Here is a 55,514-nt window from a genome sequence, read left to right as displayed (position 1 = left end):
TACGGCACCGGCGGTGATGCCCAGCAGCCAGTGCAGTTGGAACAGGACGTTCTTGAACATCGAAGGAGGAGGGCCCGGGAGGCTGCCGCCCGCATCCTGCGCAACAGCAAATGAGAATTAGTCGCGGAATTCTCCGTGGCGCCTTGCCTGCGGTCAAGCAGGGGCCAGCGGCCGGGCGCGGCCCGGCACCCGTGGTAGTGCCGGCCGCTGGCCGGCAATCTCGGAAGCAACAGCCAACGCAACAGCAACAGCGGGCATTCCGTGGGATGACGGGATGGGTCCGGTTACGGCGTGTCCTGACCACCCGCAGTGCCCCGCCATCCCACGGAATGCCTGCTTTTTGCTTTTGCTGTTGAAATTGCCGGCCAGCGGCGGGCACTACCCGCAGTTGAAATTGCCGGCCAGCGGCCGGCACTACCGCAGGTGCAGGGCGCGGTGCTGTCGATCCCTCATTTCACCCAGCGGTCGATCTCGCCCTGGGCGAACGGCCCCAGCTTCGCCTTGACCAGCCGCCCCTGCGCATCGAACAGCACGCTGTAAGGCAGCAGGCCCTGCACATTGCCCAGCTGCACGCTGGCATCGCGTGGCCCCGGGGTCTCGATCACGATCGGGTACTCCACCGGCACCCGCTGCAGGAAACCGCGCACGTCGTCCGCGGTATCCAGCGCCAGGCCCAGCACCTGCACGCCGTTATCGCCCTGCGCATCGGCGAAGCGCGCCAGCTCGGGCATCTCTTCCACGCAGGGCGCACACCAGCTGGCCCAGACATTGATCAGCAGCGTGCGGCCGGCAAAGCGCTGGCGCAGGTCGAGGGGCTGTCCCGCCAGGTCCGGCAAGGTCAGCGCCGGCAGTTGATCGCCCACCTGCAGCGTGGGCGTCGCGGCAGTGGCTGTGGAAGCCGTCGCTGGCGTGGCGGGTGCAGGCGGGGCGGGTGACAGTCGATGCCCGGCCCACAGGCCGAGGCCGGCGGCCAGCACCGCTGTCCACAGCAGCGCGGGCCGTTGCCACTTCATCGTGCGGTGCGCAGCAGCGCTTCCTCGACCACCGCCTGGGTCAGCAGGGTCGGCAGCACGGTCGGCGGCGCGCCGGGGCCGTACACCACGTACAGCGGCACGCCCACCGCCTTGTGCTCCTCCAGGAACGTGGTGATCTGCGGGTCGACGTTGGTGTAGTCACCGCGCATGTACACCGCGTTGGTGCGCTTGAGCAGTTCTTTGAACTCCGGCCGTGACAGCACCGCGCGTTCGTTGGCCTTGCAGCTCACGCACCAGTCGGCGGTCATGTTGACGAACACCACGCGGTTGTCGGCGCGCAGGCGGTCCAGCAACTGCGGCGAATACTCGACCACGTTGTCGCTGGCGGCCTGTGCGGCCCGCGCCGGCGGTGCCAGCTGGGTCACGCCCCAGGCCGGAACCAGCGCACCGATCGCCAGCAGCACGCCGAGCAGGGTCACCGCACGCGAGCCGGTCCAGCGGTTGCGTTCAAACAGCCACAGGCCGAAGGCGAACAGCAGCAGGCCACCCAGCACCAGTGCCATGCCGTCCACGCCACGCTGCTTGCCCAGCACCCACAGCAGCCACAGCGCGGTGGCGTACATCGGGAAGGCCAGCACGTGCTTGAGCGTTTCCATCCACGGCCCGGGCTTGGGCAGGCGGCGTGCGAGCGCCGGCACGAAGCCGATCAGCAGGAATGGCAGGGCCAGCCCCAGGCCGAGGAACAGGAACACGGTCATCGCCTTCAGCGGCGGGGCAATGAACGCGTAGGCGATCGCGCCGCCCATGAACGGACCGACACAGGCACTGCCGACCACGCAGGCCAGCGCACCGGTGAAGAAATCACCGGCCGGGCCACTGCGGCTGGCCAGCGACTGGCCCAGGTTGCCGATGCCACCGCCGAGGGTGAATACGCCGGACAGGCTCAGGCCCACCGCGAACATGATGTAGGCCAGTGCGGCCACCACGCCCGGGTGCTGCAACTGGAAGCCGATGCCGACGGCGTTGCCGAGCGCGCGCAGGCCCACCATCAGCGCACCGATCACCGCGAACGCGACCAGCACGCCCAGCGTGTACCAGAGCGCATGGCTGCGCGCACGCTGCGGGCTTTCGCCGCTCTGCGCCAGGCTCAGCACCTTCAGCGACAGGATCGGCAGCACGCAGGGCATCAGGTTCAGTACCAGGCCACCGGCCAGCGCCAGCAGCAGGACCCAGACGAACGAACGATCCGGATTCGGCGTCGTCACCGGCGGCCGCGTGCGCAGTGCGTTGTCACCGCGCGCATCGTTGGCGAATGCAGTGCCCGCGGTCGCGCTGCCGGCAGCGGTAGCGGCGGCGTTCTCGTTGGGCACGGTCGGCAGCAGGCGCAGCGGCGCGCCATCGGCGGATTCGCGCGGCGCACCGGCGGCCGGCAGCGGGCTGGCCATCGCAGTGCGTGCTGGCGCCGGATCGCTGCCCGTGCTGAGCTTGCCGGCCGGAATCGACAGCTTGACCCGGCGGGTCATCGGCGGGTAGCAGATGCCATCGGTCTGGCAGCCCTGGAAGGTCACCACCAGGGTGCTGTCGACCGCGTCGGTGACGGTGCGGCGCAGCGGCAGCGGCACTTCCACCTGGTTGAAGTAGACCGAGACATCGCCGAAGTGCTCGTCGCGATGCGACTGCGCGGCCGGCCAGCGCGGGGCGTCGGCGAGCACGCCGGCGCTGCCTTCCAGCTTCAGCGAGGTGCGGTCGCGGTACAGGTAATAGCCCGGCGCCGGGCTGAAGCGCAGCAGCAGGGTGTTGCCATCGCTGGCGATGGCATCGAAGCCGAATGCCTGTTCCGACGGCAGCGGCAGCGCCTGGCTGTTGCTGGCCGCACCCGGCAGGCGCAGGCCGCCGCTGTTGCCGGCACCGGCCAGCGGGTTGTTGAACGGGTTCGCCGCACCGGTACGCGCGGCAGGGGGCACGGACGCGGCGCCGGCGCCGGGCAGGGTGACCTGCACCACGCGCTTCTGCGGCGGGTAGCAGACACCGGCATCGGCACAGCCCTGGTATCGCACTTCCAGGCTGATGGTGCCGGCGGCCTCGGTCGGCGTGCCGGGCAGGGTGGCCTGCAGGCGCTCGCGATAGGTTTCGACCTCGCCGAAGAAATCGTCGTGGTGGCGGTCGCCCTTGGGCATCTGCAGCGCGCCGGCATTGAAGGCGGGGTCGGCCTTGACGCTGGTGCGGTGGCGATAGAGGTAATAGCCCGGCGCGATCTTGAACTGCAGTTGCACCTGGCCACGTTCGGGGGCGGTCGCGGTCAGCGCGAACGCCTGGTCCACCGGCAGCAGGTCCTTCTCATCCAGGGCGAAGGCGGGCAGCGAGAGCCACAACAGGGCGCACAGGGCGGCGCCACGCGCAAACAGAGTCTTCAATCAGTGTCCTCCCGGGTCTGTGCCCGGATCCAATCCAGATACGCCGGCAGGCCGGCCCGGGCTTCGACCGCGATGCACTCCGGGAGTTCATACGGATGCAGTTCGACGATCCGGGCAATCGCGTCATCGACGCGGCTCGCGGTGGTTTTCACCAGCAACTGCAGCTCGGCGTCGGTGGTCACCTCGCCCTGCCAGCGGTAGGTCGACTGCGCGCCATCGAGGCGGGTCACGCACGCGGCCAGGCGCTCGCCGACCAGCGCGTGCGCGATGCGCTCGGCACTGGCCCGGTCCGGGCAGGTGGTCAACAGCAGCAGGACGGGATCGACGGTCGACATGACCGTCGAGTATAGGGCCGCCACCGGGCCAGGGCCCGGCGGCGGCCGTGGACCGCTGCGTTGCGCGGTCAGTTGGCCAGCTGGCAGGTGGCCGGCTTGGCCGAGGTGAACAGGGCCGGGGTGGCCCACTCGGGGTGGTCGATGAACGGGTTGCGGTTGCCCTGGAAGCTGTAGACCACGTCATTGCGCGCACGCTCGGCATCATCCGGCGGGTCGGACAGGTGCCAGTCGATCAGGGTCGACAGCAGGCCCATGTAGGCCGGTGAGCTGCTGGTCTTGACGATCTTGCTGCGGTCGTCGGTCAGCTCCAGGTCCGGCTCGGACTGGCCGGTCGCCGCATCCTTGCCGCCCTCATAGCGGATCGCCATGTACATCACCGCACGCGCCATGTCGCCCTTGCGCTTGCCCCACACCTCGAAGGTGCCGGTGTTGCCGTCCGGCGTGCGCACCCAGTTGGAGTTGCCCGGATAGCCACCGCTGCCGCCACCCTGGCCGTTGTTGGCCTCGGTGGCGCGCTCGCCGCAGCTGGCGTCGCACTTGCCGAACGGCTTGTTGCCACGATCGGCGTTCCACTGCGCGTCGGTCAGGTACAGCATGTGGGTGTCGGTATACGGCGCGTACGGCAGGCCCTTGTCACCGGTGGTGGTGGCAAAGCCCAGCGAGTTCGGCCAGGTGTGCTCGCGGTTGTACTTCAGGCCACTGCCGCTGCCGGCGCGATCGGTCACTTTGGCGTAGCTGTGGTTGCGATACGCATCCAGGATCCTGCCGGAATTGTTCGGATCCTCGTCGGCGATTTCCAGGATGGTCCAGGTGCTGGTGCCCGAGCCGCTGTACGGATAGGCGGTATGGCCCTTGATCGTGGCGTGCAGCGAACAGCGCAGCTGGCTGGGGCTGCTGGTGTTGACCTTGGAGTAATAGCCGGCCGGCACGCCGGGGTTGCCCGGGTCCGGATTGCCGCCGGTGCTGGCCACGGTGAAGGCAATGCGGCTGTCGGCGGCCGGGTGTGCGCCCTGCAGGTCGGTGATGCGTGCGGCGCGGATGTCGAAGCGGCAGGCTTCACCGGCCACCAGCGCGGTGTTGGTGGACAGCTTCACGCTGCGGCCGCTGGCCGGGAAGGTCAGCGGCACGCTGCCGGAGGTACCGCAGCTCAGGGCGAAGGCGCCGCTGGCCAGGTTCACCGTTTCGCTGAACACCACTTCCAGGTCGGCGGCGGCCGGGAAGGTGCTGCTGCCCTGCGCCGGGGTGGTGGTGGACACCGACGGCGGCGTGTTGGGGCCCGGGGTGCCGCCGCCGCTGAAGGTCTGTCCGTTGTTGCAGCTGCCGAACGTCTGGCCGGCCGATTCGGCCCACGTGAAGTGGGCGTACTGGCTGCCGCTGCCGGTCAGCTGCAGCGACGTGCCCGGTGCCGTGCTGTTGGTCTCGGCCACCGGGATGTTCTGGCTGGTCATCCCTGCGGCGGGGCCGCCGGACGCGGTGATGGTGCCCTCGTAGCTGAGGAACTGGACCACCTTGCCGCTGGCATCGACCAGCGCGATGCCATCGTTCGGGCCGTTCTGGATGCCGTTGGTCGGGTAGTTGACCACGGCGATGGTCGCGCTGCCGCAGCCGGCGGCGGTGCCGGCCGGGACCGGCGTGTTGGCGTAGACCACGGCCGCCGATGCGTTGGACCCGTTGTACAGGTACAGGCGGTAGCCGGACAGGTCCTCACCGGCGGTGGCCACGACCTCGATCGCTTCGCCGACGTCACCGGCGGCGGTGCTGTCGTCGTAGTGCAGTTCATTGATGAAGACCTCGGCCTGGGCCGGCGCAGCGGCCAGGGCCAGCAGGCAGGCCGCGGCAAGCGGTGACAGCAATCGCATCGACTCCTCCTTGTGATTGGGAATGCCCGGTCGAGCCTAAGGCCGATCCAGTGACACTTTGTCGTAAATGAACGTCAGATATCTGACAGTGCGACGCTTGTCACCGAAATTGACGGGATCCCGACCAGCGCCAAGCGACACGGGCGGGAAAAATTTTTTTGATGCCACCCTTGAAAGGAGGGCGCGGGGCTCCATCTCTGCCCTGCTCCCGACGTTGTCGGGTTTCTTCACGTGCGGTTCTGGCACTCGCCTGGGGTGAGTGCTAACATCGCCGGACTTTTTTAGACCAATCAATCACTTAAGAGGTCTCCTATGAGCATCAAGCCGCTGCACGACCGCGTTGTGGTCAAGCCGATCGAAGCCGACGAAATCTCCGCCGGTGGCATCGTCATCCCCGACTCGGCCAAGGAAAAGTCCACCAAGGGTGAGGTCGTGGCCGTCGGCCCGGGCAAGCCGCTGGACAACGGCAACGTGCGCGCGCCGTCGCTGAAGGTCGGCGACAAGGTCATCTACGGCCAGTACGCCGGCAGCTCGTACAAGAGCGAAGGCGTCGAGTACAAGGTCCTGCGCGAAGACGACGTGCTCGCCGTCATCGGCTGAGCCTCCGCGCGACCTGTTTCAACCTGACCCCCAAATCCCAGCCGCCGGGCATCGTCCGGCGCTACCAATGAGGTAAATGCAATGGCTGCCAAGGATATTCGTTTCGGTGAAGACGCCCGTTCGCGCATGGTGCGCGGCGTCAACGTTCTCGCCAATGCCGTCAAGGCCACCCTGGGCCCGAAGGGCCGCAACGTCGTGCTGGAAAAGAGCTTCGGCGCCCCGACCATCACCAAGGACGGCGTCTCCGTCGCCAAGGAAATCGAACTGGCTGACAAGTTCGAGAACATGGGCGCGCAGATGGTGAAGGAAGTCGCGTCGCGCACCAACGACGACGCCGGCGACGGCACCACCACCGCCACCGTGCTGGCCCAGGCCCTGATCCGCGAAGGCGCCAAGGCCGTTGCCGCCGGCATGAACCCGATGGACCTCAAGCGCGGTATCGACAAGGCCGTTTCGGCCGCCGTCGCCGAGCTGAAGAACATCTCCAAGCCGACCGCCGACGACAAGGCGATCGCCCAGGTCGGTACCATCTCGGCCAACTCGGACGAGTCGATCGGCCAGATCATCGCTGACGCGATGAAGGAAGTCGGCAAGGAAGGCGTGATCACCGTTGAAGAAGGCTCGGGCCTGGACAACGAGCTGGACGTGGTCAAGGGCATGCAGTTCGACCGCGGCTACCTGTCGCCGTACTTCATCAACAACCAGCAGTCGCAGACCGCTGACCTGGATGACCCGTTCATCCTGCTGCACGACAAGAAGATCTCCAACGTCCGTGACCTGCTGCCGGTGCTGGAAGGCGTCGCCAAGGCCGGCAAGCCGCTGCTGATCGTGGCCGAGGAAGTCGAAGGCGAAGCGTTGGCGACCCTGGTGGTCAACACCATCCGCGGCATCGTCAAGGTCGTGGCCGTCAAGGCGCCGGGCTTCGGCGACCGTCGCAAGGCGATGCTGGAAGACATGGCCGTGCTGACCGGCGGCACCGTGATCTCCGAAGAAGTCGGCCTGTCGCTGGAAAAGGCCACCATCAAGGACCTGGGCCGCGCCAAGAAGGTGCAGGTCTCCAAGGAGAACACCACCATCATCGACGGCGTCGGCGACAAGGCCAACGTTGATGCACGCGTGGCGCAGATCAAGACCCAGATCCAGGACACCTCTTCGGATTACGACCGCGAGAAGCTGCAGGAACGCGTGGCCAAGCTGGCCGGCGGCGTTGCCGTGATCAAGGTCGGCGCCTCGACCGAAATCGAAATGAAGGAAAAGAAGGATCGCGTCGACGACGCCCTGCACGCCACCCGTGCAGCCGTTGAAGAAGGCGTGGTCCCGGGCGGCGGCGTGGCGCTGGTGCGCGCGATCACCGCGCTGGCCGGCCTGAAGGGTGCCAACGAAGACCAGAACCACGGCATCCAGATCGCCCTGCGCGCGATGGAAGCCCCGCTGCGCGAGATCGTGGCCAACGCCGGCGACGAGCCGTCGGTCATCATCAACAAGGTCAAGGAAGGCACCGGCAGCTTCGGCTACAACGCGGCCACCGGCGAGTTCGGCGACATGCTGCAGTTCGGCATCCTGGACCCGACCAAGGTGACCCGTTCGGCCCTGCAGAACGCAGCCTCGATCGCCGGCCTGATGATCACCACCGAAGCCATGGTTGCCGAAGCTCCGAAGAAGGACGAGCCGGCCATGGGTGGCGCCGGTGGCATGGGCGGCATGGGTGGCATGGGCGGCATGGACTTCTAAGTCCACGCCCCTGGTATCGGGTGCCGGCCCCGGGCCGGCATCCCTTCCCGCTGCAAAAGAAGAACCCCGCCGCAAGGCGGGGTTTTTCGTTGCGCAGTTGCCGCCGCCGCAGTGCATCGCTACGCTCGGTGGTCATGCCTACCTCGTTCATCGTCGTTGACGACTTCCTTGCACCGGCCGACGCGCACGCCCTGCGCCAGGCGGCGCTGGGCCTGACCTATCCGGCACAGGACGGCGCATTTCCCGGTCGCAACTCTCTGCAGCGGCTGGAACTGGACAGCCTGGCCGAGGCGGCGTCACGGCTGGTCAACGAACCGCTGCGGCCGGTCAATCCGCTGCAGTCGCACGGCAAGTTCCGGCTGACCCTGGCCAGCGATGTCGGCCGCGCGAAAGTGCACGCCGATCACTCGCACTGGTCGGGCATCCTCTACCTGAGTGCGGCCGAGCACTGCAAGGGCGGCACCGAGTTCTTCCGCCACCGGCGTACAGGCACCGAGCGCATGGCCCTGGACGCCGCGGAACTGGCAGCGCTGGGGTATGCCAACGGCGGCGACATGCATCGCGACATCATCGAGCGCGACAGCAACGACGACAGCCAGTGGGAAATGACCATGCGCATCCCGATGCGCTTCAACCGGCTGGTGCTGCTGCGGCCCTGGTTCTGGCACACCGCCGGCCCGGCATTCGGCGACCGCCCGGAGAATGGCCGGCTGGTGTACCTGATGTTCTTCGAGCAGGCGCGCTGAGCGGAGCAGGCATCCACGCATGGCGTGGATCTACAGGTGCACGGTTTCGCTGGTAGATCCACGCCATGCGTGGATGCGCCCGTCCAGCCGCACGCGATACGCAGGCGTCAACGCACCCTCATTCGACGAAGGCCTTCGACGCGCCGTACTCCCACTGCCACGGCACGCCCGTATCGCCCAGCACGAACGCCACCAGTGCCGGGAAGGTGGCCTCGGCCCGCACATCGTTGCCCAGGATGACCACGCAGCGCTGGTGCCGCTCCACGCACACCAGCGTGTTGCCCACCGCATCGTCGTGGCCGCCCTTGTAGAAGCCTGCGCCCTGCGGGCCGCGGAACGTCACCACGCCCAGGCCGGCGGCCAGCCCCTTGTGCTGCCGGGCCGCAGGCAGCTCCGGCTGCAGCGTGGGAAACTGGCTGGCGGTGGTGATCGGCAGCTGCGGCCGCACCAGCTCCCTGCGCATTGAAGCCGACAGCCCGTCGCCGCGCACGTAGCCGGCGGCGAAGCGGGCCATGTCGGCGATCGTGGTGTCCATCGAACCGGCCGCACGCACGCGGCTGCGTTCATCGTGCGGCACCGTATCGCCTTCGGCGGTCCAGCCGTCGGCCAGGTTGCCGGCGAAGTCCGCGCGCCACGTCATGCTGGTGCGCGTCATGCCGAAGCGGTCGAAGATGCGCTCCTGCATCAGCGTCCCCACGTCCTGGCCCAGCCGCCCGCGTTCGATCACGAACTGCAGCAGGATCAGTCCGTCGCCGGAATACCCGTAGCGGGCGCCCGGGTTGAAGTGGAACTTCAGCCGGCCATCCGGTTCGAGAAAGCCGAAGTTGGCGAAACCGCTGGCGTGATTGAGCAGCAGGCGCGGCGTGAGCTGGCGCCAGCGCGCATCGCCGGCCAGCACGCTGTAGTCGGCGTACTTCTTCGGTTCGGGCGGATACGCCGGAAGCGGTTTGTCCAGTGCGGTGGCAATGCTGGCGTCCAGCTGGATCGGCGTGTCCTGCGCCAACTGCGCGACCAGGTGACCAAAGGCCATCTTGGTCAATGACGCGGCGTACATCACGGTGTCGGTGCGCAACGGCTCGCCCATGGCGTTGCGTTCACCCTAGGCGGCCACATGCACGACCTTGCCGTCATCGACCACGGCCAGTGCCATGCCGCGCGCATGGGCGGCCCGCATCAGGCGCTGTGCTTCGGCATCGATGCGGGCGGGCGAGGGCAGTGGAGGCGGCGCGGCCAGCACGGCCAGCGGGAGCAGCGTCAGCAACATCAGGACGGCACGGCGCATGCGTGGAACTCCTGGCGGGACCGGGCGGATGCTACGCCAGCCAGGTCCCACCGTCATGGGCCGGAGGTCAGCCGGGCCGGCGCAGGCAGATCCGCGCCGCCCCCGCACCGATGTCCACCTGGCCGCCGCGCATCGCATCGGCACCGAGGATCAGCGCCGGTCGTGCCTTCAGGCCGATCGCCTTGAACACCGGCAGTTCGCTGATCCGGACCTCCATCGAAGGGTGCTGCCAGCCGCCGCCGCTCATGCCGGGCAGGGTGTACAGCCAGGTGGCCTGCGCACCGCCACCCAGGCCTTCGGTGCCCTTTGCACGCAGGCGCACCCGTGCATCGCTGCCGTCGGTGCGCAGCCCCAGTGCGCGGGCGGCTTCGGCATTGAGCACGGTCTGCGCCGCGCCGGTATCGACCACGGCGACCGCCTCAACGCCCGGCGTGCCCAGCGTCAGCATGACGAAGCCGAACTGGTGCAGGCCAGCGCTGCGCCCGGGCAGTGCATTGGCCTGGCAGCCCGGTCCCTCCAGATTCAACCGCCCGGGCGTCCACAGCGCCAGCTGCTCGCGGCCGAAATCCCAGCGGGTGTCCCAGCGCCCGGTCAGATCATTGCCGATCAAGCCGTCGATCGCCGGGTCATCGTCTTTCGCCAGGGAGGACAGATCGACCTGCATGCCACTGGCATTCAATTGCCAGCTTCCCAGTTGCCACGCCGTGCTGCGCATGCGCTGCATCCGGGCCGCGTTCGCGCTGGCACCCTGGGCCTGCGACACTGCCGCTTGCGCATCGTCCAGGCCATAGCGCCGGACCACGCGTGCATCGACCAGGGTTGCCCCGGCGGCACTGTCGACCACAAAGCGCAGCGGTTCGGCGCGTCCGTCCAGCGAGACGGCCACCGCCGGGTGGCCGCCCTGCATCCACATCGGCAGGACGTGCTCGGGGGCGTCGGCTGCCCACGCGGGCAGCGCGGCAGCAAGCAGGGAGAGAAGGATGAGGCGCAAGGGAAGGCTCCGCAGTGATCATGGGGCGACCATTGGCGCGCTGCGGCGTATCGCAGGAATATCAGTGTTGATACCGTCCTGATACAGACCTGCCCGATACTGCCTGCATGAGTACTTCTGCCCGTGTCATCGTCGTCGATGACGACGCCAGCATCCGCGACGCCATCGCTGATTGCCTGCTGCTGCACGGCTACCAGGTGCGCGTGGCGGCGGACGCCACTGCGCTGGACGTGCTGCTGCAGGTCGAACGCCCGGACGTGATCATCCTGGACTGGATGATGCCCGGCGAAGATGGGCTTTCGGTCTGCCGGCGGTTGCAGGCGCGGGCCATTCCGATCCTGATGCTGTCTGCGATGGGCAGCGCGCCCGATCGGGTCATCGGCCTGGAGATGGGCGCCGATGACTACCTGGCCAAGCCATTCGATCCCCGTGAGCTGCTGGCGCGGGTGCGCGCGTTGCTGCGTCGCCAGCACAAGCTGCGCGCCCAGGTGCCCAGCGAGCTGCGGTTTGCCGGTTGGCGGCTGCTGCCCGAACAACGGCGCCTGCTGGCGCCGGATGGAAGCGAACTGGTGCTCAGCCGCGGTGAATTCAGCCTGCTGCTGGCGCTGGCCGAGCGGCCCGGGCGGGTGCTCGGCCGCGAGCAGCTGCTGCAGCTCAGCCGCGGCGAATCCAGTGACACGGTCGATCGCGCAGTCGACCTGGCGGTCAGCCGGCTGCGCCGCAAGCTCGGGCAGGCCGCGCCGGGTGCCGAAGCCCTGGTGCAGACCTCGCGCGGTGAAGGCTACCGCTTCGATGCCGCGGTACAGGTGCTGTGAGCGGCCGGTGGTCCACTGCACGCTGGATCGCGATGCTGGCCCTGGCCAGCTTGCTGCTGGCGACCCTGGTCAGCGTGGCGGTGGTCGGCTGGATGCCCCGTCCCGCGCCACCGCCGATGCGGCTGGACCAGGCCATGCAGGTGCTGCGCGGCGAACGGGAGGCCGCGCCGCTGGGCCTGCATCTGGCCCGCCAGGACGGGCCCCCGCAGGGCAGCGCCAGCGACTGGCTCACGCAGTTGGCGGCGTTGCAGATGGGACTGCCGGCGAAGGACGTGCGCTGGGTCTGGAGCGGGCAGGGCAAGGCGCCCGACGTGCAGGTCATCGAGGGCGGCGCGGTGCTCGATGCGACCGCTCGGGCCGGTGTACTGAAGGCGCAGTCGGCGGTATTGACCGCCATGCAGTGGCCGCCGTTCGAACTGGGCGTGCGCCAGGCCGATGGACGTTGGCAGGTGGTCGGCAGCGATCACAGCGATCTGGCCGCCTGGCGCCGGCAGGTGATGCTCGCGCTGTTGGGCGGCGCGGTGTTGCTGGCGCCGCTGGCGGCATGGGCGTCGATCCGGCTGGGGCGGCCGCTGCGCCGCCTGGCCGAAGCCAGTGCGCGTGCCGACCTGCAGGCCGAAGTGCCGTTGCCCGATGATGGCCCACGCGAAGTACAGGTGCTGGCCGCCGCGATCAGCACCGGTCGCCAACGCCTGCGCGCGCAGGCGCAGGAGATGACCCACATGCTGGCAGCAGTGGCGCACGACCTGCGCACACCCCTGACCGGTCTGCGCCTGCGCGCCGAGTTCGCGCCCGCGCCCCAGGCGGCGCGGATGGTGGCGGACATCGAGCGCATGGACGCGATGATCGAGCAGGTGCTCGACTACGCACGTGGCGAACTGCAGCCGCCGCAGATGCGCGCGCTGGATCTGGCGGCCCTGCTTGAGGACTGCGTGCAGGCGGCGCTGCTGCGCGGGGTGGACATCGTGCTGCAGGGCCCGGACACGTTGCCGTGGTACGGCGATGCACTGCTGCTGCGGCGCGCGGTCGACAATCTCATCGACAACGCCGCGCGCTACGCGGGGGCCGTGGAGCTGCAGGTGGCCCTGGTCGGCCACGACGTGCAGCTGGATGTGATGGACCGTGGCCCCGGCATCGCCGAGGCCGACCGTGCACGCCTGCTGCAACCCTTCCAGCGCAGCGAAAGCTCGCGCAGCCGCGCCACCGGCGGGGCCGGGCTGGGGCTGGCCGTGGCCGCCAACGTGGCCAGGCGACATGCCGGCCAACTGCAGCTGCTGCACCGTGAGGGCGGTGGGCTGATCGCACGCCTGCTGCTGGGAAGCACTGGCTGAAATTCACATCCGCTTTGCCTGGCTCAGCCATCCTGCAATATAGTTAGGCGCCTAACCACATGCGGACGTCAGATGATCGAAGCCAAGCACCGCGCTCTTCTGGCAGAAGCGCAGCGACGCGGCCACGCCAACATCGCGCCGCTGCACCTGTGCTTTCAGCTGCTCTCGTTGTCCTCGTCGTTCGATCGCGACTGCGCCGCGCGCCTGGCACCGCATGGGCTCAGCGAGGGCCGCTTCATCGTGCTGTTCCTGTTGCACGGGGCCGGTGGCGCACTGCCGCCGCACCTGCTGGCTGAGCGTGCCGGCGTGACCCGCGCCACCATCAGCGGCCTGCTCGATGGCCTGCAGCGTGAAGGCCTGCTGCAGCGTCGCAGCGATGACGGGGATGGCCGCCGTCTGCAGATCGTGTTGACTGCACCGGGAAAGCGCTTGGCCGAATCGCTGTTCGAGCAGCACACGCACTGGATCAGCGGCCTGTTCAACGGCCTGGACGCGGGTGAACAGCAGCAGCTGTCGCAGCTGCTGCACAAGGTCTGGCAGCACACGGACACTGGGCGGGAATCCGCAGCATGAGCACGCCCGTTCCTGCGCAAAGGCTGCGTGCACTCAACAGTGGCAGCGCCGCTGCCACCCATCTGGCCGAGTGCCTGGCCGTGGATTTCACCGCGCTGCTGCAGGTGGTGGCGCCTGCCCTTGAGCCGGAAGCGCTGCAATGTATGCGCGATGCCTCAGGCAAGGGCATCACCCAGCGCATGGCGCTGGCGGCGCGGTTGCTGCACGAAGCCGGGCAGGGGGATCCTGCGCGTTGGCAGGCGCATGTGTCAGACACGGTGCGCGGCTGGGCCTGCTACCTGATCGGCAGCGATGCCGGCGCGACGCTGCCGGCCAAGCTGCGGGCGATGCGTCCGCTGGCTGACGACCCGCACTTCGGCGTGCGCGAATGGGCGTGGCTGGCGCTGCGTGCCGACATTGTTGCCGCACCCCTGCAGGCGCTGGAGTACCTGCAGCCATGGACGCAGGAAGCATCGCCGTACCTGCGCCGCTTCGCCTGCGAAGCGCTGCGCCCGCGTGGCGTGTGGGCCACGCATATCGCGCTGTTCAAGCGGCACCCGGAACATGCATTGCCGCTGCTGGAAGCACTGGCTAACGACCCGGAGCGCTACGTGCAGGACTCCGTGGGCAACTGGCTCAACGACGCCGGCAAGACGCAGCCGCAGTGGCTGCGTGCGGTGTGCGCGCGCTGGCAGTACGAACACCACAGCGACGCCAATGCCTACATCCGCAAGCGTGCACTGCGCTCGCTCCGGTAGTGCCGGCCGCTGGCCGGCACCCCCCGGACCTTCAAGGAACAAGCAGCATGTCGCACACCTTCATCGAGCGCTATACCGCCACCCCCGCCTGCACCCCGGACGCGCATGGCACATGCGCCGGTCACCCGGACGCGGTAAACAGGGCATTGCCCATGTCCATCCGCAGGGAAGTTGATCATGCAGAGCACGCTCCAGGTCACGCTGTTCGGTCCGCTTGGCGACAGCCCGGCATTGCAGTTGCCGGGGCTGGAAGGGCCGTCGGTGGCCATCCCGGAAGCGACCCTGCGGCGGTTGGTCTCCGATCTCTATACAACGCGCTCCCTGCTCAACCCCGAGCAGCTGGACGAGGCCAGGCAGGAGCTGGACCGCGTGCTGGAGCGCTGGGCGGACATCCACGAAGGCCTGCTGCTGGACGTGGAAGTGCATGGCAAATGACCGACGTTGCGTGGCTGCCGCCACGTAGGCAGCGCTGGAGCCCACCTCGCTGAACCACGTCCCCAGTTGCGGATGAAACATTTTGCACTGCGCAAAAGCTGTGCTATCAATAGATCCCATGAACGCAGCCGCTACCCGCTTTTACTGGTATTACTTTCCGAAGCCACTGGCGGAGGAAGGACTGCGCTCACCCTGAAGAAAGCTTCAGACGCATTCCCGAAAGCCGCCAGCGAACCTGGCGGCTTTTTTCATGTCGCCACGCTGGGGACCCCCAACGTTCCGGAGATCTCCCCCAATGCCCCCGCACACCGACGACCTGCGTATCCGCACCATCGAACCGCTGACACCGCCCGCCCAGCTGCTGGCGATGCTGCCCTGTGACGATGAAGCTTCCGACACCGTCAGCGCCTCGCGCGCGGCCCTGCACCAGATCCTGCACGGCCGTGACGACCGCCTGGCCGTGGTGGTGGGCCCGTGCTCGATCCATGATCCCAACGCCGCCATCGAGTACGCCCAGCGCCTCAAGCCGCTGCGCGATGCACTGGCCGGCGAACTGGAAATCGTCATGCGCGTCTACTTCGAGAAGCCGCGCACCACGGTGGGCTGGAAGGGTCTGATCAATGATCCGGACCTGGACGGCAGCTTCAGGATCGACAAGGGCCTGCGCATCGCCCGAGGCCTGCTGCGCGACATCAACAAGCTCGGCCTGCCGGCCGGTGTCGAGTTCCTCGACGTGATCTCGCCGCAGTACATCGCCGACCTGGTGGCGTGGGGCGCGATCGGCGCGCGTACCACCGAAAGCCAGGTGCATCGTGAGCTTGCCTCGGGGCTGTCGTGCCCGGTCGGCTTCAAGAACGGCACCGATGGCAACGTCAAGATCGCCGCTGACGCGGTGGGGGCGGCGTCCAATCCGCATCACTTCCTGTCGGTCACCAAGCAGGGCGGCACCGCCATCGTGTCGACCACCGGCAACCCGGATTGCCACGTGATCCTGCGCGGCGGCAAGCAGCCGAACTATGACGCAGGCAGCGTCGGCGAGGCCTGCCAGGTGCTGGCCAAGGCCAAGCTGCCGACCCGGCTGATGATCGATGCCAGCCATGCCAACAGCCTGAAGAACCCGGAAAACCAGCCGAAGGTGATCGACGACATCGCCGCTCAGCTGGAAGAGGGCGAACAGCGCATCGTCGGCGTGATGATCGAGAGCCATCTGGTCGGTGGCCGCCAGGAACTGGTGGAAGGCCAGCCGCTGGTCTACGGGCAGAGCATCACCGATGGCTGCATCGACTGGGATACCACGGTGACGGTGCTGGAGCGACTGGCTGCTGCCGTGCGCGCCCGTCGTGACGTAAAGGTGTCCGAAGCGGCCTGATGGAAGCCGCCTGAGCGCGGCACGTGTGTGGATGGCGGCCAGCGCCTGCGGGGGTGCGGCCGCGATCAGGGCCGGTCGGAGTTGGAGACCGGCCCATCTGCACCGGCGATGCGCCTGGCGCTGCGCATGAGCGACAGCGCCAGGTCCATCGCCGGGGTGGTGCGGGCCCGGCGAACACGCTCCTCAATGCACTTCGTCGTGGTACACGAACTTCGGCATTTCCCAGCGGTAGTGGATCGCCAGCAGGCGCAGCGCGAAGCCGCCGCCCAGGCAACACAGGATCGCGGTGGCGTCGGCCACGCCCCAGTGCAGCAGCAACAGGTACGCCGCGCCGGTCAGCAGCGCGATGATCGCGTACAGCTCCTTCTGGAAGATCAGCGGCACCTCGTTGCAGAGGATGTCGCGCAGCACGCCGCCGAACGCGCCGGTCAGCATGCCGGCGATCAGCACGATCGGCATCGCATGGCCGGCTTCGCGCGCGATCGAGCAGCCGATCAGGGTGAAGGCGATCAGGCCCAGTCCGTCGAGCACCAGGAACGTGCGGCGGAAGTGGTGCATCCAGCGCGCCACCCAGGTGGCGATCAGCGCCGCGCATACGGTGAAGCCCAGGTACTCCGGATGCTTCACCCAGCCCAGCGGGTAGTGGCCGAGCAGGATGTCGCGCAGGGATCCACCACCGAGGGCGGTGACGCAGGCGATCATGACCACGCCGAACAGGTCCATGCGGCGGCGGCCGGCGGACAGTGCGCCGGTCATGGCTTCGGCGGAAATGGCAATGAGGTAGATGATGGACAGCAGCATGGGACAGGCTCCGGGCGCGGTGGGGCCGGCCATGCGCGACGACCGCCACTGCCTGCGCAATGACGGGATGACGATGACCGGTGCCGCTCCCGCTGTCCTTTTGCCTGAGAGTTCAGCGGCATGGGCCGCGTGCCCCTTCGGCGGATCGTCCCGGGCGTGCCCGGTGACCTCTCTCCAGCTCGGCGAGTCGAATGCATGGTTGGTGGGATTCCAGCCCACCGGCCTGAGCGATCATGGGAGCCTGCGCCTTCGGCGGGCGCCAGCGCGGCGCCTCTCTCCTGCATTCGGCGGCCAGTATATCCGCTGCAGTGCAGCACGGCATAATCCAGGCCATGGCCCCGTCCGTCCGCCCGTGGTTCCTGTACCTGCTTGAATGCCGCGATGGCAGCTACTACGCCGGCATCAGCACGGACGTGGACGCGCGTTTCGCCGCCCACCAGGCCGGCAAGGGCGCGCGCTACACGCGGGCACGGCCACCGCTGCGCGTGCTGGCCGTGCGCGAATACCCGGACCGGGCCGCCGCCTCACGCGCCGAGTGGCAGCTCAAGCAGCAGCCCCGCGAGCGCAAGCTGGCCTGGCTGCAGGAACCGGTCGAGACGCTTCTGTAGATCCACGCCCTGCGTGGATGGGCTACCCGGCCCATGCGATGATCGCCCCGCGCCCAGAGCTGGAGACCCGGATGTCGACGATCGCCCTGCTGTTCGCTCTTTCCGCAGCAACGAGCTCTGCCGCCGACCCGGCCACCCTCGCGGCCATCGAAGCCACCTGCCACGACTACGTCGATGGCCAGCTGGAGGCCGACCCGCAGCGGGTCGCCCACTCCCTGCATCCGGACCTGGCCAAGCGCGCGGTCCTCGGCGATACACCCGACGAACGCCTCGGCCTGCGCCGGATGTCGAAGGAAGAACTGGTCTCGTTGACGAAGCAGGGCGCGTTGAAGACCCCGAAGGATCAATGGGATCGCCGCTGCACGGTGCTGGACGTGACCGGCAACGCGGCCTCGGTGCGGCTGGAAACCCCGTGGTTCGTCGACTACTTCCACATGGGGCGCTTCGGCCAGCGCTGGGTCATCGTCAACGCGCTGTGGTACCCGAAACCGAAGGCGCAGTGAGCGATGCGTGCCGCCGGCAACGCATGGATCTCCGTCGTCGTGCTGGTCGCCGGTATCGCGCTGCTGCCTGGCCTGCTGTATCTGCTAGGGCTGGCATTGGTGGACGGTCGGCCGAAGCCGGCGGACCGCGTGCCCAGTGGTGTGGCCGCATGCAGCGGTGAACCACGGGCGGGATACCAGCCGATGAATCCCTGGCACTTCACTGCCCAGTTCTTCGACAAGGACGGAATGAAGAAGAAGGTGCCTGAAGTGGAGCGGGAGGCCTTCTGGATTGCCCGGCGCCACCTGTGGCGGCAACCACAGCGCGGCATGCTGCGCTGGCATCTCAGCAGTACCGCATTGACGATCTGGATCACCCGGCATTGGAGTACCGCGCAGATTGCCGATACTGCGAGAAAGGAGGATTTCTGCCGGACCTGGTCGAAACGGCGGGTCCCCGGTGGCCCGATGAGCAAGTAGAGCCTAGAGCCACGCCATGCGTGGAGGGTGTTGACGGGGTCAGTGCCCTTTCCTGCGGAAAGGGAACCGACCGCGCCGCAGCCGGCCAGCGGCCGGCACTACCGCCGGGGCCGACGGTCTTCCTGGTCATCACCGAAGATGATGCGCGCACTGCGCTGGTAGCTCCAGTACGCCACGGCCCAGTTCAGCAGCACCACGATGCGGTTGCGGAAGCCGATCAGGAAGAACACGTGCGCGGCCAGCCAGAACCACCAGGCCAATACGCCGGAAAGCTGCAGCCGGCCCAGGTGCACGATCGCGGCCATGCGGCCGATGGTGGCCAGGTTGCCGTAGTCGGCGTACTTGAACGGGCCGGGCTCGGGCGTGCCGTGCAGGCGTGCGCGGACCACCTCGGCCACGTACTTGCCCATCTGCTTGGCGGCGGGTGCCACGCCGGGTACCGGCTTGCCGTCGGCCTGGCTCAGTGCGGCCAGGTCGCCGGCCACGAACAGCTCCGGGTGATCGGGCAGGGTCAGGTCCGGTTGCACCTGCACGCGCCCGGCGCGGTCCAGCGGCACGTCCAGCGTGCGAGCCAGCGGTGAAGCGGCCACACCGGCGGCCCAGACCACGGTGCGTGCCGGCACGAACTGGTCACCGAGCGTGAAGCCCTGGCTGTCGATGTCGCTCACCGGAGTACCGGTCAGCACTTCCACGCCCAGCTTCTCCAGCTGGCGGCGCGCCTTCAGCGAAAGCACTTCCGGGAACGAGGACAGCACGCGCGGCCCAGCCTCGACCAGCCGCACCTTGGCGCTGGCCGGATCGATATGACGGAACTCATTGCGCAGCGTGTGGCGTGCAATCTCGGCCAGGGTGCCGGCCAGTTCCACACCGGTCGGGCCGCCGCCGACGATGGCGAAACTCAACCACGCCGCCTTCTTGGCCGGGTCCGGCTCGGCCTCGGCACGCTCGAACGCCAGCAGCAGCTTGCGGCGCAGTGCGATGGCATCGTCCAGCGTCTTCAGCCCGGGCGCATCGTCGGCCCACTGATCATTGCCGAAGTAGGCGTGGGTGGCGCCGGTGGCCAGCAGCAGGCTGTCGTAGTCCAGCGTGCTGCCATCGGCCATGCGGATCTGCCGGGCCTGCTTGTCGATGGCCACCACTTCGCCGAGGCGGACTTCCACATTGCGCTGGTGGCCGAGGATGTGGCGCAGGGGGGCAGCGATATCCGGTGCGGACAGGCCGGCGGTGGCCACCTGGTACAGCAGCGGCTGGAACAGGTGATGGTTGCGGCGGTCGACCAGGGTGATGCGTATGCGTTCGCGGGCCAGGGCACGGGTGGCCCAGAGACCGGCAAAACCGCCGCCGACAACGACCAGGTGGGGAACGCGCTCGCGACTCATCGACTCACTCCAGTGGGGGCATTGGGGGAAGCGCCTGGCATCTTCGCACGGCGGCTACCTGTCACGTCAGCGACCGCCCGGATCGGCGATACTCGGGTTCAGGCAACGGCCCGAGAGGAGCCCATGAGCGAACCGGAAAAGCGCATCGCCCTGTTGATCGACGCCGACAACGCGCCGGCCTCGAAGATCGACGAGGTCCTGGCCGAAGTCGCGCGCTACGGCGTGGCCAACGTGCGCCGCGCCTATGGCAACTGGAAAAGCCCGCGACTGAAGGGGTGGGAAGCGGTACTGCATGAGTATGCGATCCGCCCCATCCAGCAGTTCGCCTACAGCAAGGGCAAGAATGCCTCGGATATGGCGATGGTGATCGATGCCATGGACCTGCTGTACGCGCGCAACCTTGATGGCTTCGCCATCGTCTCCAGCGATGCCGATTTCACCCCGATGGTGATGCGCCTGCTGACCGATGGCGTGAAGGTGTATGGCTTCGGCGAAAAGAAAACGCCCGAACCCTTCGTCAACGCGTGCTCGAAGTTCACCTACCTGGAAGCGCTGGGCCAGACCCACGCCAGTGTGCCGGATGCCGAGCAGGCATCGAGCGAGCAGGCATCCAACGAGCCCGTCGCCAATGACGATGCACGCCCGCGCAAAAGCGGTGCGGAGATGCGCAGCGACACGCGGCTGGTGAAGATGCTGCGCCGCGCGGTGTCTGCGGCCGAGGGCGAGGATGGCTGGTCGCACCTGGGGCCGGTCGGCAGCCAGATCGGCAACCAGGCCTCGTTCGATCCGCGCAATTATGGCTACGGCAAGCTCAGCGACCTGCTGGCGGCGATCGGCCTGTTCGAGCTGAAGAAGGATGGCAAGTCGTCCTACGTACGCGCGCTGCCGAAAAAGAACCGGTAGTGCCGGCAAAAGAACCGGTAGTGCCGGCCGCTGGCCGGCATGCTGCAGATGCCAGATCCCGCACCCGGCACGCACATCACCCACCGATCAGGCGTATCGTTGCCGCTCGCATTGCCAGCAAGGAAAACCCGCATGTTGAAGATCTGGGGCCGTCGCAATTCCAGCAACGTCCGCAAGGTGCTGTGGTGTGCCGAGGAGATCGGCCTGCCGTACGAATCCATCGAAGTCGGCGGCAGCCACGGCGGCACGCAGACGCCGGAGTACCAGGCGATGAATCCCAACGGCCTGGTGCCGGTGATCGAGGACCACGGCCTGCCGCTGTGGGAATCGAACACCATCGTGCGTTACCTGAGCGCGCGCTATGCGCTGGGCACGCTGTACGCCGAGGACCCGATGGAGCGCGCGCAGGCCGAAAAGTGGATGGACTGGAGCACCTCGCGGATGGCACCGCTGTACAGCGACCTGGTCTGGGGCATCATGCGCACCGCGCCGGCCGACCGTGACGAAGCGCGCATCAACGCGGCCATCGTCCGTGCCGGTGACTACCTGGCGATGGCCGATGCCACCCTGGCCACGCAGCCATGGCTGTCGGGCGGGACGTTCGCGATGGGCGACATTCCGCTCGGCTCGCTGGTGTACGCCTGGTATGAACTGCCGATCCAGCGCCCGGACCTGCCGCACCTGGCCGAGTGGTATGCGCGCCTGCGCGAGCGACCAGCTTACCAGCGCGGCGTGATGTCGCCGCTGACGTAAGCGAAGGCGTTCGGGGTCAGAGCCCTTTCCTGCGGAAAGGGATCCGGCCCCGATAACCAAGGGGCTCTGACCCCTCAATACAGATCCGTCGGATCCACATCCAGCGACCAGCGCACCTTGCGGGCTTCCGGCAGCGCGTACAGCTGCGGTACCAGTTGCGAAAGCACGCCATGCAGGGGCGGTCGCTGCAGGGCCGACAGCAGCAGCTGCGTGCGCTGGTAGCCGGCGCGGCGTGGCATCGGTGCGGGCATCGGCCCGTAGGCCTCGACCACGTCCTGTTCGCCCAGCAGCTGCCGCGCGGCCAGCAGGAATGCATTGGCATGCTCCACCTGCTGCGCTTCAGCACGCACCAACGCCAGATGCGCGAATGGCGGGAACCCGGCCGCCTGGCGCTGGTTCAACTCGGCCTGCGCAAACGGGTGGTAGCCACCGCTGACCAGGGTTTCCAGCAGTGGATGCCCGGGGTGATGGGTCTGCAGCCAGACCTCGCCGGGGTCACGTGCACGCCCGGCGCGACCGGCCACCTGGATCAGCTGCTGGGCGAGTTTCTCGCTGGCGCGGAAATCGGCCGAGAACAGTCCTTCGTCGATGCCCACCACCACCACCAGGGTCAGCTTGGGCAGGTCGTGGCCCTTGGCCAGGATCTGCGTGCCGACCAGGATGCCGGGTTGGTCGCCCAGTTTTGCCAGCTGCTGTTCCAGCGCGTCGCGTCGCGAGGTGGTGCTGCGGTCGATGCGCACCACCGGGAAGTCGGCGAAGGCGGCGGTGAGGTGCTCTTCCAGGCGTTCGGTGCCGATGCCCTGCGGCTGCAGCGCCAGGCTGCCGCAGGCCGGGCACGCCAGCGGTGCCGGCTGCCGCGCGCCGCAGTGGTGGCATTGCAGGCGCCGGCCCCCGCCATGCACGGTCATCGGCGCGTCGCAGCGCTGGCACGGCGCAGTCCAGCCGCAGTCATGGCACAGCAGCACCGGCGCGTAGCCGCGGCGGTTCTTGAACACCAGCACCTGCTGGCCACGCTGCAGGTGCTCGCCGATGCCGGCCAGCACATCGGCCGAGAGGCCGTCATGCAGCGGCCGCTTGCGTACATCGAGGATACGCACGCGCGGTGGCCGCGCATCGCCGGCACGCTGCTTCAGGCGCAGGTGGGTGTAGCGGCCTGCATAGGCGTTGTGCAGGGTTTCCAGCGAGGGCGTGGCGCTGCCGAGCAGTACCGGAATGCCCAGCGCCTTGGCCCGGACCAGGGCGAAATCGCGCGCGTGGTAGCGGATGCCATCCTGCTGCTTGTAGCTGCCGTCGTGTTCCTCGTCGACGATCAGCAGGCCGGCCTGCGGCAACGGCGTGAACACCGCCGAGCGGGTGCCGACGATGACCCGCGCTTCGCCGCGAGAGGCCGCTGCCCAGACGCGCGCGCGCTCGTTGTCGTTCAAGCCCGAATGCAGCGCATGCACCGCAATGCCGAGGCGACCACGGAAGCGCGCCAGGGTCTGTGGGGTGAGGCCGATTTCCGGTACCAGCACCAGCGCCTGCCTGCCGTGCGCCAGGCAATGGATGATCGCCTGCAGGTAGACCTCGGTCTTGCCGCTGCCGGTCACGCCATCGAGCAGGAACGGCTGGAAGCCTTCGGCGGCGGTGATCGCGGCCACGGCGGCGGCCTGGTCCGGGTTGAGGGTAGGGCCCGGCAGCGGCTGCGCGTGTTGGGGCGCCACTGCCAGCGCGACGCGCTCGGCCAGGGCGCGCTTGGCCAGGCTGCGTGCGGCAGTGCGCCAATCCTCCATGCGTTCGCCCAGCACGTCTTCATCGACGATGGCGTCGGCCAGCAGTTCGGCCAATTGCCGCGGCCGGCTGCCGGCGCGCAGCGTCGCACGCTGGGCATGGCCCTCGGCTGTCAGCTGCCAGCCCCAATGGTGGGTGTCGGGGAGGGCCTCACCATGCCGCAGCGGACCGGGCAGGGCGGTGCTGACGACCTCGCCCAGCGGCGCGTGGGTGTAGCGCGCCAGCCATTGCAGGCTTTGCCACAGCTCGCCCTGCAGCAACGGCTGCGGGTCGCACCACGCCAGGGCCTGGCGCAGCCCCTGCCCGTCGTCCGTCTGGCCGTGGCCAGTCACGACACCGACCAGCTCCCGGTTGCCGAACGGCACTTTCAGGCGGCAGCCGACCGCAATCGCAGGGCCATCGCCTTCCGGTGGCAGGTAGTCGAACAGGCGCGGCAGCGGGACGGGCAGGGCGACCTGCAGGGTCGGAATCGGTGAAAGCATCGGGCCAGTGTACCGGGCCATGCGCGCGCGGATGGCAGCGGACGGGGCGACCGGAGGGCGTCCGTTGAATCATAAATGTCACCTAAATATCGGTGTCCATTGGAGATTCAGTCTTATCCACATGTTCTGTGGATAACGTTGTGCGTTACCGGCCAGCGGACGCGCAGGAGGCCGATGACGACGGCCTCACGCTCGGGTTGGTCAAAAAATCGCCACACAGCAAAAGTAATCAAAATCAACAACTTATGTGTGAAACAAAGCTGAAACAGAGTGAATTCAGGCGGATGCCGCAGTTTTCCCCGAAACCTGCGTGGTGCTGTGCACAACCTGCAGCACGAAGTGCCGGTGGGCGCAAGTCCTACGGGCGTCGATTGCCTGCCGCTATCATGCCGGCAGACCTCTGGAGTGACCGATGACGGCTGTGCCCGCCCCTGTTTCCTCGACCGCGGCCGGCGCGCTGTCGGCGTTCCTGCGTGGCGTCGAGCGCCGCGCCCTGGTGGTGGCTGAACTGCAGTGCGGCGACGCTGCCCGTGCCGAGCAGACGCTGGTCGCGGTGATGCGCGCGTTCGCGGCCGTTGCCAGCGACCTGCCGATGGCGCAGTGGCCGACCCGCTTCTGGACCCTGCTGGGGCAACGCCAGGCACTGCGCGAACCGGTGGGCGGGCAGTGGGCCGCGCCGTTGGCCGCGCTGGGCGGGATGGCGCCGCTGCCGCGCCTGGCGCTGCTGCTGCGGGTGGGCGGCAGCCTCGACGAGGGCATTGCCATGCGCGTGCTCGACCAGGACGAGGCCGGCTACCAGCACCTGCTGGCCGACGCGTGCCCGCGTGATGCCCATGGCCAGCCCGACGCCGCGGCCTGGCGCCAGCTGGCCGAGCAGGTGCAGGCGCGTATCCGTGAACTGCCGGCCACGCGCCTGCAGCAGCTCCAGCAGCCGGCCGCACCCGTCGCGCACAACGAGGCGCCGACGTCCAGCTGGCGCGCTCCCCAGCGCGACGAGCGGGCCACCGCCCACGCCAACGCCAAGCGCCGTCGGGCGAGTGCCAAGCCGCGCTGGCGCGGTCCGCTGATCCTGCTGGCGACCGTGGCAGTGCTGCTGGCCGCGGCGCTGGGGTGGCGCTACCTGCAGGGGCATTCCATCGGCAGTGATGCGCCGCTGCCGGAGGGCGTCGTGGGCGAAGCCGGTCCGGTGACCGTGGAAGCGCTGCCGCCGAGCAAGGTCAATGCCACGCCGGACGCGACCCACGCCCAAGCCCATGACGACGCAGCGATGCTGGCCGATCGTGACTACCCGCTGGTCGTCGATGCCGACCTGTATGCGTGGACCGCCGCCGGCGGCCCGCTGCCGGTGGACGAATCGCAGTCCAGGCCAAGCCGGCCGGAGCCGGCCAGTGCCGCGCTGGAAACCGCTGCCGCCGATGAATAAGTCCATGTTCGCCAGCCTGCTGCTGGCCCTGCCGCTGTCCCTGTCCGCCGCACCGCAGTCGTTGAGCGTGCCGTTGCCGCCACCGGTCCCGGGCAGTTCGCCGGCCACGCCGGCGTCGGCCGCTGCTACTCCAGCCCCTGCGGAGTTCGCCCAGCTGGATGCGCAGCAGCAGCGCCAGCGCCGCGCCGACTACGCCGCCTGGCGCGCATTGCCGGAAGCCGAGCGCGAGCGCATCCGCCAGGCCGCCGCGCGCTTCAATGCGCTGCCGGCCGATCAACAGCAGCGCATGCGGCAGCAGTTCCAGGCACAGGACCAGGCGTTCCGCGACGGATGGCGGCTGGGCCCGCAGCTGGGCCTGGAGTTCCCCAAGCTGCACGGACTGTTCGGATTCGTGCCGCCGGAGCAACGCGAGTCGGCGCTGGCCGTGCTGCGCCAACTCAGCCCGGCGCAGCTGGCCCAGCTGACCCTGGTCGCGCAGCGCACGCCGCCGCAGGAACGCGATGCGGTACGCAGCGCCTTCCTCGCGGTACCCGCCGCCGAACGCGACAGCTGGCTCAAGCGCCAGGCCGGCCAGTAGAAAAAGGGGACGGAGGGGATTAAGTCGTATCAGGCCAGTCAGTGCCGAATGCGACTTAATCCCCTCCGTCCCCTTTTTGCTTGGGGCAGCCGCAACCTCGCATTCACGCCATGTCATGGGAATGCACGCGCTGCCCGCGTAAGATGGGCGCCCGCAACCCGGTGCCTGTGCCCTTCGCGCGCAACCGCAGTTCGCGTCAAGCACCTTATGTCTACTGCAACCTCCACGCCGCGCTTCAGCAAGGAAGTCGGCGCCACCGGTCTGCTCGCCCTGCCGCTCGTGCTGGGCCATGTGTCCACCGGTCTGATCTCCTTCGTCGACAACGTGATTGCCGGCCACCACGCCACGGCCACCCTTGCCGCAGTCACCATCGGTACGGCGCTGCTGTGGCTGCCGATGCTGATTCCGATCGGCACCCTGATCTCGCTCACCGCCTCGGTGTCGCAGCTGCACGGCGCCGGCCGCGAGCGCGAGATCGGCCCGCTGTTCCGCCAGGCACTGTGGCTGGCGCTGGGGCTGGGGCTGATCATGTTCACCTTCCTCACCGTGGTGCCGCCGCTGCTGCCCTCGTTCGGCATCGCGCCGGACATCGTGCCGGGGGCGACCGCGTTCCTGCACGCGGTGCGCTGGGGCGGGCCCGCGCTGACCCTGTACTTCTGCATGCGTTACCTGAGCGAAGGCATGCACTGGACGTTGCCGACCATGCTGCTCGGCTTCGGCGGCCTGCTGGTGCTGGCGCCGATGGGCTACGTACTGGCCAACGGCAAGCTCGGTTTCCCCGAACTGGGTGCGGAAGGCCTGGGCATCGCTTCGGCGGTGATGATGTGGCTGCAGGCCACGGCGTTTGCCCTGTATCTGTGGCGCACCAAGCGCTTTGCCCACCTGCAGCTGTTCTCGCATTTCGAAGGGCCGCGCTGGAAGGCGATCTGGGAGCTGCTGCGCACCGGCCTGCCGATCGGCATCACCGTGCTGATGGAAGGTGGCTTGTTCATCGTCACCGCGTTGCTGATCGGTCGCCTGGGTGCCAATGAAGCGGCGGCGCACCAGATCGCGATCAACGTCGCGCAGCTGTGCTTCATGATTCCGATGGGCGTGGCCGAGGCCACCACCGTGCGCGTCGGCCATGCGGTCGGCCGTGGCGATGGCTTCGGCGTGCGACGCGCGGCCTGGGCCGGTTACGCGATCATCATGGGCACGCAGACGCTGTCGGCGGCGGTGCTGCTGTTCGGCCACGACGCCATCGTCGGCGTGTACACCAACGACCTGGCGGTGGCCGGGCTGGCCTCGACCCTGCTGCTGTACGCGGCCACCTTCCAGTTCCCGGACGGCATCCAGGTACTGTCGGCCGGTGCGCTGCGCGGCCTGAAGGACACCCGCGTGCCGATGTTCATCGCCATGTTCGCGTACTGGGGCCTGGGCATGCCGCTCGGCGCCGGGCTCGGCCTGGGGCTGGGCATGGGCCCGCAGGGCATGTGGATCGGCCTGATCGTCGGCCTGACTGCCGCTGCCATCCTGATGGGCTGGCGCCTGCGCCGCAGCAGCCTGCGCATCGGCCAGTCGATGCTGTCCTGATCGTCCCGCCCGCCTGCCCACCCATGGCGGGCGATCCCCTGACTTGTGTCCGATGCCGCATCACGCGGCAACGGCTATGCTGGTACCACGGCAAGAAGCCATCCGGAGCGTTCCATGAATCAACCCGTGCCCCCGCTGCCCCCGGCGCGTCGCAATCCCGTCGCCAGTTTCTTCATCGGGCTGTGGGACGTCATGAACTTCACCCGCCGGTTGATCCTCAACCTGGTGTTCTTCGGCCTGCTGTTCCTGCTGCTGGTGATGTTCGTCATCGCCGCCGGCATGGGCGCCGGTGCCAGCAAGTCGCTGCAGGACCGCACCACGCTGGTGATCGCGCCGGAGGGGCGCCTGGTCGAGCAGTTCAGCGCCGATCCGGTCAGCCGCGCGCTGGCCAAGGCGGTGGGTGACAACGGTGCCGAAGAGATCCAGCTGCGCGACCTGCTGCGGGTGATCGAGTCGGCCAAGGAAGACAAGAAGATCGAGCGCGTGGTGCTGGAACTGGACAAGCTGCAGCCGTCCGGCTTCGCCTCGCTGCGTGAGGTGGCCGCCGCGCTGCAGGACCTGCGCGCGTCCGGCAAGCAGCTGGTGGCCTACAGCGAGAGCATGGGCCAGTCGCAGTACCTGCTGGCCGCGCAGGCCGACGAGGTCTACCTGGACCCGATGGGCTCGGTCGTGCTCGAGGGCCTCGGCCGCTACCGCCAGTATTTCCGCACCGGCCTGCAGGACAAGCTGGGCGTGGACGTACACCTGTTCAAGGTGGGCGAGTACAAGTCCGCAGCCGAGCCGTACGTGCTCGACGCGGCGTCACCGGCCTCCAAGGAAGCCGACCTGTTCTGGATGAACGACGTCTGGCAGCGTTACCTGGGCGACATCGCCAAGGCCCGCCGCCTGGATCCGGCACAGCTGGCCGCCGGCATCGACACGCTGCCGGAAGGCATTGCCGCCGCCGGTGGCGACCTGGCCAAGTTCGCGCTGCAGCAGAAGCTGGTGACCGCGCTGAAGACCCGCGAGGAATTCGAGGATCTGATGATCGAGCGCGGCGTCGCCGACGACGATGCCGACGGCGGTTTCCGCAACGTCGACTTCGGCCGTTACCTGGCCCTGCTCGACGCCCGTCGCAACCCGGTGGACTCGCGTCCGCAGGTGGCGGTGGTGGTGGCGTCCGGCGAGATCAGCGGTGGTGACCTGCCGGCCGGCCGCATCGGTGGCGAGTCGACCTCGGCGCTGCTGCGTGCCGCGCGTGACGACGAGAACGTGAAGTCGGTGGTGCTGCGCGTGGATTCGCCCGGTGGTGAAGTGTTCGCCTCCGAGCAGATCCGTCGTGAAGTGGTGGCCCTGCAGGCCGCTGGCAAGCCGGTGGTGGTGTCGATGGGCGACCTGGCCGCCTCCGGTGGCTACTGGATCAGCATGAACGCCGATCGCATCTATGCCGATCCGTCGACCATCACCGGTTCGATCGGCATCTTCGGCATGGTGCCGAACTTCAGCCGCGCGCTGGACAAGATCGGCGTGCACACCGACGGTGTCGGCACCACCCGTTTCGCCGGGGCTTTCGACGTCACCCGGCCGATGGACCCGGCAGTGGGCCAGGTCATCCAGACGGTGATCAACAAGGGCTACGCCGACTTCACCGGCCGTGTCGCCGACGCCCGCAAGAAGCCGGTCGAGGCCGTCGACGAAGTGGCCCGTGGCCGCGTCTGGAGCGGCGCGCAGGCCAAGGAACGCGGCCTGGTCGATGCCTTTGGCGGGCTGAAGGATGCCGTGGCCGACGCGGCCAGCCGCGCCAAGCTCGGCAAGGCCGATGCCTATCGCGTGCGCTACATCGAGAAGGCGGCCACGCCGTTCGCGCAGTTCGTCAGCGGGTTCGCCGGCAGCCGGGCCGGTGCGTGGATGCTGGCCGATTCGGGCGTGGCGCGGATGATGCTGGCCCGCACGATGCCGGACGTGGATACGCAGCTGCGCTTCGTCGAGAACGCCGCCCGCGAGAAGGGCAACGGTGCACCGGTGAAGGCGCTGGCGTACTGCTTCTGCGGGTTCTGATCGGCAGCAGTAGTGAATGAAAACGCCCGGCTCAGGCCGGGCGTTTTTCGTTGATGGGGCCGGACCCCTCTGCAGCGCATAGGGCTCTGACCCGACAGGTCACTGCGTCGCGTCAGCCTCGGCCTTGCGCTCGCTCGCAGCGGCGTCATCGACAGTCTTCTGCACGCCCTTGGCGCGGTCCAGCGGCTGCTGGATCGCGCGTGCCATGGCCTGCGGTTCCGGCGGCTTCTCCGGGTTCGGCGTGGGCGGACGCTGGCAGGCCGACAGCAGCACGGTGGCCAGCAGGGATGTGGACAGGATCAGGATGCGCATGGCGGCACTCCGTGATGGGCGTGCGCGCAGTGTCGCATCTACCGCAGGCGGCTGCCGTGAGCGCGTATCCTTGTGGCATCGGAACACAGTGGGCCCGGCCCCGGAGGACACATGACCCAGCAACGGTGGCGCCTGGACGGCCAGACCGCCCTGATCACCGGCGCCAGTGCCGGCATCGGCCTGGCCATCGCGCATGAACTGGCCGGGTTCGGTGCCGACCTGATGATCGTCGGCCGCGATATCGACATGCTGGAGACCGCGCGCGACGAGTTGCTGGACGTATATCCGCAGATGCAGGTCCACGCGCTGGCCGCCGATGTCTCCGATGACGAAGACCGCCGGCAGATCCTGGACTGGGTGGAAGACCACAGCGATGGCCTGCACATCCTGGTCAACAACGCCGGTGGCAACGTCACCAAGGCGGCCACGGAGTATTCCGAGGACGAATGGCGCCAGATCTTCGAGACCAACCTGTTCTCGGCCTTCGAGCTGTCGCGCTACGCGCACCCGCTGCTGGCTCGGCACGCGTCGTCGTCGATCGTCAATGTCGGCAGCGTTTCCGGCCTGACCCATGTGCGCAGTGGCGTGGTCTACGGCATGAGCAAGGCGGCGATGCACCAGATGACCCGCAACCTCGCGGTCGAATGGGCCGAGGACGGCATCCGGGTCAACGCGGTGGCGCCCTGGTACATCCGCACCCGGCGCACCTCCGGCCCGTTGTCGGACCCGGACTACTACGAGGAAGTGATCAACCGTACGCCGATGCGCCGTATCGGCGAGCCGGAGGAAGTGGCCGCCGCCGTCGGCTTCCTGTGCCTGCCGGCGGCCAGCTACGTCACCGGCGAGTGCATCGCAGTGGATGGCGGCTTCCTGCGCTACGGGTTCTGATCTTCCGGTGGTCGTGCCGGCCGCTGGCCGGCAACTGCAATCATCTGAAAATCCTGCGATTGCCGGCCAGCGGCCGGCACGACCGGATGGTTGTCACCCCGGTACCGGGCAGTTGCTGGCCTCCAGCACGCCCTGCAGTCGTTCGCGCTCGCCGCGCGCCGTGTCGCGGTTTTCCGGCGAGGCGAACCGCTCACGCCCCCGCGCATCGCGGAAGCGTTGCTGCCAACTGCTGCAGCGCTGCGCTTCCGGCAGCGCCTCGCAGCGGTCGCGCACCACCTCGCAGCCGGCGGCGTTGACCGGCGTGGCGCCGCCCAGGCCCTGTACGGTCATCAGTTCGCAGCGTCCGGGGGCGGCTTCGTACTCGTGCAGGTAGCCGCCGCCCTGGCTGTCGGTGCACTGGAAGATCGGTGGCAGCGGCGGCTTCGGCGGCGCATGGCTGTCTGGCGCGGCATCGGCCTGGCGCGGCAGCGCTGCACTGTCGAGTATCAGATCGCCGCCTTCGCGTTCGACCATGCCGGCTTCCATGATCGTGCGCCCTTCACCGGGGCGGCGAGGTGCGGGTGCGGGAACGGATGGCGCAGTGGCCGCGGCCGGTTCGGGCGCGGCCGGCACGGGTGCCGCTGAGGCCGGCGCCGGCGGAGCACTGGCCGGCACCCGCACCACCTGCTGCTTGCTGCCGGTCGGGCAGGGCGTGCGTTGCAGGGTGGGCACATCGCTGCTGCTGGAGGTACAGCGGTAGATCACCCCGTCGTCGGCCAACGCGTTGCCGGCGAACAGGCCCAGGGCCAGCCAGATCGGATTCTTCATGCGCACAGCGTACATGCCCCGGCAGGCATCGCGCTCAGCGTTCGCAGTCCCGCGACAGGCGCGCGTCGATGCCACGCTGTTCGTTGCTGATGTCCGTGCGCTCGCTCTGCAGCGCGCTGTTGTAGCGGCGATCCAGTTCCCAGCGGCGGTCACGCAGGCGCGCGCAGACCTCCTGCGGCGGCAGCGCATGGCAGCTGTCACGGACCAGCACGCTGCCGGCCGGCACCTGCACGCCGACGCCCACCGCGGGCGGCCGGTAGCCGGCGCCTTCACCGATCGGCGCACCGACCGGCGTGCCGAAGCCCGGGCGTGGACCGGGATGGACCGCGCCGTGGTGCCCGTGCGGGAGCCACACGCTGGTCCACAATGGGACCCAGCGCGGATTGCCCTCGTTGCTGTCGCTGGTGTAGCGGCGACCGTCGTCGCTCACGCACTCGTACAACGGCTGTGGCGGCTGGATGTAGACGTGGCGGACTTCGCGATCGCGCATCACCGGAGCCTCGCTGGGCGCTGCGGGAGGGGCGTCACTGCGCACCACCCGCGGCGCGGGATCACGGGGCCGCTGCAGGTCGCGGACTTCCTGCCGGCCGCTGCTGCACGGCCTGTCCTGCAGGGCGACGGCGCCATTGCTGGCGACACAGCGGTACACGCGCACGTCCTCGGCGGCCAGTGCGGTCGAGGACAGCAGCAGGCACAGGCCCAGGGCGGTGCGCGGCAGGTTCATGGCGGCAGGGTGCGCGATTGTGCGCGGCAGTGCAATCGCCCGCTCAGGAGCGCAGCACGTTCCCGCTGAGCGCGTCGCGGATGGGGGTCGGCTGGGCCAGGCCGCCGGTTTCGCCGTCGAGCAGGCCATCGAGCAGGCGCAGCAGGCGCGGATCGAGTTCGGCACGGCTGCGGGCCGGCGGCTCACCGGCCAGGTTGGCGCTGGTGGAGACCAGAGGACCGCCCCAGGCGCGGCACAGTGCAGCCACCAGCGGGTGGGCACTGATGCGCACGGCGATGCCGCTGTGCTCACCGGTGACCCAGGGCTTGGCGCGCGGACCGGTCGGCAGGATCCAGGTGTTGGCCCCCGGCCAGCTGGCCAGGACCGCGCGCTGGCGGGCGTCGGGCAGTGCCTGCAGGCGCACCCAGCCCTCCAGCTGCGACAGGTCGGCGGCCACCAGGATCATGCCCTTCTCGATCGGGCGCTGCTTCAGCCGCAGCACCATGTGCACCGCCGCCTCATGCGAGGGGTCGCAGCCCAGGCCCCAGACCGCTTCGGTCGGATAGGCGATCACGCCACCGGCGCGGAGCGTGGCGACAGCGGAGTCCAGGGTGAGTTCTTTCATGGCGGCGACCGGCCCGACGTGGGCCTTCATTATCCTCCTGCGGCGTGCAGAAGGGGTGGACCCTGGCACCGGGTAGTGCCGGCCGCTGGCCGGCATCTGATGCTTCTGGGGTTGCCGGCCAGCGGCCGGCACGACCCCTCATCCACGCATGGCGTGATACAGCATCCACGCATGGCGTGGATCTACTTCTTTGCAGCGGCCTTCTTGGCCGGGGCCTTCTTCGCGGCGGCCTTCTTTACCGCCTTCTTTACTGCGTTCTTGGCAGGCGCTTTCTTGGCCGCGGCCTTCTTCGGCGCCGCTTCCTTCTTCACCGCCGCCTTCTTGGCCGGCGCCTTCTTCGCAGCGGCCTTCTTGGCACCGAAGCCCTTGCGTACCGGCTTGCCGGTTTCTTCCATCAGCTGCTGCACTTCGGCCAGGGTCAGCGATGCCGGCTCGCGATCCTTGGGGATCTTGCCGTTCATCCTGCCGTCGCTGATGTACGGGCCGAAGCGGCCGTTCAGCACCTGGATGTCGCTGCCTTCGAACTCCTTGATGATCCGGTTGCGCGCGATCTCTTCCTTCTCTTCGATCAGGAATACGGCGCGGGCCAGGTCGATGGTGTACGGGTCATCTTCCTTCTTCAGCGAGGCGTAGGTGCTGCCGCGCTTGGCGAACGGACCGAAGCGGCCGATGCCGACGCTGACCGGCTCGCCATTGTCCTCGCCCAGCGCACGCGGCATCAGGAACAGTTCCAGCGCGTCTTCGAGCGAGATGGTGTGCATCGACTGGCCCGGGCGCAGCGAGGCGAACTTGGGCTTTTCCTCGGCGTCCTCCGCCGTGCTGCCGATGGCCGCATAGGGCCCGAAGCGGCCCAGCCGCACGCTGACCGGCTTGCCGGTCTTCGGGTCGGTGCCGAGCTCGCGCGCGCCACTGGCCTCGGCGCGGTCCACCGATTCCTTCTTGTCTTCCACCAGCTCCTTGAACGGCTCCCAGAAGCGGGCCATCAGCGGGATCCACTCTTCTTCGCCACGCGAGACGGCGTCGAGTTCGTCTTCGAGCTTGGCGGTGAAGTCGTAGTCCACGTACTGGGTGAAGTGGCTGGACAGGAACTTGGACACCGCGCGGCCGACGTCGGACGGACGGAAGCTGCGGCCTTCCATTTCCACGTACTTGCGGAACAGCAGGGTCTGGATGATCGACGCGTAGGTCGACGGACGGCCGATGCCGTACTCTTCCAGCGCCTTCACCAGCGCCGCTTCGGTGTAGCGCGGCGGCGGCTGGGTGAAATGCTGCTCGGCCTGGATGCGCTCCAGCGGCACGCGGTCACCGGGCTTCATCGCCGGCAGCTTGCGGCCCTCGTCCTCGTCCTCGGCGCTCTTGCTGTCCTTGCCTTCCTCGTACACGGCCAGGAAACCGGGCACCACCACCGTGGTGCCGGTGGCACGGAACACGTGCTCGCTGCCAGCGGACAGGTCGACGCTGACGGTATTGAGCGTGGCCGGGATCATCTGGCAGGCGACGGCGCGCTTCCAGATCAGTTCGTACAGGCGGCGCTCGTCGTCGGTCAGGAAGCGCGCCACCTGGGCCGGGGTGCGCAGGGCCGATGTCGGGCGCACCGCTTCGTGCGCTTCCTGGGCGTTCTTCGACTTGGTCTGGTACGTGTTGGGCTGGTCCGGCAGCGAGGCGATGCCGTAGTCACGGGCGATCACGTCGCGGATTTCAGCCAGCGCGTCCTGCGACAGGTTCACCGAGTCGGTACGCATGTACGAGATCAGGCCGACGGTGCCTTCGTCACCGATCGCCACGCCTTCGTACAGCTTCTGCGCCACCTGCATGGTCTTGCGGGTGGTGAAACCGAGCTTGCGCGAAGCTTCCTGCTGCAGGGTGGAGGTGGTGAACGGCGGCGCCGGGCGGCGCTTGCGCTCCTTGCTGGCCACGTCGGTGACATGCAGCGAGCCCTGCGCGGCCTGCTGGATGCGCAGGCGGGCGGCTTCGGCGGTATCGCCGTCGGTAATGGTGAACTGCTCGAATTTCTGCCCGTCCAGCTTGACCAGCTTGGCGTTGAAGTGCTGCGACGGGTGGGCGCACTCGGCGGCGATCGACCAGTATTCGCGGGCGATGAACGCTTCGATCTCTTCCTCGCGCTCGACGATCATGCGCAGCGCCGGGCTCTGCACGCGGCCGGCGGACAGGCCGCGCTGGACCTTGCGCCACAGGACCGGCGACAGGTTGAAACCGACCAGGTAGTCCAGCGCGCGGCGCGCCTGCTGGGCATCGACCAGGTCGCTGGCGATCGCGCGCGGCTGGCTGATCGCTTCCTTGATCGCGCGCGGGGTGATCTCGGTGAACACCACGCGCTGCATCGGCTTGTCCTTGACCAGCCCGCGTTCCTTCAGGATCTCGGCGATATGCCAGCTGATCGCTTCACCCTCGCGATCCGGGTCGGTCGCCAGCAGGATGTCGTCGGCGCCCTTGGCGGCCTTGGCAATCGCATCGACATGCTTTTCATTCTTGTCGATCACGTCGTAGTGCATGGCGAACCCGTTGTCCGGGTCGACCGCGCCTTCCTTCGGAATCAGGTCGCGCACATGCCCATACGAGGCCAGGACGGTGTAGTCCTTGCCGAGGTATTTGTTGATCGTCTTGGCCTTGGCCGGCGATTCAACGATGAGCAGGTGCTTGGGCATGGCAGCAGTGTCTGTGGGGCGAGCCGCAGGGGAGGGGCCGCTAGGGTGGAGCAAACGGCCGCATTAGTGAAGCGGCCACGGACAAATCAATACGCTGAACGCCCGGTAGTGTGCCGGGCGTTCAGGTTTCACCTTATTAGAGGAATCACGCCCGGCCAGCCGCTGTCAAGCAGCCAGGCGTGAGGATGGCCGTTCAGGAGGCCATCTTGGCGATGAAGCCGACCGCGGCGACCAGCAGCGCCAGGCCCGCAAGCATCAGCAGGCCGGTCAGCACCAGGATCACGATGGTGACCGTGCCCAGCTCGCGGCGCTGCAGGTGCGGCTGGTCGGTGTAGGCCCAGCGGTCGACCACCAGGGTGTCGCAGATCATGTCGTGCAGGCCCTGCTTGCGCTCGGTGAAGGCTGCCATCAGGAAGCCGATGCCGAGGGTGAAGCTGCTCAGCAGCATGGCCCAGTAGCGACCGAAGGCGCGGCCTCTGCTCAGGCGTTCGCCGTTGCTGCGCACGACCTTGATGCCGACCGCCATCTTGCCCAGCGTGGCGCCACCCTGCGAGGAATGGAACCAGGTGTAGTAGGCCACGCCGATCACCAGGTTGATCAGGGCGCTGGCCAGCTGCGCGACGATCTCGATGGAGCTTTCGCCGCTGCCCACCGCGCCCATGCTGGCGCCGAGCACCACGCCGATGATGGCGCCGATGATGCCGCCCGGCACGGCCAGCACGAAGTAGTCGATCATGTAGGCCGCCACCCGCTTCCAGAAGCCGGCGTAGACCACTTCCCCGCCTACCACCGGCTGCGGGCCACCGGCAGCGGCGGTGCCCGGGGCGCTGTAGGGCGAGCTGCTGAGCGCGCCGGTGCCCGGCAGCGGTGCAGTGCCGTTGTCGATGGCGGCGTAGTCGCCGCGCAGGTCGAAGCCGCCACTGGCGGTGGCCGTGCTGGCGTCGGCGAGCGTCTGCAGGCCGAGCTCATCGACCACCTGGCGCAAGGCCGCCCACTGGGCCATGCCTTCGCGCCAGACCAGGGTGTCCAGGTTCAGTTGGCCGCGCTGGAAGCGCTGGCGGATCTCCTGGACCGGCAGCGGGCCCTGGCGTTGCTGTCCTTCGGCGTAGTACCACTCAGTCATTGCATGTTCCCTGTTGGGTCGTCCTTGGAGGTGCAGCCGTGCGCGGGGTTCAGCCGCGGCACGACGGCGGCAGGTACTTGTCGTCGCTCTCGCCGCTGCATTGCCAGCGGCCGCTGTCGCGATCGTATTCCAGCCACAGCAGGTCGCCATCGAGGCTCTTGCCGGGCACGGCCAGCGTGGCTTCGATGCCACAGTGGCCATTGTTGAAGCGGCCGATGTTCACCGCCGACAGGCCGGCCTGGGTGAAGTCGCCCGGGGCCGGGAAACCGGCATCGTTGGCACCCGGGCAGCGGCCTTCATCATCGGCGAAATGCTGCACCTGGTCCTTCAGTGGCTGCAGGGCATTGACCGCGGTGGCGACCTTGGCGCGCACGGTGTAGTCGTTGTAGGCAGGCAGTGCGATCGCCGCGAGGATGGCCACGATCGGCACCAGTACCAGCAGCAGCCCGCCGCCGATGATCGCGGTCAGGGCGCAGCCGGAAAGCTTCTTTTTCGGCGGCGGCAGGACGCCGGCCGGGGCCGGGGTGGCATAGGGCGTGGACGGCGGCAGCACCGGCGGCTGCGGCGGCGGGGGTACGGCCGGTTCAGGCTCGGGCTCGGGCTCGGCGACCGGTGCGGCCACGTCCAGCGCCGGCACGATCAGGCCCAGCTCATCGACCACGGTGCGCAACGGCTGCCATTGCGGCAGGCCGTCACGCCAGACCAATGTGTCCAGGGAGATCTGGTTGCTGCGGAACAGCTCGACCAACTGTTCCGCCGGCAGCGGGCCTTGCTGCCGGTTGCCTTCTGCATGGAACCACTCGCTCACGGGGACGCTCCTGAATGCGCTATGCCCCCAAGTGTACGGTCAGTGCAGGGGTTCTGGCTCGTCCATGAACATCTGCGTTTCCATCCAGGCATAGGCCGCTTCGGAGCCGGGCTGGTTGAACAGCACCATCAGCACGACCCACTTCAGGTCGTCCAGGTCCAGTTCGTCCTGGTCCAGGGCCATTGCACGGTCCAGTACCAGCTCGCGCTGGTCGGCGTCGAGGATGCCGTGCTGCTCCAGGTACAGGAGGAAGCCACGGCATTCCACGTCCAGCTTGTCCAGCTCGGGCCCGTGGTAGATGCGCACGGGACCATCGACCCGCGCCTGGGCCACGCTCGGCCGCTGCGCGGCCAGGGCATCGAGCCAGTCGAACGCCTTGTTGATCTCGGTGGGGCTGAAACCGGCCTGGATCAGGCCGTTCTGGAGCGAATCGCGGTCACGGATCAGGTCCGCATCTTCGCTGAAATAGTGTTCAAACAGGTACAGCAGTACATCCAGGATGCTCTCTTTCATTGCCCCTCGGCCTGCGTCGCGCGACGCTGTGGAGGTGAAGAAACTAGGGAGTTCGACAGTAGCGGCCGTGTACGCACACCACGATTCCCGCCAGTTCCATGGCCAGCAGCATGGAGGACACCTGTGACGCCGTCAATCCACAACGCGTGATCAGTGAATCCATACCGCTTGGGTTGTGGTCCAGCGCCCGCCACAAGCACTGGTAGTCAGGGTCGTCGGCCCAGCGCGCCGGCAGGAGCGCCGGCGGTGCCTGTTCAGTGGGGGTGGCCAGGCGCGATTGCAAGCCCGGCAGCTGCTGGCGGAGGGCGGGCGCCAGCAGTTCCAGGACGTCCTCGGGGCGCTCGACCAGCGCGGCGCCCTCACGGATCAGGCGGTGGCAGCCCGCCGCGCACGGGTTCAGCACCGATCCGGGCAGTGCGCAGACCTCGCGGCCTGCCTCGGCGGCCAGCCGCGCGGTGATCAGCGCACCCGAGCGCTGGGCGGCCTCGACCACCACGGTCGCCAGCGCCAGCCCGGCCACCAGCCGGTTGCGTGCGGGAAAGTGGCCGGGGCGGGCGGCCGTGCCGGGCAGGTATTCGCTGAGCACCGCGCCTTCGGCGGCGATGCGCGCCTGCAGCCGGGCGTGGCTGTCCGGATAGGCGCGGTCAGGGCCGGTGCCGATCACCGCCACGGTGCAGCCACCGGCGTCCAGCGTGGCCTGGTGCGCGGCCGCATCGATGCCTGCGGCCAGGCCACTGGTCACGGCCAGGCCGGCCTCGACGAAACAGCCCGCAAAACGCGCGGCCAGTGCGCGCCCGCCCGGGGTGGGGGAACGGCTGCCGACCAGCGCCACCGAGGGGCGCCAGGCCAGGCAGGGATCACCGGCGACGAACAGCGCCAGCGGCGGGTTGGGCACCTCCAGCAGCGATGGCGGAAAGGCCGGATCGGTGCAGGGCAGCAGGTCATGGTTGTCCTGTTCCAGCCAGCGCAGGGTAGCTGCCCAGGCCCGGTGGTCAGGACGTTCCAGTGCGGCGCATTGCTCCGGCGTGCAGCCGTGCGCGCGCCAGTTCGCGCTGCCCTGCGCGATGGCGGCCTGCGCATCGCCCGCGGCCTGCAGCAGGGCCCGTCGTGGCGCCAATGCGCCTCCCGCCATCAACAGGCGCAGCAGCGCCTCATATGCATGCGTGGTCATCCCCTACTATCGGCCGGATACAACGAAGGCGCCCTAGGGCGCCTTCGCATGTGACCGTCAGGGTTTGCCGGAGCGCCCTGCAGGGTCGACTGTCAGTCGAGCATCGCGCCCAGCGCGGGCGTTCTCGAGCATCTGGACGAAAAGCAGCCGACTCTACTTTGCGTCCGGGTGCAGCGCGTTGTAACCCACCTGCACCGGCTTCACGCCCTGCATCACCAGCGCATAGCTGACGTTGTCGAAGGTACGGAACACCATCGCATGCGCGGCATATTCGTCCGGCAGCGAGACCCGGCCGGCGCCGGTGCTGAGCGAATCGTCCATGCGCGAGGAGGTCGGGTACTTCATGCGGTGCGCCACATGGCGGCCCGGGCGCCACAGCGAGAACACGGTGCCGTTGTCCACGCCCTGGGCCCGGCCGGCCGAGATCGCGATCACGTCGCGCGGGCCACCGGCGTTGAACATGTCGGTGACGGCCAGCACGCGCACGTCCACGCCCTCGACGCCGGCAGCGGGCACGTGGGGCACGAACTGCAGGTCGTACGGCCGCGCCTCGATCGGCACCAGGCGGTCGCCGGCGCGCACTTCGCGGCCGCCGACGTTCTTGTCCAGCACCAGCGTGGAGGCCTCGACCTGGCCGCCGGCGATCCGGGTGATGGTGCCGGTGGCGACCTGGGCCAGCTCGTAGCCGAGCACGCCACGGCGCGCGTTGGGCGCGTTGTAGGCCTTCCACAGGTTGCCGCTGCCCGGGGTGACGTCGCCATTGGCGGTCAGGTCCTCGGTCGGCTTGGGCTGGGCGTAGCGCACGGTCGGGCGTACCACGGCCCAGCGCTGGCCCACCTGGGCATCGGCCAGGCGCACGTAGACGGTGTCACCGCCCGCAGCGCGCAGGCGGCTGTCCTCCAGGCCGACCACGTAGGGCAGCTGCTTGATGCTGTCGACGACGCTCAGCTGCTTCAGGAACGGCTCGACCTGGGCCAGCGGAATGGCGTCGATCGGGGCCTCCTGGCGCGGACCGGCCTGGGACACGGTCACCCGGTCCAGGTAGGCCAGGCTCAGCACGTCACCGGGATAGATCAGGTGCGGGTTGGCGATCTGCGGATTGGCCTGCCAGATCTCCGGCCACAGCCAAGGCTTCTGCAGGAAACGCGCGGCGATATCCCACAACGTATCCCCTTTTCGGACCACATAGGTGTCCGGGTGCCCGCCATTCACTTCCACGGCGGTAGCATAGGCAGCCACGGTCAGCATCGCCGCGGCGACGACCGTACGAAAACGAAGCAACATAGGTGTGAAGCCCTGATTCCCCAACAGGTCCACGCACTATAGTCCAGAAACCGGGGCGCAAGGCAAGCGTTGGAGCTAGAATCTGCGACGTATGCCGGCGTGCCGGCCCCCTACCCGGAAACAGCCATGGCCCTTCTCCCCATTCTCGAGTTCCCCGATCCGCGCCTGCGTACCAAGGCTGCGTTGATCGAAGCCGCCGAAGTCACCACGCCGGCCTTCCAGGAACTGATCGACAACATGTTCCAGACCATGTACGACGCGCCCGGCATCGGCCTGGCCGCCACCCAGGTGGACGTGCACAAGCGCTTCATGGTCATCGACGTCAGCGAAGAAAAGAATGAACCGCATGTGTTCATCAACCCGGAAATCGTCGCCAAGGAAGGGGGCCGGGTGTACCAGGAAGGCTGCCTGTCGGTGCCGGGCATCTTCGCCGACGTGACCCGTGCCGACACCATCACCGTGAAGTACCTGGACCGCAACGGCCAGGAACAGCAGCTGGAGGCGGGTGAAGTCCTGGCGACGTGCATCCAGCACGAGATGGACCACCTGGACGGCAAGCTGTTCATCGACTATCTGTCGCCGCTCAAGCGCGAGATGGTGCGCAAGAAGCTGGCCAAGCAGCGCAAGCACGTGGCGTGATCGCCGATCCGGGCCGCCCTTCGGGTGGCCCGTGCCTGCGCGACGCGCGCGGGCTCTACGGCGCCGGCCGACGGCGCCGTTTTCTTTCCTGCACGAATCCATCCTGCAAGTGGGGTAGCCATGAGGATTGTCTTTGCCGGTACGCCGGAATTCGCGGTGTCGTCGCTGCGCGCTGCGGCGCGCCACCACGAGGTCGTGGCCGTCTATACCCAGCCTGACCGCCCGGCCGGCCGTGGCCGTGGCCTGGCGCCGTCGCCGGTCAAGCTTGAGGCCGTGGCCCGCGGCATTCCGGTCTACCAGCCCGAATCGCTGAAGGACCCGGCTGCCCAGCAGCAGCTGCGTGACCTGCAGCCGGACCTGATGGTGGTGGTCGCCTACGGCCTGATCCTGCCCAGGGCCGTGCTGGCGATCCCGACCCACGGCTGCTGGAACGTGCATGCGTCGTTGCTGCCGCGCTGGCGTGGTGCCGCGCCGATCCAGCGCGCGATCCAGGCCGGTGACCCCACGACCGGCGTGTGCCTGATGCAGATGGAGGCAGGGCTCGACACCGGCCCGGTGCTGCTGCACCAGCCGTTGCCGATCGCGGCGACCGATACCGGTGGCCAGCTGCATGACAAGCTGGCCGAACTGGGTGCACAGGTGCTGTCTGATGGCCTGGGCCTGCTGCGTGCCGGCATCAAGCCGATCGCGCGGCCGCAGCCCGAGCAGGGCGTGACCTACGCGCACAAGCTGGACAAGGCCGAGGCCCGGCTGGACTGGGCGCAGGACGCCGACGCGCTGGCGCGCACCGTGCGTGCCTTCAACCCGTGGCCGATCGCCGAGGCCACGCTGGCCGGCGAGCGCGTGCGCATCCATGGCGCGGTGGCGCTGGACGTGGCCCATGGCCAGGCGCCGGGTACCGTGCTGGCGGCCAGCCGCGACGGCATCGACATTGCCTGCGGCCAGGGCGTGCTGCGCCTGCGCACGCTGCAGCGCGAAGGCGGCAAGGCGATCACCGCCGCCGACTACCTCAATGCACGCCGCGACCTGCACGTGGGGGCATAAGCGGTGTCGAAGCAGAATGATTTCTCCGTCGCCAAGGCGGCGCCGGGCGCGGCCACCCGCATGCTGGCCGCACGCGTACTGGCGCAGGTGTTCACCCGTGGCCGCTCGCTGAAGGCGGAACTGGCCTGGGCCCTGCCCAAGCTGGCCGACAGCCGCGATCGCGCCCTGCTGGAAGCACTGTGCTTTGCGGTCCTGCGCCGCCGCAGTACCTATGACGCGGCCCTGCAGTCGTGGATGCAGAAGCCGCTGTCGGCGCGCGACGCCGACCTGCGCACGCTGCTGATGGTGGGCTTCGCGCAGCTGGACGTGCTGGAACTGCCGGCGCATGCGGCCCTGTCGGCCACGGTCGACGCCGCCCGCGCGCTGGGCCGTGAACGCCAGGCCGGGCTGGTCAACGCGATCCTGCGCCGCGCGCAGCGCGAGGGTTTCCCGGAGCAGCCTGCGCGTGACGCCTTCCCGGCGTGGTTGGCCGATGCCATCGAGCGTGACTGGCCGGCGCAGGCCGGGGCGATCTTTGCTGCCAGCCTGCAGCCGGCGCCGCTGTGGCTGCGTGCCAACCGCCAGCAGGGGGGCCGTGACAAGGCGCTGGCCACGCTGGCCGAGGCCGGCATTGCCGCCGAAGCCAGCCCGCTCAGCGCCGACGCGCTGCGCCTGGCGGCGCCCATCGCGGTGAACCAGCTGCCGGGATTCGCGGACGGTGCGTTGTCGGTGCAGGACCTGTCGGCGCAATGTGCCGCCGACGCACTGGCGCCGGCGGCCGGCGCCCGCGTGCTGGATGCCTGCGCGGCGCCCGGTGGCAAGTCGGCGCACCTGCTGGAACGTGACCCGGGCCTGCGCCTGCTGGCGCTGGATATCGACGCGCGCCGCCTCGCGCGTGCGCGCGACACCTACACCCGCACCGGCGTGGGCGAAGGCGCGCAGACCCGGGTGGCCGATGCAAGCGACCCCGGTGCCTGGTGGGATGGCACGCCGTTCGACGCGATCCTGCTGGATGCTCCGTGTTCGGCCACCGGCGTGATCCGTCGCCAGCCGGACGTGATGTTCCATCGCCGCGCCGAGGACATCGATGCGCTGGTCGGCGTGCAGGCCCGCCTGCTGGAGGCCTGCTGGTCGATGCTGCGCCCGGGCGGCGTGCTGCTGTACGCCACCTGCTCGATCCTGCGTGCCGAGAACATCGATCAGGTAAGGGCCTTCCTGAAATGGCATCCGGACGCGGTGGCAGAGCCGCTGGATGACAGATTCGGCCTGGACTGCGAGGGCATTGCGCGCCAGCGACTGCCCGGTGACAGCGATGCTGACGGATTCTTTTACGCGCGTCTGCTAAAAACAGCCTGACCCTGCTGACGTTGCGAGTCCCATGCTGAGATCCCGCGCATCGCGCGAGACGTGGTTGTTGGTGGTGATGGCCCTGCTGGTGCTGGGGGCCGGGCTGGGCCTTCGTGATCCGTGGCCATCGGACGAACCGCGCTTCGCGCTGGTGGCCAAGCAGATGATCGACAGCGGCCACTGGCTGTTCCCGCACCGCGGCACCGAGCTGTACTCGGACAAGCCGCCGATGCTGATGTGGTGGCAGGCCACGCTGTATGGGCTGGTCGGGCAGTGGCGCGTGGCGTTCCTGCTGCCGTCGCTGCTGGCGGCGCTGGGCACGCTGTGGTGCGTGGTCGATCTGGGCCGGCGCCTGTGGACGCGGCGGGTGGGGCTGTATGCCGGCTGGGCGCTGCTGTTCGCGCTGCAGTTCACCTTCCAGGCGAAGAAGGCGCAGATCGATCCCCTGCTGCTGCTGTTCATCACCCTGGCCAACTATGGCCTGCTGCGCCACCTGCTGCTGGGGCCGGCGTGGCGCTGGTGGTGGCTGGGGTGGTTCTTCGCCGGCATCGGCGTGATCACCAAGGGCGTGGGCATGCTGGCCCTGCTGATGATCGTGCCCGCGGCGATCGCCGCGGCGCTGCAGTGGCCCCGGGTAAGCCTGCATGCGCGCGACGTGCGCTTCTGGCTGGCGCCGCTGGCGTTCCTGCTGGCGGTATCGCTGTGGCTGGCGCCGATGCTGCTGGCCGGCTTTGCCACCGGCTCGGACGAATACCGCGCGTACATGGACGACATCCTGTTCCAGCAGACGGCGCGGCGCTATACGCATTCGTGGGACCACCACCAGCCCGGCTGGTACTTCCTGGCGACGATGCCGCTGATGTGGATCCCCGCCTTCCTGGCGCTGCCCTGGGCGATTCCGGCCTGGCGCCGCCGGCTGCGCCGCCGCGACGCGCGCTATCTGCTGCCGCTGGCCTGGTGGCTGATGGTGGTGCTGTTCTTCTCGATCCCCGATGGCAAGCGCGATGTCTACATCCTGCCGGCGCTGCCGATGTTCTGCCTGGCGCTGGCGCCGTTGCTGCCGGGGCTGCTGAAGCGGCGCGATGTGCAGGCCGTGGTGGGGCTGTTCACCGGCCTGCTGTCACTGGGCCTGGCCGTGGCCGGCGCGATGGCGGTGGTGGGCGACCCGGCCTTCGAGCTGCGCCTGACCCATAGCCGCGGGCTGGCACCCGGGGCGGTCAATGCACTGGCCTGGACGATCCTGGCGATGGGCCTGTGGGGCGGCCTGAGCCTGCTGGCCTGTGGCCGCCGCCGGCAGCATGCGCTGGTATCGACCCTGGCGATGGTCTGGGTGCTGTACAGCCTGGTCGGCTACCCGTTGCTGAACGATTCCAGTTCCGCCCGCGGCCTGATGCGCACGGTCGGCGCGCGCCTGGCCCCCGATGCCGAGCTGGGACTGGTGGCCTGGAAGGAACAGCATCTGCTGCTGGCCGATCGCCCTGCGGCGACCTTCGGTTTCGAGACCGATTGGGACGAGCAGCTCCTGGCGGCCACGCGCTGGCAGCGGCTGGCGCCCGATCGCCGTTGGCTGCTGGTCCATGAATACGCGATGCTGTCGTGCATCGACCGCAACCGCTCCGAACTGGCTGGCGTGGCCAACCGCCGGCGCTGGTGGCTGGTGCCGGTAGCGGCGGTGAAGGTGCCCTGCGTGGTCACCGCAGAGGAGCGGGAACGTGAACGGCGTCTGCAGGAACATGACTAGCCCGCCCCCTTCCTGCTTGTCCAGTCTGCCCAAGCGTGGCCAAAGGCAGTAAAACAGCAGGCCGGGATGGCCTGCATCGGCCGTTCCCGTTCTTCCAGCCGATTGCAGCGATACTTCCCGACGTGCCAGCTTCACCGGACAACCTGAACCTCATGGCCGGCGATCCGCTGGGCGTTCCCGCCGGCGGGCGTCACGGGGTGGCCCACGGCCTGGCCCAGCTGGGCCTGTTCTGCCTGCCGGCCCTGGTGCTGACCGTGCCGATCAACCTGTTGCCGTACGGCCTGCTGCTGCTGCTCAGCACCCTGCTGGCGCCGGAGCTGCTGTGGCGCGCGCGCGGCATGGCGGGCCAACCGGTGAAAGTGCTGGCCTGGCTGATGCTGGCGGTGCTGGCGCTCGGCCTGCTGTCGGTGCTGCTGTTCGAGCAGGGCCTGCGTGACGTCGACAACCGATCGCGGTTCGTGGTGATCCCGTGGATCGCGCTGTGGGTGTGCGCGCTGCGTCCCAACCTGCGCTGGCTCTGGTACGGCGCGTTGACCGGCCTGCTCGCCACCTTCGTAATGTCGCTGTGGCAGGTGCTGGGCGGCGCCCCGCGCGCGGACCTGTTCACCAACGCCATCGTGCTGGCCGACATCGTGATGGTGCTGATGGTGCTGCTGGTGTTCTGCCGCCCGTCGCGGCGCTGGTCGCTGGTGATCCTTGGCATGGCCGCTGGCTGCGGCACCATCGTGCTGACTGGAAGCCGCGGTGTGTTTGCCGCCCTGCTGGCACTGCTGGTGGTGCTTGCGCTGAGCCTGCGCTGGCGCACCGGCGCGGCGCGCCTGTCGGTGCTGGCCGGCATGCTGGCGATCGGTGCGACCCTGTTGCTGTCGGTACCGGAACTGCGCCACCAGGTCCGCCTGAGCGAGCTGCACAGTGACGTGCAGCGGATGGAACTGGGCGACAGCGACTCGTCCGCCGGGGCCCGCGTGGAGCGCCTGCAGGTGGCCTGGCAGACTTTCCTCGACCATCCGCTGGTGGGGGTGGGCATCGGTCATTTCGACAGCGCGATGCTGCGCGTGCCGGTCTGCCGCGAGAACCCGGAAGAGTTGCGTTGCCACCTGGGGCATGCACACAACGATGTCGCCGAATGGGCAGCGACCCAGGGCGCACCTGGCCTGCTGCTGTTGCTGGCGGTGTATGGCATCCCGCTCTGGCTGTTCGTGCGCCTGCATCGCCGCAGCGGACGATCGACCTTCCGGGGCCCGGCGGCCGCCGGCATCATGCTGGTGATCACCTACGCACTGTGCGGCCTGACCCAGTCGATGTTCGCGCACCAGATGACCGCCAGTTTCTACGTGACCCTGGTCGGCCTGCTGACCGGCCTGTCGATCGTCGAGGGCGCGCGCCACCGGGTAATCAGCGGGACGTGATCCAGCGGCGCCCCGCACAGGGCCGAGCGATCAGGGGTTCGGCGGGTCAGTCACGGCCTGGCCGTTGCCCAGCATCCACAGCATGATGGTCTTCTGGCGCACGTAGTTGGCGCGCACATAGGCGTAGACCAGGCCGTGCCAGCCGTCGCGGAAGCCGCCACGGAACAGGAAGCCGCGCCAGAACCGCCAGGCCGGCGCCAGCACCAGCTTGCCCAGCGTGGCCCGTTTGCCGCGCGCGAATTCGTGCTCGGCCATCATCCGTGCGTACTTCTCGGTCTTGGCCAGCTGCTGCTGCAAGGAGCGGTAGGGATAGTGGATCAGGTCGCCGCGCAGGGTGCCGACGCTGCCATCGACGCTGGCTGCCTCGTGGATCTCGCGCTTGCCGCGCCAGCCGCCGCGGCGGCGGTCGAACAGGCGCATCACCCGGTCCGGGTAGGCGTTGCCATGGCGCAGGAACCTGCCGAAGTACTCCGACAGGCGCGCGAAGCGGTAGCCGGCATGACCGGCGAAGCCCCCTTCACGGGCCTGTTCGATGGCCGCACGCAGCTCCGGGCTGATCCGCTCATCGGCGTCCAGGCACAGCACCCAGTCGTGGCGGGCCTGCCCGACGCAGTAGTCCTTCTGGCTGCGGAAGCCGTCGAACGGGCGCTGCAGCACCCGGGCGCCCGCGGCCTCGGCGATGGCCACGGTGGCATCGGTGGAGTACGAGTCGACGACGACGATCTCATCGCAGAAGGCCAGCGAGGCCAGGCAGTCGCCGATGCGGCCCGCCTCGTTGAACGCGATAATGCAGGCCGAGATGCGAGGCCGTTCGATGGGAGCGGTCGTGGAGGACATGATGGCCGGGTACCTGTTGTTTGCGACGGAGCGCTATGCGCTGCCTATTCTCGCCCCGTTGGCGCAGGCCTTGCACGCCTCCGGGCAGGAGGTGGCGGCCTGGTTCGAGGACGGCGCGGCCGGCAGCCAGCTGCCAGGGGTGCCCAGCATCGGCCTGAAACAGGCGCTGGCGATGCGGCCGCGTGCGGTGTTCAGCGCCGCCAACTGGGTGCCGACCTTCCTGTCCGGGGCCAAGGTGCAGTTGTTCCATGGCTTCAACGTGGAGAAGCGCGACAGTGCGCGCGGCCATTTCCGGGTGCGCGGGATGTTCGACCTGTACTGCACGCAGGGCCCGGCCACCACCGCGCCGTTCCGTGAGATCGCGGCCCAGCAGGGCCACTTCGCCGTGGCCGAGACCGGCTGGCCGAAGCTGGATCCGCTGTTCCGCGATGACGGTGGCGAGAGCGCCGCGCTGCGCGCAGCAGCGGGCGGGCGCCCGGTGATCCTGTTCGGTTCGACGTTCACCGAGCGCCTGAGTGCCGCCCCGCACCTGCATGCGCAGATCGCGGCCGACATCGCGGCCGGTGAGCGCTACTGGCTGCTGACACTGCACCCGAAGTGCCCACCGGACCTGTTCGAACGCTACCGCGCGCTGGCCGGTGCCCATGCGCGCTTCATCGAGCCGGAACAGGTGATGGCCGCACAGCGCGCTGCCGATGTGCTGGTGTCGGATACCTCGTCGATCGTTTCGGAGTTCATCGTCCAGCACAAGCCGGTGGTGACCTTCCGCAACCGCGTGCCCAAGCCGCACATGATCGACTTCGACGACCCGCTGCAGCTGCCGGCGATGCTGCAGCGCGCGCTGCATCCGGACGCGGCGCTGCAGGCGGAGATCGTGCGTTATGCCGACGCTATCCACCCTTACCGTGACGGCCTGTCCAGCGAACGGGTGATCGCGGCCACCGAGGATTTCCTGTCCGGTGAAATGGGCGCGTTGCGACGCAAGCCGTTCGGCAGCTGGGTGCGCGACCTGCAGATCCGCAAGGACCTGGGCTATTGGGGGCCGTCGCAGCGCTGATGGGTTGATGCGGATCCACGCCATGCGTGGATGCACGACTCCGCTCGCGGTAGGGCCGGCCGCTGGCCGGCAACCTCGGCAATGTCTGCGGTTGCCGGCCAGCGGCCGGCACTGCCTGTATTGCTTACCAGCGCAGCGTGCGCCGCGCCAGCGCTGCGGCCAGCTGCTCCATCACCTGGTGCGCCTGCGCCCGCGGCAGGTAGTGCAGGGTGAGCGCCACATCGCCATGCGCGCCGGCGGTATCCAGTTGCAGGCTGCTGGTACCCAGCAGCTTGTCCAGCGGTGAGCGCCGCAGGCGCAGGCCCTGCACCTTGTCCAGCTCGGCCCAGCGCCACCAGCGCTTCCACCAGCCGCCGCGCACGGCTACGTAGTGGTCATCCAGGTACCAGCCCATGCGCGCCATCTGCCGGTGCGCGACCAGCAGCGCCACCGGCAGCCAGGCCAGCACCAGCAGGCCCCACGTTCCCCAGCGCCAATAGCCCGCGACAGCCAGCAGGGGGACCAGCACCAGCGCGCCCAGGCACAGCCGCCACCATCCACGCTGCGGGATGGACTGCCACTGCGCCGGCGGCCACCGCAGCCGGGGCAGCAGGTGCCGCACCAGCTGCGTGCAGTGCTCGCGGGGGGCCAACGGCGCCAGCTCGCGCAGGGCGCGATCCTCGTCGCGCGAGGGGCCGCCGGCAGCGCTGTCGATGCGCAGCTGGCGCAGTCCGAACCAGCGATGCAGGGTGGTTTCGCGCAGCGTCCAGGCCTGGATGCGGCGTCGCGCAACACTGCTGCGGGTGCGGCTGAGCAGGCCGGCCGAGACGGTCAGCCGGCGATCCTGCTCGCTGAGGGTGAAGCCGTGATAGCGCAGCAGGGTCAGCACCACCGACAGCAGGCGCAGCCCCAGCCAGCCCATCAGCAGGCCCGCTGCCAGCAGCAGGAAAGCGCCGGCCACGCCGGGGTGCAGGTGGCTGGCATAACCGAATGCCTCGCGGCCGCCACGCTGGATGGCCGCGTCCATCACCGGGCGCGGCACGGTCTGGAACAGCACGCCGAAGGCGGCGACCGCCAGCGCCCAGCCGCGGTTGGAAAGCAGGCCCATGCGCACCACGTCCCAGCCCGACAGGCGCAGCAGGACGTGTTCGGTGCCGGCCGCGGTGTCCGCAGGCGTGGCGACAGCGTCGGCGGCCTGCGGTGCCTGCCCACGCTGGCGCACGAGACGTTCCAGCGCCAGCGCCTGGTCCAGCTTCAGCACCCGCATTTCCGCTTCCGGACGCACGCCGCCAGCCGACTCCAGGCGCAGCTCGGCCACGCCGAACAGCCGGTGCAGCGGGTTCTGCCGCACTTCCACGTTGTGGATGCGGGCGAACGGGATCTCGCGGCGGTTGCGCGCCAGCAGTCCGCTGCGCACGGTGATCGCGTCGCTGCCGATGCGGTAGCGGTAGCTGAGGTACTGCAGCACCGAGACCAGCACCAGCGCGGCAATCGCCGACAACGGGATCAGCTGTGCCCACATCGGATCGCGGTCGCCGCGCTGGCCGAACACCAGCAGTGCCACCAGTGGCAGGAAGTAGTGGCGCAGTTGCATCAGCAGCACGAACAGCCACGACCACGGGTGCAGGCGATGGTCTTCGCCACCGTCAGGCAGCGATGCGGGCAGGGGCGGTGGCAGGCTCACAGGGCGTCGGCGTCCTGGTCCAGCTGGTGCGAAAGCGTGTCGCGCAGGCGTTCGGCATCGACTTCATCCAGGCCGCTGACAGTCACCGCGCTCATGCGGGTACCGGCGGTGTGCACGATCAGCGTGGCCAGGCCGGCGCGGCGTTCCAACGGGCCCCTGCGCAGGTCCAGGTGCTGTACGCGCGAAATCGGAATGCGGGTTTCCAGCTGCCACATCAGGTCGCGGCGCAGGCCCAGGCCCTGGGCATCCAGCCGCCAGCGGGTGCGGGTCAGTCGCCGGCGGCCGAGCCATGCGCCGAAGGCGATGCCCGCCAGCAGACCGATCGCGGCGGTCCACAGGCCGCCGGGCAGATCGAAAAACCAGCCAGCTGCGGCCAGTGGCAGGCCCGGCACGAACGCGCCGCCGAATGCGCCTTCCAGTGCGGCCAGGCGCGCGGCGCGTTGCGGCAGCGACTGCCAGGCATCGGTGGGTGGGGCGGTAGGGGCGACGTCGGTCACGCAGGCTCCGTCAGGCGGCAGGGCGGGCGGTGGCGGCGCTGGCCGCACCGCGCAGACGGTAGCAGGTCGGCTGCGTTACTGGGCAGCCTGGATCAGCGCGTCAACATCCAGCAGATGGCCTGCACGATCGGCCTTGGTACGCAGGTAGTGCTCGTTCTCGGCAGTGATCTCGCCGGTGACCGGAATGCAGTCCAGCACCTCGATGCCGGCGTTGCGCAGCCGCTGTGCCTTGGTCGGATTGTTGCTGAGCAGGGCCACGCGCGAAATGCCCAGGCCGTGCAGCATCGCCACCGCACTGCCGTAGCGGCGCTCGTCGGCGCCGAAGCCCAGCTGCGCATCGGCATCGATGGTGTCCAGGCCGTCGTGCTGGTAGCCGTAGGCGCGCATCTTGGCCGCGATGCCGGTGCCGCGGCCTTCCTGGTCCAGGTACAGGAGCACGCCGCCGCCCAGTTCCTTCAGTTTGCGCAGGCCACGCCGCAGCTGGTCGCCGCAGTCGCACTTGAGTGAACCGAACAGGTCGCCGGTCAGGCATGAGGAGTGCACGCGTACCGGCACCACTGCCGACAGGTCCGGTTCGCCGACGATGATCGCGACCTGGTCGCGCTGGGCCACGCCGCCGCGGAACACCGCGAAGGTGGTCATGCCGACATCGCGCAGCGGCACCGGCGAACGGGCGACCAGTTCGTAATCGTGGGCGGCGTGTGCCGCGCCCTCGGCCAGGTCGCACAACGCCACTTCGGCCGCACCCGCAAAGGTCGTGTCCTCCGCATCCAGGCGCACCGCCACCATCGCCGGCAGCAGCAGGCCCAGGCGGGCCAGCTCCACCGCGCCGGCATCGAAGGCGTCGCCGGCACTCCAGTCTTCGGGCATCGGGCCGGGTTCGCGCAGGTAGCCCAGCGAGGGCAGGGCATCGAAGGCGACGCCGGCCAAGGGCAGGCGTGCGCCCTGCGGAGCCTCCACGCCGAGCACGCGGGCACGGGTGGCGGTCAGGAACAGGTAATGGCGTTGCCGTGCAGCACTGGCGAACGCGGCGAAGCTGCTGGCCGTGGCGCTGTCCAGCGCGATCACGGCCAGGCGCTGGCCCTGGCCGTCGTGGAGCAGCACCGGGCGACCGGCACGCAGTTCGGCCACCGCGCGTTCGCAGCGGATCGCGGCGGGATCGCCGAACAGGGAAGAGGCAGCAGTCATGGCAGGACCGGGGGAGGCGGACATCGCAGTCTCTATGGGGGCAGCGGCGTCGTATTCAACGTGGTGCGGCCGCCGGTCGCAGGCGACCGGATAGCCGTCAATGCGGATGTTCTTCGGTCGCGTACGGGTCTTCCTCGCCGCTGCCCGGGGGCCGCAGCGTGTAGCGCTTGTAGGTCCACTGGTACTGCGCCGGGTCGCGACGGGCAATGCGCTCGATGCCGGCATTGAGCGCGGTGGCGGCCACCTGTGGGTCCGGGTCGGCCACGGCCGGGTCGGTCGGCTCGATGTGCAGGGCGAATTCCATGTCCGGCCCGATGCGCTCGCACCAGCCATACAGCACGGTGGCGCCGGTGCGCTCGGCCAGGCGGTTGACCAGGGTCATGGTCAGCGCCTGCACGCCGAAGAACGGCACGAATACGCCATCTCCGGCCTTGGGCTGCTGGTCGGGCAGGATGCCGGTGGCGCCGCCCTCCTTGAGCACCTTGAACAACTGGCGCACGGCCGGGCCCTCGGCGCGCACCTGCTGCACGTTCTGGCCGCCGCGCACCAGCTGCAGGAAGGCGTCGCTGGCTTCGTCCTCCGGCGGCTTGTAGACGATGGCGATCTGCCCGCGCGAGGCCAGCCACTGGTTCAGCAGCTCCCAGTTGCCGAAGTGCGGGGCGGCCACGATCACGCCCTTGCCGCTGGCCAGGGCTGCGTCGTACAGGGCTTCGCCGTGGCGCTGCTGCAGGTGCAGGCGCAGGTTGTCGGCCGGCTTCCGGCTCCACAGGCGCAGGGTCTCGATCGCCTGCAGGGCGGTCGAGCGCAGCAGCTCGCGGTGCAGGCGGTCGCGCGCGGGACCGTCCAGCTCCGGGTAGGCCAGTTCGAGGTTGCGCCGGGTAACGCGGCTCTCCCGGGCATTGAGACGGACCCATGTCCATGCCAGGGCGTGCGCGAACGCCCGCAGCAGCGGCCAGGGCAGGCGGGCGAACAGGGTGGTGGCGCGGTGGACCAGCCGGGCTTTGCGGTGCGGATTCATCGGCGCCAGTTTAGCCAAGGGCGCTGCTATCGTGGCCGGCCCTGTTCATCCGGAAACCACCATGCTCATCCTGATCCAGCGCGTCAGCCAGGCCGCCGTCCATGTCGAGCAGGAGGTGGTGGGGCAGATCGGGCCCGGCCTGCTGGCCCTGGTCGGCATGGAGCCGGGCGACGGCGAGGCCCAGCTGCAGCGCATGGCCGAGCGCCTGCTGGGCTACCGGGTATTCGCCGACGAGGCCGGGAAGATGAACCGCTCGCTGCGTGATACCGGCGGCGGCCTGCTGCTGGTCAGCCAGTTCACCCTGGCCGCCGACACCCGATCAGGCATGCGGCCCAGCTTCACCACCGCCGCGCCGCCGGACGAGGCTGAACGCGGGTTCAATCGATTTGTCGGGATCTGTCGTGAAAATCACGCGCCAGGGGTGGAAACGGGCCGGTTTGGTGCCCATATGGTCGTCAGCCTGGTCAATGACGGTCCTGTGACCTTCCTTCTCCGGCCCTGAGCCTGCGGGACCACCGCCCGGCAGGCGGGGCCCCGGGCTGGTATAATGCTACGTTCCCTATTTCCTACCCAGCCGGTGGCGCGAGCACTACATGGCCAACGAACGTCCTGCCCAATCCGAAATCAAGCAACTGATCAGCAAGGGCCTGGAACAGGGCTACCTGACCTACGCCGAAGTCAATGACCATCTGCCGGACGACATGGTCGACCCGGAACAGATCGAAGACATCATCGGCATGATCAACGGCATGGGCATCGATGTCCATGAAGTTGCGCCGGATGTGGAGACCCTGCTTCTCAACGACGGCAACACCGGCAACCGCGAAGTCGATGACACCGCGGCCGAAGAAGCCGCCGCTGCGCTGAGCGCGCTCGACACCGAAGGTGGCCGTACCACCGACCCGGTGCGCATGTACATGCGCGAAATGGGCACCGTCGAGCTGCTGACCCGCGAAGGCGAAATCGCCATCGCCAAGCGCATCGAGGAAGGCCTTTCGCAGGTCCAGGCCGCCCTCGGCCAGTTCCCGGTTTCGGTCGAGTCGCTGCTGAACGACTACGAAGCCCACAAGGAAGGCAAGAAGCGTCTGGCCGAAGTGATCGTCGGCTTCAACGATCTGGTCGACGAAGAGCCGGCGCCGCCGGTGGCCGCTGCCGATGACAGCAGCGATGCCGATGCCGAAGCCGACGAAGACGAGGACGATGATGTCGAGGGTGGCGAGGAAGAAGCCGCACCGACCGGTCCGGATCCGGAGGAAGTCGCTGCACGCATGCAGGCGCTGAGCGACGCCTTCAATGCCTTCAAGAAGGCTGCGACCAAGGGCGACAAGAAGAACCTGCCGCGCCTGCGTGAAGAGATGTCGGCGGTGTTCGTCACCCTGAAGCTGCCGCTGCCGCTGACCGACGTGCTGACCAAGCAGCTGCGCGACACCATGGCCTCGATCAAGGCCCATGAGCGCCGCGTGCTGAACCTGGCCACCGTCACCGCCCGCATGCCGCGCAAGGACTTCATCCGTTCCTGGGAAGGCAACCAGACCAACCTGGAGTGGGTGGAAGATGCACTGAAGCGCAAGCAGAAGTGGTCGTCGGCCCTGCGCGACGTGAAGGACCAGATCATTGCCGAACAGCAGGCGACGATCGACATCGAGAAGCTGACCCAGCTGGACCTGGAAGAGCTGAAGGAAATCAGCCGTGCCATGGCCTATGGTGAAGCCAAGGCGCGCAAGGCCAAGAAGGAAATGGTCGAGGCCAACCTGCGCCTGGTGATCTCGATCGCCAAGAAGTACACCAACCGTGGCCTGCAGTTCCTCGACCTGATCCAGGAAGGTAACATCGGCCTGATGAAGGCGGTGGACAAGTTCGAATACCGCCGCGGTTACAAGTTCTCGACCTACGCCACCTGGTGGATCCGCCAGGCGATCACCCGCTCGATCGCCGACCAGGCGCGCACCATCCGTATTCCGGTGCACATGATCGAGACGATCAACAAGTTGAACCGCATTTCCCGCCAGATGCTCCAGCAGTACGGCCGCGAGGCTACGCCGGAGGAGCTGGCCAAGGAAATGGACATGCCGGAAGACAAGATCCGCAAGGTGATGAAGATCGCCAAGGAGCCGATCTCGATGGAAACCCCGATCGGCGACGACGAGGATTCCCATCTGGGCGACTTCATCGAGGACACCAACGTGGAGTCCCCGATCGAGAACACCACCAACATCAACCTGTCTGAAACCGTGCGCGACGTGCTGGCCGGCCTCACCCCGAGGGAAGCCAAGGTGCTGCGCATGCGCTTCGGCATCGACATGAATACCGACCACACGCTGGAAGAGGTCGGCAAGCAGTTCGACGTGACCCGCGAGCGCATCCGCCAGATCGAAGCGAAGGCGCTGCGCAAGCTGCGTCACCCGAGCCGCTCGGAGCAGCTGCGCAGCTTCCTGGATATCGATTGATTTCCAGAGGTTGTTGAAGCGTTGAGAAACCCCGCCTGGTGCGGGGTTTTTCTTTTCCGGATGCTGTTGCCGGGTAGCCGATCGAGCGCAGGCTCCACTACACTGTGACGCTGCGCGGGGCCTATAGCTCAACGGTTAGAGCAGGGGACTCATAATCCCTTGGTTTCAGGTTCGAATCCTGATGGGCCCACCATCGAATCAGGCACTTAGGATCATCCGCAGTGCCTTCTTCGTCAAGCCAGCGCGGCTCGGTGACCGCTCGGTGACCGTTTACGCTCCGCTCCCATCG

The 55,514-nt window shown here is 68.5% G+C and carries 51 protein-coding genes, 1 tRNA gene, 1 pseudogene and 2 riboswitches (1 of these 55 running past the window's edge); of the genes and pseudogenes, 28 read left to right on the top strand and 25 right to left on the bottom strand.

What is annotated here, in order from left to right; all coding sequences use genetic code 11:
• From AC5P9C_RS08900 to AC5P9C_RS08880, 5 genes are all read right to left on the bottom strand, one after another.
• Positions 1-60, bottom strand: the 5' portion of a protein-coding gene (locus AC5P9C_RS08900; protein ID WP_343542254.1) for a PepSY domain-containing protein. Its footprint begins 2,463 nt before the window's first position; only the first 60 of its 2,523 coding nucleotides appear in the window; the start codon lies at positions 58-60; its stop codon lies beyond the left edge, outside the window.
• A 389-nt stretch (positions 61-449) separates the two neighbouring features.
• Positions 450-1,013: a TlpA family protein disulfide reductase gene (locus tag AC5P9C_RS08895; RefSeq protein ID WP_049470924.1), complete on the bottom strand. Its 564-nt coding sequence runs from the start codon at positions 1,011-1,013 to the stop codon at positions 450-452.
• Positions 1,010-3,388, bottom strand: a complete 2,379-nt coding sequence (locus AC5P9C_RS08890; RefSeq protein ID WP_343542255.1) for a protein-disulfide reductase DsbD domain-containing protein — start codon at positions 3,386-3,388, stop codon at positions 1,010-1,012. Before AC5P9C_RS08890 ends, AC5P9C_RS08895 begins: the two co-directional genes overlap by 4 nt.
• Positions 3,385-3,723, bottom strand: coding sequence for a divalent-cation tolerance protein CutA (gene cutA, locus AC5P9C_RS08885; RefSeq protein WP_049470927.1), 339 nt, complete (start codon positions 3,721-3,723; stop codon positions 3,385-3,387). The genes AC5P9C_RS08890 and cutA overlap by 4 nt, the downstream gene beginning before the upstream one ends.
• Before the next feature lie 68 nt (positions 3,724-3,791).
• Positions 3,792-5,582 carry an endonuclease gene (locus tag AC5P9C_RS08880; protein ID WP_049470929.1) on the bottom strand — a complete coding sequence of 597 codons (1,791 nt, stop codon included), beginning with the start codon at positions 5,580-5,582 and terminating at the stop codon, positions 3,792-3,794.
• Between the two features lie 312 nt (positions 5,583-5,894).
• Between AC5P9C_RS08880 and AC5P9C_RS08875 the strand changes: the two genes are divergently transcribed.
• The 3 genes from AC5P9C_RS08875 to AC5P9C_RS08865 all read left to right on the top strand — a co-directional run bounded on the left by AC5P9C_RS08875 (position 5,895) and on the right by AC5P9C_RS08865 (position 8,659).
• Entirely contained in the window at positions 5,895-6,182 is a 288-nt protein-coding gene (locus AC5P9C_RS08875; RefSeq protein WP_005411227.1) for a co-chaperone GroES, read from the top strand.
• An 81-nt stretch (positions 6,183-6,263) separates the two neighbouring features.
• A complete protein-coding gene (groL, locus tag AC5P9C_RS08870; protein ID WP_005411226.1) occupies positions 6,264-7,913 on the top strand; it encodes a chaperonin GroEL in 1,650 nt (549 codons plus the stop codon).
• Between the two features lie 134 nt (positions 7,914-8,047).
• Entirely contained in the window at positions 8,048-8,659 is a 612-nt protein-coding gene (locus AC5P9C_RS08865; protein ID WP_074726128.1) for a DUF6445 family protein, read from the top strand.
• A 118-nt stretch (positions 8,660-8,777) separates the two neighbouring features.
• Here AC5P9C_RS08865 and AC5P9C_RS08860 read toward each other — a convergent pair.
• Positions 8,778-9,941, bottom strand: a pseudogene (locus tag AC5P9C_RS08860) (serine hydrolase domain-containing protein).
• 67 nt (positions 9,942-10,008) lie between these two features.
• Positions 10,009-10,932 (bottom strand): retropepsin-like aspartic protease, encoded by a 924-nt coding sequence (locus AC5P9C_RS08855; protein WP_343543803.1) that lies wholly within the window; start codon positions 10,930-10,932, stop codon positions 10,009-10,011.
• 107 nt (positions 10,933-11,039) lie between these two features.
• Between AC5P9C_RS08855 and AC5P9C_RS08850 the strand changes: the two genes are divergently transcribed.
• The 6 genes from AC5P9C_RS08850 to AC5P9C_RS08825 all read left to right on the top strand — a co-directional run bounded on the left by AC5P9C_RS08850 (position 11,040) and on the right by AC5P9C_RS08825 (position 16,192).
• Entirely contained in the window at positions 11,040-11,747 is a 708-nt protein-coding gene (locus tag AC5P9C_RS08850; RefSeq protein WP_049470937.1) for a response regulator, read from the top strand.
• A 32-nt stretch (positions 11,748-11,779) separates the two neighbouring features.
• Positions 11,780-13,078: a sensor histidine kinase gene (locus tag AC5P9C_RS08845; RefSeq protein WP_074726131.1), complete on the top strand. Its 1,299-nt coding sequence runs from the start codon at positions 11,780-11,782 to the stop codon at positions 13,076-13,078.
• Between the two features lie 72 nt (positions 13,079-13,150).
• On the top strand, positions 13,151-13,651 hold the full coding sequence (locus tag AC5P9C_RS08840; RefSeq protein WP_414615271.1) for a MarR family winged helix-turn-helix transcriptional regulator: 501 nt from the start codon (positions 13,151-13,153) through the stop codon (positions 13,649-13,651).
• On the top strand, positions 13,648-14,388 hold the full coding sequence (locus tag AC5P9C_RS08835) for a DNA alkylation repair protein (protein ID WP_074726133.1): 741 nt from the start codon (positions 13,648-13,650) through the stop codon (positions 14,386-14,388). The genes AC5P9C_RS08840 and AC5P9C_RS08835 overlap by 4 nt, the downstream gene beginning before the upstream one ends.
• Positions 14,389-14,565: 177 nt before the next feature.
• Positions 14,566-14,823 (top strand): hypothetical protein, encoded by a 258-nt coding sequence (locus AC5P9C_RS08830; protein WP_049470943.1) that lies wholly within the window; start codon positions 14,566-14,568, stop codon positions 14,821-14,823.
• Positions 14,824-15,118: 295 nt separating this feature from the next.
• Positions 15,119-16,192, top strand: coding sequence for a 3-deoxy-7-phosphoheptulonate synthase (locus AC5P9C_RS08825; RefSeq protein WP_049470944.1), 1,074 nt, complete (start codon positions 15,119-15,121; stop codon positions 16,190-16,192).
• Between the two features lie 183 nt (positions 16,193-16,375).
• On the opposite strand, the gene AC5P9C_RS08820 is transcribed toward AC5P9C_RS08825, so the two are convergent.
• Entirely contained in the window at positions 16,376-16,993 is a 618-nt protein-coding gene (locus tag AC5P9C_RS08820) for a trimeric intracellular cation channel family protein (RefSeq protein ID WP_005411215.1), read from the bottom strand.
• Positions 16,994-17,077: 84 nt separating this feature from the next.
• Positions 17,078-17,181, bottom strand: a riboswitch (glycine riboswitch).
• A gap of 13 nt (positions 17,182-17,194) precedes the next feature.
• Positions 17,195-17,284, bottom strand: a riboswitch (glycine riboswitch).
• A 41-nt stretch (positions 17,285-17,325) separates the two neighbouring features.
• On the opposite strand from AC5P9C_RS08820, the gene AC5P9C_RS08815 reads away from it, so the two are divergent.
• The 3 genes from AC5P9C_RS08815 to AC5P9C_RS08805 all read left to right on the top strand — a co-directional run bounded on the left by AC5P9C_RS08815 (position 17,326) and on the right by AC5P9C_RS08805 (position 18,563).
• Complete coding sequence (locus tag AC5P9C_RS08815; protein ID WP_053461526.1) at positions 17,326-17,601, top strand: GIY-YIG nuclease family protein; 276 nt, start codon at positions 17,326-17,328, stop codon at positions 17,599-17,601.
• 71 nt (positions 17,602-17,672) lie between these two features.
• Positions 17,673-18,104, top strand: coding sequence for a nuclear transport factor 2 family protein (locus AC5P9C_RS08810; protein WP_343542392.1), 432 nt, complete (start codon positions 17,673-17,675; stop codon positions 18,102-18,104).
• Between the two features lie 3 nt (positions 18,105-18,107).
• On the top strand, positions 18,108-18,563 hold the full coding sequence (locus AC5P9C_RS08805) for a hypothetical protein (protein WP_057493859.1): 456 nt from the start codon (positions 18,108-18,110) through the stop codon (positions 18,561-18,563).
• Between the two features lie 98 nt (positions 18,564-18,661).
• Here the strand turns inward: AC5P9C_RS08805 and AC5P9C_RS08800 are convergent, their stop codons facing one another.
• Positions 18,662-19,942 (bottom strand): NAD(P)/FAD-dependent oxidoreductase, encoded by a 1,281-nt coding sequence (locus tag AC5P9C_RS08800; RefSeq protein WP_103282082.1) that lies wholly within the window; start codon positions 19,940-19,942, stop codon positions 18,662-18,664.
• Positions 19,943-20,065: 123 nt separating this feature from the next.
• Here AC5P9C_RS08800 and AC5P9C_RS08795 point away from each other — a divergent pair, with 123 nt between their 5' ends.
• Together AC5P9C_RS08795 and AC5P9C_RS08790 are read left to right on the top strand one after the other, a co-directional pair.
• Positions 20,066-20,845 (top strand): NYN domain-containing protein, encoded by a 780-nt coding sequence (locus tag AC5P9C_RS08795; protein WP_049470953.1) that lies wholly within the window; start codon positions 20,066-20,068, stop codon positions 20,843-20,845.
• A gap of 132 nt (positions 20,846-20,977) precedes the next feature.
• The gene (locus AC5P9C_RS08790; protein WP_049470955.1) at positions 20,978-21,598 is read left to right on the top strand and encodes a glutathione S-transferase family protein; all 621 of its coding nucleotides are present in this window, start codon (positions 20,978-20,980) and stop codon (positions 21,596-21,598) included.
• Positions 21,599-21,672: 74 nt separating this feature from the next.
• On the opposite strand, the gene AC5P9C_RS08785 is transcribed toward AC5P9C_RS08790, so the two are convergent.
• Positions 21,673-23,850 (bottom strand): primosomal protein N', encoded by a 2,178-nt coding sequence (locus AC5P9C_RS08785; protein WP_414615127.1) that lies wholly within the window; start codon positions 23,848-23,850, stop codon positions 21,673-21,675.
• 412 nt (positions 23,851-24,262) lie between these two features.
• Here AC5P9C_RS08785 and AC5P9C_RS08780 point away from each other — a divergent pair, with 412 nt between their 5' ends.
• The 4 genes from AC5P9C_RS08780 to sppA all read left to right on the top strand — a co-directional run bounded on the left by AC5P9C_RS08780 (position 24,263) and on the right by sppA (position 29,459).
• Positions 24,263-25,273, top strand: a complete 1,011-nt coding sequence (locus AC5P9C_RS08780) for a hypothetical protein (protein WP_343543927.1) — start codon at positions 24,263-24,265, stop codon at positions 25,271-25,273.
• Positions 25,266-25,850: a DUF3106 domain-containing protein gene (locus tag AC5P9C_RS08775; RefSeq protein ID WP_049470960.1), complete on the top strand. Its 585-nt coding sequence runs from the start codon at positions 25,266-25,268 to the stop codon at positions 25,848-25,850. Before AC5P9C_RS08780 ends, AC5P9C_RS08775 begins: the two co-directional genes overlap by 8 nt.
• Before the next feature lie 207 nt (positions 25,851-26,057).
• A complete protein-coding gene (locus AC5P9C_RS08770; protein ID WP_049470962.1) occupies positions 26,058-27,422 on the top strand; it encodes an MATE family efflux transporter in 1,365 nt (454 codons plus the stop codon).
• Positions 27,423-27,536: 114 nt separating this feature from the next.
• Positions 27,537-29,459 carry a signal peptide peptidase SppA gene (gene sppA, locus AC5P9C_RS08765; RefSeq protein ID WP_049470964.1) on the top strand — a complete coding sequence of 641 codons (1,923 nt, stop codon included), beginning with the start codon at positions 27,537-27,539 and terminating at the stop codon, positions 29,457-29,459.
• Positions 29,460-29,558: 99 nt separating this feature from the next.
• Here the strand turns inward: sppA and AC5P9C_RS08760 are convergent, their stop codons facing one another.
• Complete coding sequence (locus AC5P9C_RS08760; protein WP_049470965.1) at positions 29,559-29,771, bottom strand: hypothetical protein; 213 nt, start codon at positions 29,769-29,771, stop codon at positions 29,559-29,561.
• 111 nt (positions 29,772-29,882) lie between these two features.
• Here AC5P9C_RS08760 and AC5P9C_RS08755 point away from each other — a divergent pair, with 111 nt between their 5' ends.
• The gene (locus AC5P9C_RS08755; protein ID WP_049470967.1) at positions 29,883-30,659 is read left to right on the top strand and encodes an SDR family oxidoreductase; all 777 of its coding nucleotides are present in this window, start codon (positions 29,883-29,885) and stop codon (positions 30,657-30,659) included.
• A gap of 93 nt (positions 30,660-30,752) precedes the next feature.
• Here the strand turns inward: AC5P9C_RS08755 and AC5P9C_RS08750 are convergent, their stop codons facing one another.
• From AC5P9C_RS08750 to AC5P9C_RS08710, 9 genes are all read right to left on the bottom strand, one after another.
• A complete protein-coding gene (locus tag AC5P9C_RS08750) occupies positions 30,753-31,466 on the bottom strand; it encodes a hypothetical protein (RefSeq protein ID WP_049471039.1) in 714 nt (237 codons plus the stop codon).
• 34 nt (positions 31,467-31,500) lie between these two features.
• Positions 31,501-32,190 (bottom strand): DUF4124 domain-containing protein, encoded by a 690-nt coding sequence (locus AC5P9C_RS08745; protein WP_049470968.1) that lies wholly within the window; start codon positions 32,188-32,190, stop codon positions 31,501-31,503.
• 43 nt (positions 32,191-32,233) lie between these two features.
• Positions 32,234-32,824 carry an L-threonylcarbamoyladenylate synthase type 1 TsaC gene (gene tsaC / locus AC5P9C_RS08740; protein ID WP_080355598.1) on the bottom strand — a complete coding sequence of 197 codons (591 nt, stop codon included), beginning with the start codon at positions 32,822-32,824 and terminating at the stop codon, positions 32,234-32,236.
• A gap of 152 nt (positions 32,825-32,976) precedes the next feature.
• Positions 32,977-35,460 carry a DNA topoisomerase I gene (locus AC5P9C_RS08735; RefSeq protein WP_343541028.1) on the bottom strand — a complete coding sequence of 828 codons (2,484 nt, stop codon included), beginning with the start codon at positions 35,458-35,460 and terminating at the stop codon, positions 32,977-32,979.
• Positions 35,461-35,653: 193 nt separating this feature from the next.
• On the bottom strand, positions 35,654-36,583 hold the full coding sequence (locus AC5P9C_RS08730) for an RDD family protein (protein ID WP_057493866.1): 930 nt from the start codon (positions 36,581-36,583) through the stop codon (positions 35,654-35,656).
• Positions 36,584-36,632: 49 nt separating this feature from the next.
• The gene (locus AC5P9C_RS08725) at positions 36,633-37,391 is read right to left on the bottom strand and encodes a pilin (RefSeq protein WP_064239351.1); all 759 of its coding nucleotides are present in this window, start codon (positions 37,389-37,391) and stop codon (positions 36,633-36,635) included.
• 39 nt (positions 37,392-37,430) lie between these two features.
• Complete coding sequence (locus tag AC5P9C_RS08720) at positions 37,431-37,904, bottom strand: DUF494 family protein (protein WP_005419622.1); 474 nt, start codon at positions 37,902-37,904, stop codon at positions 37,431-37,433.
• Positions 37,905-37,947: 43 nt separating this feature from the next.
• Entirely contained in the window at positions 37,948-39,075 is a 1,128-nt protein-coding gene (dprA, locus tag AC5P9C_RS08715; protein ID WP_343541030.1) for a DNA-processing protein DprA, read from the bottom strand.
• A gap of 153 nt (positions 39,076-39,228) precedes the next feature.
• Complete coding sequence (locus tag AC5P9C_RS08710) at positions 39,229-40,359, bottom strand: LysM peptidoglycan-binding domain-containing protein (protein WP_053461515.1); 1,131 nt, start codon at positions 40,357-40,359, stop codon at positions 39,229-39,231.
• A gap of 126 nt (positions 40,360-40,485) precedes the next feature.
• On the opposite strand from AC5P9C_RS08710, the gene def reads away from it, so the two are divergent.
• The 5 genes from def (at position 40,486) to AC5P9C_RS08685 (ending at position 46,518) form a co-directional block, all read left to right on the top strand.
• On the top strand, positions 40,486-40,998 hold the full coding sequence (def, locus tag AC5P9C_RS08705; protein WP_049470976.1) for a peptide deformylase: 513 nt from the start codon (positions 40,486-40,488) through the stop codon (positions 40,996-40,998).
• A 120-nt stretch (positions 40,999-41,118) separates the two neighbouring features.
• Positions 41,119-42,042 (top strand): methionyl-tRNA formyltransferase, encoded by a 924-nt coding sequence (gene fmt, locus AC5P9C_RS08700; protein WP_049470977.1) that lies wholly within the window; start codon positions 41,119-41,121, stop codon positions 42,040-42,042.
• A gap of 3 nt (positions 42,043-42,045) precedes the next feature.
• Positions 42,046-43,377, top strand: a complete 1,332-nt coding sequence (rsmB, locus tag AC5P9C_RS08695; RefSeq protein ID WP_049470979.1) for a 16S rRNA (cytosine(967)-C(5))-methyltransferase RsmB — start codon at positions 42,046-42,048, stop codon at positions 43,375-43,377.
• 22 nt (positions 43,378-43,399) lie between these two features.
• Positions 43,400-45,109, top strand: coding sequence for a glycosyltransferase family 39 protein (locus AC5P9C_RS08690; protein WP_343541034.1), 1,710 nt, complete (start codon positions 43,400-43,402; stop codon positions 45,107-45,109).
• A 152-nt stretch (positions 45,110-45,261) separates the two neighbouring features.
• Positions 45,262-46,518 (top strand): O-antigen ligase family protein, encoded by a 1,257-nt coding sequence (locus tag AC5P9C_RS08685; protein WP_478437286.1) that lies wholly within the window; start codon positions 45,262-45,264, stop codon positions 46,516-46,518.
• A 30-nt stretch (positions 46,519-46,548) separates the two neighbouring features.
• On the opposite strand, the gene AC5P9C_RS08680 is transcribed toward AC5P9C_RS08685, so the two are convergent.
• Positions 46,549-47,355, bottom strand: coding sequence for a glycosyltransferase family 2 protein (locus AC5P9C_RS08680; protein ID WP_343542300.1), 807 nt, complete (start codon positions 47,353-47,355; stop codon positions 46,549-46,551).
• Between AC5P9C_RS08680 and AC5P9C_RS08675 the strand changes: the two genes are divergently transcribed.
• Positions 47,354-48,412, top strand: a complete 1,059-nt coding sequence (locus AC5P9C_RS08675) for a CDP-glycerol glycerophosphotransferase family protein (protein WP_057493872.1) — start codon at positions 47,354-47,356, stop codon at positions 48,410-48,412. The two genes, AC5P9C_RS08680 and AC5P9C_RS08675, sit on opposite strands and share 2 nt — an antisense overlap.
• A gap of 124 nt (positions 48,413-48,536) precedes the next feature.
• Here the strand turns inward: AC5P9C_RS08675 and AC5P9C_RS08670 are convergent, their stop codons facing one another.
• The 4 genes from AC5P9C_RS08670 to AC5P9C_RS08655 form a co-directional block, all read right to left on the bottom strand.
• On the bottom strand, positions 48,537-50,075 hold the full coding sequence (locus AC5P9C_RS08670; RefSeq protein ID WP_150827084.1) for a PH domain-containing protein: 1,539 nt from the start codon (positions 50,073-50,075) through the stop codon (positions 48,537-48,539).
• Positions 50,072-50,572 carry a PH domain-containing protein gene (locus AC5P9C_RS08665; protein WP_049470988.1) on the bottom strand — a complete coding sequence of 167 codons (501 nt, stop codon included), beginning with the start codon at positions 50,570-50,572 and terminating at the stop codon, positions 50,072-50,074. The genes AC5P9C_RS08670 and AC5P9C_RS08665 overlap by 4 nt, the downstream gene beginning before the upstream one ends.
• Before the next feature lie 75 nt (positions 50,573-50,647).
• Positions 50,648-51,784 carry a GTP cyclohydrolase II RibA gene (gene ribA, locus AC5P9C_RS08660; RefSeq protein ID WP_049470990.1) on the bottom strand — a complete coding sequence of 379 codons (1,137 nt, stop codon included), beginning with the start codon at positions 51,782-51,784 and terminating at the stop codon, positions 50,648-50,650.
• 73 nt (positions 51,785-51,857) lie between these two features.
• Positions 51,858-52,778, bottom strand: a complete 921-nt coding sequence (locus AC5P9C_RS08655; RefSeq protein WP_343542308.1) for a lauroyl acyltransferase — start codon at positions 52,776-52,778, stop codon at positions 51,858-51,860.
• A gap of 61 nt (positions 52,779-52,839) precedes the next feature.
• Here AC5P9C_RS08655 and dtd point away from each other — a divergent pair, with 61 nt between their 5' ends.
• The 3 genes from dtd to AC5P9C_RS08640 all read left to right on the top strand — a co-directional run bounded on the left by dtd (position 52,840) and on the right by AC5P9C_RS08640 (position 55,418).
• Complete coding sequence (gene dtd / locus AC5P9C_RS08650) at positions 52,840-53,280, top strand: D-aminoacyl-tRNA deacylase (protein WP_343542310.1); 441 nt, start codon at positions 52,840-52,842, stop codon at positions 53,278-53,280.
• A gap of 91 nt (positions 53,281-53,371) precedes the next feature.
• The gene (gene rpoD, locus AC5P9C_RS08645) at positions 53,372-55,225 is read left to right on the top strand and encodes an RNA polymerase sigma factor RpoD (protein WP_049470997.1); all 1,854 of its coding nucleotides are present in this window, start codon (positions 53,372-53,374) and stop codon (positions 55,223-55,225) included.
• A 117-nt stretch (positions 55,226-55,342) separates the two neighbouring features.
• Positions 55,343-55,418 (top strand) — tRNA-Ile (locus AC5P9C_RS08640).
• Positions 55,419-55,514 lie beyond the last annotated feature (96 nt).

The sequence above is a fragment of the Stenotrophomonas sp. YJH_SMC_10 genome (assembly GCF_059371555.1).
This window is presented reverse-complemented; position numbering and strand designations above follow the sequence as displayed.

Bases quoted from the DNA above. Each gene is read 5' to 3' on its own strand.
- AC5P9C_RS08805 (WP_057493859.1), top strand. From the start codon at position 18,108: ATGCGTGCCGCCGGCAACGCATGGATCTCCGTCGTCGTGCTGGTCGCC.
- AC5P9C_RS08815 (WP_053461526.1), top strand. From the start codon at position 17,326: ATGGCCCCGTCCGTCCGCCCGTGGTTCCTGTACCTGCTTGAATGCCGC.
- AC5P9C_RS08675 (WP_057493872.1), top strand. From the start codon at position 47,354: ATGATGGCCGGGTACCTGTTGTTTGCGACGGAGCGCTATGCGCTGCCT.
- AC5P9C_RS08655 (WP_343542308.1), bottom strand. From the start codon at position 52,778: ATGAATCCGCACCGCAAAGCCCGGCTGGTCCACCGCGCCACCACCCTG.
- dprA (WP_343541030.1), bottom strand. From the start codon at position 39,075: ATGACCACGCATGCATATGAGGCGCTGCTGCGCCTGTTGATGGCGGGA.
- AC5P9C_RS08795 (WP_049470953.1), top strand. From the start codon at position 20,066: ATGAGCGAACCGGAAAAGCGCATCGCCCTGTTGATCGACGCCGACAAC.
- AC5P9C_RS08845 (WP_074726131.1), top strand. From the start codon at position 11,780: ATGCTGGCCCTGGCCAGCTTGCTGCTGGCGACCCTGGTCAGCGTGGCG.
- AC5P9C_RS08745 (WP_049470968.1), bottom strand. From the start codon at position 32,190: ATGAACCTGCCGCGCACCGCCCTGGGCCTGTGCCTGCTGCTGTCCTCG.
- AC5P9C_RS08865 (WP_074726128.1), top strand. From the start codon at position 8,048: ATGCCTACCTCGTTCATCGTCGTTGACGACTTCCTTGCACCGGCCGAC.
- rpoD (WP_049470997.1), top strand. From the start codon at position 53,372: ATGGCCAACGAACGTCCTGCCCAATCCGAAATCAAGCAACTGATCAGC.
- AC5P9C_RS08750 (WP_049471039.1), bottom strand. From the start codon at position 31,466: ATGAAGAATCCGATCTGGCTGGCCCTGGGCCTGTTCGCCGGCAACGCG.
- def (WP_049470976.1), top strand. From the start codon at position 40,486: ATGGCCCTTCTCCCCATTCTCGAGTTCCCCGATCCGCGCCTGCGTACC.
- AC5P9C_RS08710 (WP_053461515.1), bottom strand. From the start codon at position 40,359: ATGTTGCTTCGTTTTCGTACGGTCGTCGCCGCGGCGATGCTGACCGTG.
- AC5P9C_RS08895 (WP_049470924.1), bottom strand. From the start codon at position 1,013: ATGAAGTGGCAACGGCCCGCGCTGCTGTGGACAGCGGTGCTGGCCGCC.
- AC5P9C_RS08720 (WP_005419622.1), bottom strand. From the start codon at position 37,904: ATGAAAGAGAGCATCCTGGATGTACTGCTGTACCTGTTTGAACACTAT.
- AC5P9C_RS08735 (WP_343541028.1), bottom strand. From the start codon at position 35,460: ATGCCCAAGCACCTGCTCATCGTTGAATCGCCGGCCAAGGCCAAGACG.
- AC5P9C_RS08760 (WP_049470965.1), bottom strand. From the start codon at position 29,771: ATGCGCATCCTGATCCTGTCCACATCCCTGCTGGCCACCGTGCTGCTG.
- AC5P9C_RS08800 (WP_103282082.1), bottom strand. From the start codon at position 19,942: ATGAGTCGCGAGCGCGTTCCCCACCTGGTCGTTGTCGGCGGCGGTTTT.
- AC5P9C_RS08775 (WP_049470960.1), top strand. From the start codon at position 25,266: ATGAATAAGTCCATGTTCGCCAGCCTGCTGCTGGCCCTGCCGCTGTCC.
- sppA (WP_049470964.1), top strand. From the start codon at position 27,537: ATGAATCAACCCGTGCCCCCGCTGCCCCCGGCGCGTCGCAATCCCGTC.
- AC5P9C_RS08840 (WP_414615271.1), top strand. From the start codon at position 13,151: ATGATCGAAGCCAAGCACCGCGCTCTTCTGGCAGAAGCGCAGCGACGC.
- groL (WP_005411226.1), top strand. From the start codon at position 6,264: ATGGCTGCCAAGGATATTCGTTTCGGTGAAGACGCCCGTTCGCGCATG.
- AC5P9C_RS08835 (WP_074726133.1), top strand. From the start codon at position 13,648: ATGAGCACGCCCGTTCCTGCGCAAAGGCTGCGTGCACTCAACAGTGGC.
- fmt (WP_049470977.1), top strand. From the start codon at position 41,119: ATGAGGATTGTCTTTGCCGGTACGCCGGAATTCGCGGTGTCGTCGCTG.
- AC5P9C_RS08825 (WP_049470944.1), top strand. From the start codon at position 15,119: ATGCCCCCGCACACCGACGACCTGCGTATCCGCACCATCGAACCGCTG.
- AC5P9C_RS08785 (WP_414615127.1), bottom strand. From the start codon at position 23,850: ATGCTTTCACCGATTCCGACCCTGCAGGTCGCCCTGCCCGTCCCGCTG.
- AC5P9C_RS08755 (WP_049470967.1), top strand. From the start codon at position 29,883: ATGACCCAGCAACGGTGGCGCCTGGACGGCCAGACCGCCCTGATCACC.
- AC5P9C_RS08690 (WP_343541034.1), top strand. From the start codon at position 43,400: ATGCTGAGATCCCGCGCATCGCGCGAGACGTGGTTGTTGGTGGTGATG.
- AC5P9C_RS08830 (WP_049470943.1), top strand. From the start codon at position 14,566: ATGCAGAGCACGCTCCAGGTCACGCTGTTCGGTCCGCTTGGCGACAGC.
- dtd (WP_343542310.1), top strand. From the start codon at position 52,840: ATGCTCATCCTGATCCAGCGCGTCAGCCAGGCCGCCGTCCATGTCGAG.
- ribA (WP_049470990.1), bottom strand. From the start codon at position 51,784: ATGTCCGCCTCCCCCGGTCCTGCCATGACTGCTGCCTCTTCCCTGTTC.
- tsaC (WP_080355598.1), bottom strand. From the start codon at position 32,824: ATGAAGGCCCACGTCGGGCCGGTCGCCGCCATGAAAGAACTCACCCTG.
- AC5P9C_RS08850 (WP_049470937.1), top strand. From the start codon at position 11,040: ATGAGTACTTCTGCCCGTGTCATCGTCGTCGATGACGACGCCAGCATC.
- AC5P9C_RS08880 (WP_049470929.1), bottom strand. From the start codon at position 5,582: ATGCGATTGCTGTCACCGCTTGCCGCGGCCTGCCTGCTGGCCCTGGCC.
- cutA (WP_049470927.1), bottom strand. From the start codon at position 3,723: ATGTCGACCGTCGATCCCGTCCTGCTGCTGTTGACCACCTGCCCGGAC.
- AC5P9C_RS08770 (WP_049470962.1), top strand. From the start codon at position 26,058: ATGTCTACTGCAACCTCCACGCCGCGCTTCAGCAAGGAAGTCGGCGCC.
- AC5P9C_RS08875 (WP_005411227.1), top strand. From the start codon at position 5,895: ATGAGCATCAAGCCGCTGCACGACCGCGTTGTGGTCAAGCCGATCGAA.
- AC5P9C_RS08685 (WP_478437286.1), top strand. From the start codon at position 45,262: ATGGCCGGCGATCCGCTGGGCGTTCCCGCCGGCGGGCGTCACGGGGTG.
- AC5P9C_RS08790 (WP_049470955.1), top strand. From the start codon at position 20,978: ATGTTGAAGATCTGGGGCCGTCGCAATTCCAGCAACGTCCGCAAGGTG.
- AC5P9C_RS08730 (WP_057493866.1), bottom strand. From the start codon at position 36,583: ATGACTGAGTGGTACTACGCCGAAGGACAGCAACGCCAGGGCCCGCTG.
- AC5P9C_RS08780 (WP_343543927.1), top strand. From the start codon at position 24,263: ATGACGGCTGTGCCCGCCCCTGTTTCCTCGACCGCGGCCGGCGCGCTG.
- AC5P9C_RS08680 (WP_343542300.1), bottom strand. From the start codon at position 47,355: ATGTCCTCCACGACCGCTCCCATCGAACGGCCTCGCATCTCGGCCTGC.
- AC5P9C_RS08820 (WP_005411215.1), bottom strand. From the start codon at position 16,993: ATGCTGCTGTCCATCATCTACCTCATTGCCATTTCCGCCGAAGCCATG.
- AC5P9C_RS08810 (WP_343542392.1), top strand. From the start codon at position 17,673: ATGTCGACGATCGCCCTGCTGTTCGCTCTTTCCGCAGCAACGAGCTCT.